The organism is Novosphingobium piscinae, assembly GCF_014230355.1.
In the GTDB taxonomy this organism is placed as follows: Bacteria; Pseudomonadota; Alphaproteobacteria; order Sphingomonadales; family Sphingomonadaceae; genus Novosphingobium; species Novosphingobium piscinae.
On the sequence record NZ_JACLAX010000008.1, the window covers coordinates 56,102 to 112,436 of the forward strand.

General features: G+C 69.0%; 52 protein-coding genes (1 of these 52 only partly in view). 28 read left to right on the forward strand and 24 right to left on the reverse strand.

Going from position 1 to position 56,335, the window contains the following annotated elements:
• Positions 1-1,146, forward strand: the 3' portion of a protein-coding gene (locus H7F53_RS09685) for a tetratricopeptide repeat protein (protein ID WP_185679281.1). The gene continues 384 nt to the left of window position 1, outside the view; 1,146 of the gene's 1,530 nt are visible here — the last part of the coding sequence; its start codon lies off the left edge, out of view; its stop codon occupies positions 1,144-1,146.
• 1 nt (position 1,147) lies between these two features.
• Here H7F53_RS09685 and H7F53_RS09690 read toward each other — a convergent pair whose 3' ends face one another.
• The 5 genes from H7F53_RS09690 to H7F53_RS09710 all read right to left on the reverse strand — a co-directional run bounded on the left by H7F53_RS09690 (position 1,148) and on the right by H7F53_RS09710 (position 5,122).
• Positions 1,148-1,546 carry a PEP-CTERM sorting domain-containing protein gene (locus tag H7F53_RS09690; RefSeq protein ID WP_246438795.1) on the reverse strand — a complete coding sequence of 133 codons (399 nt, stop codon included), beginning with the start codon at positions 1,544-1,546 and terminating at the stop codon, positions 1,148-1,150.
• A gap of 357 nt (positions 1,547-1,903) precedes the next feature.
• On the reverse strand, positions 1,904-2,473 hold the full coding sequence (pth, locus tag H7F53_RS09695) for an aminoacyl-tRNA hydrolase (RefSeq protein WP_185679283.1): 570 nt from the start codon (positions 2,471-2,473) through the stop codon (positions 1,904-1,906).
• Between the two features lie 111 nt (positions 2,474-2,584).
• Entirely contained in the window at positions 2,585-3,190 is a 606-nt protein-coding gene (locus H7F53_RS09700; RefSeq protein WP_185679284.1) for a 50S ribosomal protein L25/general stress protein Ctc, read from the reverse strand.
• A 130-nt stretch (positions 3,191-3,320) separates the two neighbouring features.
• Positions 3,321-4,199: a TraB/GumN family protein gene (locus tag H7F53_RS09705; RefSeq protein WP_185679285.1), complete on the reverse strand. Its 879-nt coding sequence runs from the start codon at positions 4,197-4,199 to the stop codon at positions 3,321-3,323.
• A complete protein-coding gene (locus tag H7F53_RS09710; RefSeq protein ID WP_185679286.1) occupies positions 4,199-5,122 on the reverse strand; it encodes a TraB/GumN family protein in 924 nt (307 codons plus the stop codon). The genes H7F53_RS09705 and H7F53_RS09710 overlap by 1 nt, the downstream gene beginning before the upstream one ends.
• A 127-nt stretch (positions 5,123-5,249) precedes the next feature.
• On the opposite strand from H7F53_RS09710, the gene H7F53_RS09715 reads away from it, so the two are divergent.
• From H7F53_RS09715 to ppdK, 3 genes are all read left to right on the forward strand, one after another.
• Positions 5,250-6,182: a glycine--tRNA ligase subunit alpha gene (locus H7F53_RS09715; RefSeq protein WP_185679287.1), complete on the forward strand. Its 933-nt coding sequence runs from the start codon at positions 5,250-5,252 to the stop codon at positions 6,180-6,182.
• 123 nt (positions 6,183-6,305) lie between these two features.
• Positions 6,306-8,471 carry a glycine--tRNA ligase subunit beta gene (gene glyS / locus H7F53_RS09720; protein ID WP_185679288.1) on the forward strand — a complete coding sequence of 722 codons (2,166 nt, stop codon included), beginning with the start codon at positions 6,306-6,308 and terminating at the stop codon, positions 8,469-8,471.
• 143 nt (positions 8,472-8,614) lie between these two features.
• A complete protein-coding gene (gene ppdK / locus H7F53_RS09725) occupies positions 8,615-11,275 on the forward strand; it encodes a pyruvate, phosphate dikinase (RefSeq protein ID WP_185679289.1) in 2,661 nt (886 codons plus the stop codon).
• Between the two features lie 27 nt (positions 11,276-11,302).
• Here ppdK and H7F53_RS09730 read toward each other — a convergent pair whose 3' ends face one another.
• Entirely contained in the window at positions 11,303-12,070 is a 768-nt protein-coding gene (locus tag H7F53_RS09730) for a methyltransferase (RefSeq protein WP_185679290.1), read from the reverse strand.
• Positions 12,071-12,161: 91 nt separating this feature from the next.
• On the opposite strand from H7F53_RS09730, the gene H7F53_RS09735 reads away from it, so the two are divergent.
• From H7F53_RS09735 to H7F53_RS09750, 4 genes are all read left to right on the forward strand, one after another.
• On the forward strand, positions 12,162-12,950 hold the full coding sequence (locus tag H7F53_RS09735; RefSeq protein ID WP_185679291.1) for a ComF family protein: 789 nt from the start codon (positions 12,162-12,164) through the stop codon (positions 12,948-12,950).
• Positions 12,951-13,333: 383 nt separating this feature from the next.
• Positions 13,334-13,711, forward strand: a complete 378-nt coding sequence (gene hisI, locus H7F53_RS09740) for a phosphoribosyl-AMP cyclohydrolase (RefSeq protein WP_185679292.1) — start codon at positions 13,334-13,336, stop codon at positions 13,709-13,711.
• A 32-nt stretch (positions 13,712-13,743) separates the two neighbouring features.
• Complete coding sequence (locus H7F53_RS09745; RefSeq protein ID WP_185679293.1) at positions 13,744-14,214, forward strand: MerR family transcriptional regulator; 471 nt, start codon at positions 13,744-13,746, stop codon at positions 14,212-14,214.
• 32 nt (positions 14,215-14,246) lie between these two features.
• The gene (locus H7F53_RS09750) at positions 14,247-16,049 is read left to right on the forward strand and encodes an acyl-CoA dehydrogenase C-terminal domain-containing protein (protein ID WP_185679294.1); all 1,803 of its coding nucleotides are present in this window, start codon (positions 14,247-14,249) and stop codon (positions 16,047-16,049) included.
• Positions 16,050-16,086: 37 nt separating this feature from the next.
• Here H7F53_RS09750 and H7F53_RS09755 read toward each other — a convergent pair whose 3' ends face one another.
• The 5 genes from H7F53_RS09755 to tyrS form a co-directional block, all read right to left on the reverse strand.
• Positions 16,087-16,797 (reverse strand): dienelactone hydrolase family protein, encoded by a 711-nt coding sequence (locus H7F53_RS09755; protein WP_185679295.1) that lies wholly within the window; start codon positions 16,795-16,797, stop codon positions 16,087-16,089.
• Positions 16,794-17,711, reverse strand: coding sequence for a cysteine synthase A (gene cysK / locus H7F53_RS09760; protein ID WP_185679296.1), 918 nt, complete (start codon positions 17,709-17,711; stop codon positions 16,794-16,796). Before cysK ends, H7F53_RS09755 begins: the two co-directional genes overlap by 4 nt.
• A 66-nt stretch (positions 17,712-17,777) precedes the next feature.
• Positions 17,778-19,079 (reverse strand): MFS transporter, encoded by a 1,302-nt coding sequence (locus H7F53_RS09765; RefSeq protein WP_185679297.1) that lies wholly within the window; start codon positions 19,077-19,079, stop codon positions 17,778-17,780.
• Between the two features lie 113 nt (positions 19,080-19,192).
• Entirely contained in the window at positions 19,193-19,534 is a 342-nt protein-coding gene (locus H7F53_RS09770; RefSeq protein WP_185679298.1) for a PilZ domain-containing protein, read from the reverse strand.
• A gap of 96 nt (positions 19,535-19,630) precedes the next feature.
• The gene (tyrS, locus tag H7F53_RS09775; protein ID WP_185679299.1) at positions 19,631-20,854 is read right to left on the reverse strand and encodes a tyrosine--tRNA ligase; all 1,224 of its coding nucleotides are present in this window, start codon (positions 20,852-20,854) and stop codon (positions 19,631-19,633) included.
• Between the two features lie 54 nt (positions 20,855-20,908).
• Between tyrS and H7F53_RS09780 the strand changes: the two genes are divergently transcribed.
• The 3 genes from H7F53_RS09780 to H7F53_RS09790 all read left to right on the forward strand — a co-directional run bounded on the left by H7F53_RS09780 (position 20,909) and on the right by H7F53_RS09790 (position 23,589).
• The gene (locus H7F53_RS09780) at positions 20,909-21,442 is read left to right on the forward strand and encodes a DOMON-like domain-containing protein (RefSeq protein ID WP_343062007.1); all 534 of its coding nucleotides are present in this window, start codon (positions 20,909-20,911) and stop codon (positions 21,440-21,442) included.
• Entirely contained in the window at positions 21,439-22,641 is a 1,203-nt protein-coding gene (locus tag H7F53_RS09785; RefSeq protein WP_185679301.1) for an exo-beta-N-acetylmuramidase NamZ family protein, read from the forward strand. Before H7F53_RS09780 ends, H7F53_RS09785 begins: the two co-directional genes overlap by 4 nt.
• Before the next feature lie 78 nt (positions 22,642-22,719).
• Positions 22,720-23,589 (forward strand): class I SAM-dependent methyltransferase, encoded by an 870-nt coding sequence (locus H7F53_RS09790; protein ID WP_185679302.1) that lies wholly within the window; start codon positions 22,720-22,722, stop codon positions 23,587-23,589.
• Here H7F53_RS09790 and H7F53_RS09795 read toward each other — a convergent pair.
• The 6 genes from H7F53_RS09795 to H7F53_RS09820 form a co-directional block, all read right to left on the reverse strand.
• On the reverse strand, positions 23,586-24,767 hold the full coding sequence (locus tag H7F53_RS09795; protein ID WP_185679303.1) for a VWA domain-containing protein: 1,182 nt from the start codon (positions 24,765-24,767) through the stop codon (positions 23,586-23,588). The genes H7F53_RS09790 and H7F53_RS09795 overlap by 4 nt on opposite strands.
• A gap of 49 nt (positions 24,768-24,816) precedes the next feature.
• Positions 24,817-25,245 (reverse strand): GFA family protein, encoded by a 429-nt coding sequence (locus H7F53_RS09800; protein ID WP_185679304.1) that lies wholly within the window; start codon positions 25,243-25,245, stop codon positions 24,817-24,819.
• Positions 25,246-25,249: 4 nt separating this feature from the next.
• Positions 25,250-25,684 carry a GFA family protein gene (locus H7F53_RS09805; protein WP_343062008.1) on the reverse strand — a complete coding sequence of 145 codons (435 nt, stop codon included), beginning with the start codon at positions 25,682-25,684 and terminating at the stop codon, positions 25,250-25,252.
• A complete protein-coding gene (locus H7F53_RS09810; RefSeq protein WP_185679305.1) occupies positions 25,677-26,522 on the reverse strand; it encodes an AAA family ATPase in 846 nt (281 codons plus the stop codon). Before H7F53_RS09810 ends, H7F53_RS09805 begins: the two co-directional genes overlap by 8 nt.
• A 410-nt stretch (positions 26,523-26,932) precedes the next feature.
• Entirely contained in the window at positions 26,933-28,930 is a 1,998-nt protein-coding gene (gene parE, locus H7F53_RS09815) for a DNA topoisomerase IV subunit B (RefSeq protein WP_185679306.1), read from the reverse strand.
• A gap of 76 nt (positions 28,931-29,006) precedes the next feature.
• Entirely contained in the window at positions 29,007-30,155 is a 1,149-nt protein-coding gene (locus H7F53_RS09820) for a penicillin-binding protein activator (protein ID WP_185679307.1), read from the reverse strand.
• A gap of 39 nt (positions 30,156-30,194) precedes the next feature.
• On the opposite strand from H7F53_RS09820, the gene rsmI reads away from it, so the two are divergent.
• The 4 genes from rsmI to H7F53_RS09840 all read left to right on the forward strand — a co-directional run bounded on the left by rsmI (position 30,195) and on the right by H7F53_RS09840 (position 33,069).
• Complete coding sequence (rsmI, locus tag H7F53_RS09825) at positions 30,195-31,025, forward strand: 16S rRNA (cytidine(1402)-2'-O)-methyltransferase (protein ID WP_185679308.1); 831 nt, start codon at positions 30,195-30,197, stop codon at positions 31,023-31,025.
• Entirely contained in the window at positions 31,022-31,372 is a 351-nt protein-coding gene (locus H7F53_RS09830) for a YraN family protein (protein WP_185679309.1), read from the forward strand. Before rsmI ends, H7F53_RS09830 begins: the two co-directional genes overlap by 4 nt.
• A 27-nt stretch (positions 31,373-31,399) precedes the next feature.
• A complete protein-coding gene (gshB, locus tag H7F53_RS09835) occupies positions 31,400-32,395 on the forward strand; it encodes a glutathione synthase (RefSeq protein ID WP_185679310.1) in 996 nt (331 codons plus the stop codon).
• A 74-nt stretch (positions 32,396-32,469) separates the two neighbouring features.
• Positions 32,470-33,069: a DedA family protein gene (locus H7F53_RS09840; protein ID WP_185679311.1), complete on the forward strand. Its 600-nt coding sequence runs from the start codon at positions 32,470-32,472 to the stop codon at positions 33,067-33,069.
• A gap of 33 nt (positions 33,070-33,102) precedes the next feature.
• On the opposite strand, the gene H7F53_RS09845 is transcribed toward H7F53_RS09840, so the two are convergent.
• Genes H7F53_RS09845 through rph form a run of 4 tightly spaced genes read right to left on the reverse strand, consistent with a single transcriptional unit; the run spans position 33,103 to position 36,525 of the window.
• A complete protein-coding gene (locus H7F53_RS09845; RefSeq protein ID WP_185679312.1) occupies positions 33,103-33,999 on the reverse strand; it encodes a tyrosine recombinase XerC in 897 nt (298 codons plus the stop codon).
• Complete coding sequence (gene hemW / locus H7F53_RS09850; protein WP_185679313.1) at positions 33,996-35,147, reverse strand: radical SAM family heme chaperone HemW; 1,152 nt, start codon at positions 35,145-35,147, stop codon at positions 33,996-33,998. Before hemW ends, H7F53_RS09845 begins: the two co-directional genes overlap by 4 nt.
• Positions 35,148-35,156: 9 nt before the next feature.
• A complete protein-coding gene (gene rdgB / locus H7F53_RS09855; protein ID WP_343062009.1) occupies positions 35,157-35,795 on the reverse strand; it encodes an RdgB/HAM1 family non-canonical purine NTP pyrophosphatase in 639 nt (212 codons plus the stop codon).
• A gap of 4 nt (positions 35,796-35,799) precedes the next feature.
• A complete protein-coding gene (gene rph / locus H7F53_RS09860; protein ID WP_185679315.1) occupies positions 35,800-36,525 on the reverse strand; it encodes a ribonuclease PH in 726 nt (241 codons plus the stop codon).
• 104 nt (positions 36,526-36,629) lie between these two features.
• Here rph and hrcA point away from each other — a divergent pair, with 104 nt between their 5' ends.
• On the forward strand, positions 36,630-37,673 hold the full coding sequence (gene hrcA, locus H7F53_RS09865) for a heat-inducible transcriptional repressor HrcA (protein ID WP_185679316.1): 1,044 nt from the start codon (positions 36,630-36,632) through the stop codon (positions 37,671-37,673).
• Positions 37,674-37,690: 17 nt separating this feature from the next.
• Positions 37,691-38,245, forward strand: coding sequence for a nucleotide exchange factor GrpE (locus tag H7F53_RS09870; protein WP_185679317.1), 555 nt, complete (start codon positions 37,691-37,693; stop codon positions 38,243-38,245).
• Between the two features lie 113 nt (positions 38,246-38,358).
• On the opposite strand, the gene H7F53_RS09875 is transcribed toward H7F53_RS09870, so the two are convergent.
• On the reverse strand, positions 38,359-38,871 hold the full coding sequence (locus H7F53_RS09875) for a vgr related protein (protein WP_343062010.1): 513 nt from the start codon (positions 38,869-38,871) through the stop codon (positions 38,359-38,361).
• The gene (locus tag H7F53_RS09880) at positions 38,861-39,364 is read right to left on the reverse strand and encodes a copper chaperone PCu(A)C (protein WP_185679318.1); all 504 of its coding nucleotides are present in this window, start codon (positions 39,362-39,364) and stop codon (positions 38,861-38,863) included. The genes H7F53_RS09875 and H7F53_RS09880 overlap by 11 nt, the downstream gene beginning before the upstream one ends.
• A 173-nt stretch (positions 39,365-39,537) precedes the next feature.
• Here H7F53_RS09880 and dnaK point away from each other — a divergent pair, with 173 nt between their 5' ends.
• Together dnaK and dnaJ are read left to right on the forward strand one after the other, a co-directional pair.
• Complete coding sequence (dnaK, locus tag H7F53_RS09885) at positions 39,538-41,448, forward strand: molecular chaperone DnaK (RefSeq protein WP_185679319.1); 1,911 nt, start codon at positions 39,538-39,540, stop codon at positions 41,446-41,448.
• Between the two features lie 70 nt (positions 41,449-41,518).
• Positions 41,519-42,655: a molecular chaperone DnaJ gene (gene dnaJ / locus H7F53_RS09890; protein ID WP_185679320.1), complete on the forward strand. Its 1,137-nt coding sequence runs from the start codon at positions 41,519-41,521 to the stop codon at positions 42,653-42,655.
• Between the two features lie 68 nt (positions 42,656-42,723).
• On the opposite strand, the gene H7F53_RS09895 is transcribed toward dnaJ, so the two are convergent.
• On the reverse strand, positions 42,724-45,063 hold the full coding sequence (locus H7F53_RS09895; RefSeq protein ID WP_185679321.1) for a patatin-like protein: 2,340 nt from the start codon (positions 45,061-45,063) through the stop codon (positions 42,724-42,726).
• Between the two features lie 71 nt (positions 45,064-45,134).
• On the opposite strand from H7F53_RS09895, the gene radA reads away from it, so the two are divergent.
• The 9 genes from radA to rnr all read left to right on the forward strand — a co-directional run bounded on the left by radA (position 45,135) and on the right by rnr (position 56,321).
• Positions 45,135-46,502: a DNA repair protein RadA gene (gene radA, locus H7F53_RS09900; protein ID WP_185679322.1), complete on the forward strand. Its 1,368-nt coding sequence runs from the start codon at positions 45,135-45,137 to the stop codon at positions 46,500-46,502.
• 9 nt (positions 46,503-46,511) lie between these two features.
• On the forward strand, positions 46,512-47,099 hold the full coding sequence (locus tag H7F53_RS09905; protein ID WP_185679323.1) for a CvpA family protein: 588 nt from the start codon (positions 46,512-46,514) through the stop codon (positions 47,097-47,099).
• A complete protein-coding gene (locus H7F53_RS09910; RefSeq protein ID WP_185679324.1) occupies positions 47,100-47,534 on the forward strand; it encodes an iron-sulfur cluster assembly scaffold protein in 435 nt (144 codons plus the stop codon). It abuts the gene before it with no gap.
• Positions 47,535-47,567: 33 nt separating this feature from the next.
• Positions 47,568-49,208, forward strand: a complete 1,641-nt coding sequence (locus tag H7F53_RS09915) for an MFS transporter (RefSeq protein ID WP_185679325.1) — start codon at positions 47,568-47,570, stop codon at positions 49,206-49,208.
• A complete protein-coding gene (gene alr, locus H7F53_RS09920; RefSeq protein WP_185679326.1) occupies positions 49,198-50,250 on the forward strand; it encodes an alanine racemase in 1,053 nt (350 codons plus the stop codon). Before H7F53_RS09915 ends, alr begins: the two co-directional genes overlap by 11 nt.
• Positions 50,251-50,352: 102 nt before the next feature.
• Positions 50,353-50,928: a polyhydroxyalkanoate synthesis repressor PhaR gene (gene phaR, locus H7F53_RS09925; RefSeq protein ID WP_185679327.1), complete on the forward strand. Its 576-nt coding sequence runs from the start codon at positions 50,353-50,355 to the stop codon at positions 50,926-50,928.
• A 61-nt stretch (positions 50,929-50,989) separates the two neighbouring features.
• A complete protein-coding gene (locus H7F53_RS09930) occupies positions 50,990-52,537 on the forward strand; it encodes an aminoacyl--tRNA ligase-related protein (protein WP_185679328.1) in 1,548 nt (515 codons plus the stop codon).
• Positions 52,538-52,624: 87 nt separating this feature from the next.
• Positions 52,625-53,965 (forward strand): M20/M25/M40 family metallo-hydrolase, encoded by a 1,341-nt coding sequence (locus tag H7F53_RS09935; protein ID WP_185679329.1) that lies wholly within the window; start codon positions 52,625-52,627, stop codon positions 53,963-53,965.
• A 76-nt stretch (positions 53,966-54,041) separates the two neighbouring features.
• Entirely contained in the window at positions 54,042-56,321 is a 2,280-nt protein-coding gene (gene rnr / locus H7F53_RS09940; protein WP_185679330.1) for a ribonuclease R, read from the forward strand.
• Positions 56,322-56,335: the final 14 nt, after the last annotated feature.

The window sequence follows — 56,335 nt, forward strand, 5'->3', positions numbered from 1 at the left end:
GCCGCCGCGCTTGCCCAGGGCGATCAGGCCGCGGCCATCGCAGCCTATGACAGCGGCCTGCGCGCAGGCGCCGACGCGCGCCTGCTGGTCGACTATGCGCGCCTGTTGCTGGCGGCTGAGGACCGGGCTGGCGCTCTCCGCCTGCTTACCCGCCTGAAGCAGATGGCCCCGAAAGACTTCGCTACGCTCTTGCTGGAAGGCGATGTGCTCTCCCTGGCGCAGAATTCCACTGCAGCTGGAGCAGCCTACCGTGCCGCCGCTGCTGCCGCGCCGCAGCGGATCGAGCCCTTGCTCGGGCAGGCCGGACTGGCCGACGCGGCCGGGGACGACGCTGCCGTCGAGCGCTGGGTGAAGGCTGCCGAAGCCCTCGCGCCGGACGATCCCCGGGTGCGCCACTGGCGCGTGCAGGTGGCCCAGCTCAACGGCGACTGGGAGACCGTGCGGCGGATGCTCGCCCCGCGCGAGAGCGAGCTCGATCCGCGCTCGCCCGAGGGGCTGGCCTATGCCGAAGCGCTGCTCAATCTCGGTCAGCCCGAACAGGCGCGCGCGCTGTTTCGCCGCACCTTGGCATTATCGCCCCAGAACCCCTACGCCCGGCTGATGTTGGCCGAAGCCGAACTGGCCACCGGCGATGCCGGGCAGGCGCTCGAAACGGTGCGGCCGCTCGCCGGTTCGGCGATGGCCGGCGACCGCGAGCTCGATCTGGCCGAACGCGCCGCCCGCGCCGCAGGCCTGCCGGAGGCCGGCACCTTTGCCCAGCGCCGCACGGCCACGGCCACCACGGTGGCGCGCCAGCTCGCCGGAGCGGGGCAGGCCGCCTATGCCCGGGGAGACTGGGCCGCCGCCACTGCGGCCTACGCGGCGCTGAGCGCGCGGGGCGAGGATGCCGAGGTCTTGCGTCGGCTCGCCCTGGCGGCGGGCAAGGCGGGACAGACCGACCTTGCGATCCGCAGCGCCGACCGGGCACTGGCGCTGCAACCGAACAACCCCGACACGCTGTTCGCGGCCGGGGTTGTGCGGTGTGACGGTGGCCGGGATCCGATCCGCGGGCTCGCCTTGCTCGAAGCGGCTGCGGCGGCCGACCCCGCCAATGCCCTGTTCCGCGCCGCGCTGGCACGGGTCAAGGCGAGGCAGGCAGGCGGCTAGCTCAGGCGGCCAGGCGCTTCTGGCGGCGGCGGGCCACGCCCAGCGCCATCAGGCTGAGGCCCATAAGGCCCATGACGCCCGGCTCCGGGACGGCCGTCCCGCCGCTCGAGGTGCTCGAACCACCCGACGAGGTCGTGGTGGTGCCGCCCGAGGTCGTGGTGGTACCGCCCGAGGTCGTGGTGGTCCCGCCCGAGGTCGTGGTGGTCCCGCCCGACGAGGTGGTGGTGCCGCCCGACGACGTGGTGGTGCCGCCGGTGCTGGTCGAGCTCGAGCTGCCGCAGGTTTTCGAGCCGCCGCTGTGGCCACAGTTGCAGAAGTGCTTGTGGGTGACGCGGCGGGCTTCGGCCGGCGCCGCGAGGGTAACGGCGAGAGCGCTCAAGGCAATCAGGCTGGTCTTCATCATTGGGCCCCTAGTTTTACGAAGGACATGGTTGACACCCTGCATCGCAAAGCGCGTGCCAAACGCTGATTGCCGCCCCTGACGGTGGTTAACGCGGTGCCGGCAGCCCGGCTTCTGTCAGATATTCCGACAGCACCGCCGCCCTGCGGCGACCATGGAGATCCTGTCCGGGACCAGGCTTTCCCCCGGATCAAGGCGCCGGATCCACCGTGCGGCGCGGGCGGCCTGCCCGGGCCGCGGCCGGGCAGGCGCTCCCAGCGCAGCATCAGCGGGAGCTTCGGGAGGGCTGCGGTGGCCAGCGGGTTGGCCAGACTGATGATCGGCGGGGCGCTGGTCCGCCGCGCAGGCCGGTCGGCGTCAGCCGGCCTGCCGCAGGGCGACATCGCTCATGAAGCGGGCGTCGTCGCCCTCGACCAGCCGGGGCGCCTCGGCGGCCATCGCGCCGAGCATGTCGGCCAGAGGGTCGAACTCGGTCTTGGCAAAGTTGCCGAGGACATAGCCTGTCACCCGGTCCTTGTGGCCCGGGTGGCCGATGCCAAGCCGCACCCGGCGGAAATCAGGGCCAAGATGCTGGTCGATCGAGCGCAGCCCGTTATGTCCGGCGGTGCCGCCGCCGCGCTTTACCTTGACCTTCATCGGCGGGAGGTCGAGCTCGTCGTGGAACACGGTCAGCGCCTCGGGCGTCAGCTTGAAGAAGCGCAGCGCCTCGCCCACCGCGCGGCCGCTCTCGTTCATGAACGTCGCGGGCCTGAGCAGCAGCACCTTGTCGCGGCCGATCCGTCCTTCCTGAACCCAACCCAGGAACTTCTTCTGGACCGGGCCGAAGTCATGAACCTCGGCCAGGGCGTCCATCGCCATGAAGCCGACGTTGTGGCGGTGAAGCGCATATTGCGGCCCGGGATTGCCGAGCCCGACCCAGATCTGCACCTGACGTGGTTCCCTTGCGAAGCGACCGGACCCCATCGCTGGAGCCCGGTCGCTGATGGGGCAGGCGGGCCGCCCCGGTCAATCCGTTCCGCCGGTCAGGCGGACGGCGGCTTACGCACCCTTGGTGGTGTCGCCGTCTTCGCTCTTCAGGCCCGACGGCGCGACGATCGTGGCGACGGTGTCGTCACGGTCGGCATGCGCGGCGGTGACGCCTTCGGGCAGCTTGATGTCGTGGATGTGGATCGAGGCCCCGATTTCGAGACCGGTCACGTCGACCACGACGTCATCGGGGATGGCGTCGGGCGCGCAGACCACGTCAAGGTCGTGCAGCACGATGTTGAGCACACCGCCGCGCTTCAGGCCCGGCGAGGCGGCCTCGTTGGTGAACACCACCGGCACGTTGACGTGGACCTTGTGGTCCGCCGAGACGCGCAGGAAGTCGGCGTGGAGCGGACGGTCGGTGACGGGGTGGAAGGCCACGTCCTTGGGCAGGGTGCGCACGGTGGCGCCGTCCACCTCGATCTCGACGATCGAGTTGAAGAAGTGCCCGGTCATCAGCTGACGGACCAGTTCCTTCTCCTCGACGTGGATGCTGAGGGGGTCTTCCTTGTTACCGTAGACTACGGCGGGGACGCGGCCGGTACGACGCAGGGAACGGGAGGCTCCCTTGCCAACCCGATCGCGCGCCACGGCCGGCAGGTTCAGCGTTTCGCTCATGGTTCTGCCTTTCGAAAAGCGTTCAGTTCAACATGTCCCGCCACGCCTCCAGGGATGACCATGACGGGAAGCGCGCGCCGTTAGCGCCATCGCCAGCCGAACGCAAGGAAAACCGGGCCGCGCGCGTGGGTCAGGCGATCCGCCGGACCTGCCAGCCGCGCGCCGCGAGCAGGGCGGGAAGCCCGTCCGGCCCGGCCAGATGGGCCGCGCCAACCGCCACGAACGGCGCCCGGCCATGGCGCAGCTCCTGCTCCAGCCGCAGCACCCAGGCGCGGTTGCGCGCGGCATAGAGCGCCTCGCGCAGTTCGGGATCGGCCAGCAGGCCCTGACGGGTCAGCCCGGCCAGCGTGGCCATGTCGCCGCGACGCCAGGCCGCGGCGATCCGCGCGTCCTCCCCGGCGGCCGCGCCATCGCGCACCACCGCTGCCAGGAGATCACGCTGCTCGCGCTCGGGGAGGCGGTCGAACAGGGCCAGCTGGCCCGCCGCACCCTCGAACTCGCCGCGCGGCTTGTCGGGCACGGCGGCGATCAGCGCGCGGTCGATACCGTTGCCGCTGTCGGCCTCCGGCTGAAGGGCCCGGGCGAGGACCAGCGCCGCGGCCCAGGTCTCGAGCCGAAGGAACGGGGCCGGATCCAGCCCATGCTCCGCCAGCAGCTTGGCAAGAGCCGGGCGCAGCGCAGGGTCGAGCCGCGCCGCCAGCGGCGGCTGGCCGGGCCGCTCGCCCAGCCGGGCGAAAGCCCCGGCCGTGGCCGCGTCGTCGTCGATCCGCGCCACCTCGAGCAGCAGCAGGTCGGCTTGCGCAAGGGCCGTTGACACGGGCGGGGTGCGCCAGGCGACCGGACGGGGCAGGGCATGGACCGTGCCGAACAGCCAGGCGCGTTCACCGTGCGGGCCGCTGACTTGCCACAGCGCCGGACTGGCCGGCTCGGGCCGGGCACAGGCGCCGAGCGCAAGGACCAGCGCGGCGGTGACGAGGGCAGCGCGGGCGCGGCGCAGAGCGCCAGGCATCACTGCACCCGGGCCACCGCGATCCCGCGCGCCCGCAGCATGTCCTGCACGCTGTCCTTGCCCGCGAGATGCCCGGCCCCCACTGCCATGAACACCACCCCCGGCCGGTTGAGCCGCTTGGCCACCCAGCCGGCCCAGGCGCGGTTGCGGTCGGTAAGCAGGGTTTGCACCATGCGCGGATCATCCTCCTCGGCATTGAGCAGCTCGGCCAGCCGGTCGGCCTGGCCCGCTTGCCAGGCGCGGACCATCTCTTCCAGCTGCCGGTTCAACGTCGGCAGGCTTTCGAGCACCTCGTGGAGATAGCGCGTCTGCACCTCGGCGGGGAGCGAATCGAACATCCGCAGCTGGTCGTCGGCCGTTTCCAGCCCCGTGCGCGGTTTGCCGCGCGCGCGCATCTCGGCGGCGATCCGCTCGTCCACGCCGTTGTCGGCCGAATAGCCCTGCTTGGCGAGCGGCAGGGTGCTCAGCGCCACGGCGGCATACCATGGCTCGAACCGGTCGAAAGCTTCGGGCGGCAGGCCGAAGCCGGCGAGCGCCTGCTCGAGCCGCGCCGCATCCGCCGGCGCAAGCTGGCCACGCAGCGTCTGTCCGGTGGGGAGCATGGCATTGGCGATCACCGCGGCCTGCATCTGCGCCGGATCGGTCTCGGGGATCTCGGTGACCAGTTCATCGGCATTGCCCAGGGCACGGGCGATCGGTCCGCTGAGCCAGGGCAGCCGGGCGGGCAGGGCGTGGATCGTCCCGAACAGCCAGATCGTGGTATCGCCATCAGCCACCTTCCACAGCGCGGGGCGGACCGTCTGGCGGGCCGCCGCCGGTGCCTTGGCGGCGGGCCGCGCCGTCAGGCTGGCGGGGACCAGCGCGGCGAAGGCGATCAGGACGGAGGCGACGAACGCGGCGAGCAGGCGGAGGGGCAAACGCATCGCGCCGACCTAGCGCGCGCCGTCCTGATAATCGATGAACAAATGCGCGCGGCGTGCGCAGAACCGCGGTCCGGCCGGGGTGGAAAGGTTGATCTTGCCGCCCCCATCGGCCAAAGCGGCGCCCATCATGGCCGACACACCTGTCTTCCCGCCCAACCCGCCCGCATCCGGCGCCCCCCTGTCCTTCCAGGACATGATCCTGCGGCTCCACGCGTTCTGGAGCGCACAGGGCTGCGCCATTCTCCAGCCCTATGACATGCGCATGGGCGCGGGCACCTTCCACCCCGCCACCACGCTGCGCGCGCTGGGCCCCGAACCCTGGAAGGCCGCCTATGTCCAGCCCTCGCGGCGGCCCACCGACGGCCGCTATGGCGAGAACCCGAACCGGCTGCAGCACTACTACCAGTACCAGGTGATCCTGAAGCCCAACCCGGACAACCTTCAGGAGCTGTACCTGCAAAGCCTGGCGGCGATCGGGGTCGATCCGCTGGCACACGACATCCGCTTCGTCGAGGACGACTGGGAAAGTCCCACGCTGGGCGCCTGGGGCCTGGGCTGGGAGGTCTGGTGCGACGGCATGGAGGTGACCCAGTTCACCTATTTCCAGCAGGTCGGCGGGTTCGACTGCAAGCCGGTGGCGGGCGAGCTGACCTATGGGCTGGAACGCCTCGCCATGTACATCCAGGGCGTCGACTGGGTCTATGACCTGAAGTTCAACAACGATGGCGTCAGCTATGGCCAGGTGTTCCTGGAGAACGAGCGGCAGATGTCGAAGTACAACTTCGAGGTGGCCGACACCGACCAGCTGTTCAAGGGCTTCCAGCACGCCGAGGCCGAGTGCCGCCGCTGCATCGAGGCGGGCGTCCCGCTGGCGGCCTACGATCAGGCGATCGAGGCCAGCCACCTGTTCAACCTGCTCCAGGCCCGCGGGGTGATCTCGGTGCAGGAGCGCGCCAGCTACATCGGCCGCGTGCGCGATCTCGCCAAGGGCTCGTGCGAGGCGTGGATCAGGACGAACGAGGCCCGCTGGGCCGAGCAGTTCCCGGGGTGGAGCGTATGAGCCGCCACCGCGCAAACCAACATCCGCTCGTGCTGAGCCTGTCGAAGCACGCGCGCAACGGCCGCCGTTCGCGTGGCCTTCGACAAGCTCAGGCTGAGCGGGCTTGTGTGCCGGAGGTTTTGAGTGCCTGACTTCCTTCTCGAACTCCGCTCGGAGGAAATCCCGGCGCGGATGCAGGCCGGGGCCCGTGCCAGCCTGGACAAGCTGTTCCGCGAGCAGATGGCTGCCGCAGGCGTGGCCGTGGGGGCCGTGACCGTCTATTCCACCCCGCGCCGCCTCGCCTTGATCGCGCGCGACCTGCCGCTGGCCACCGAGGCGGTGAGCGAGGAGCTGAAGGGACCCAAGGTCGGCGCCCCGCCACAGGCGCTCGAGGGCTTCCTGCGCAAGACGGGGCTGACCGCCGACCAGCTGGTCGAGCGCAACGGCGTCCTGTTCGCCGTGACCGAGAAGCCCGGCCGCGCCACAAAGGACGTGCTGGCCGAAGCGATTCCGGCGATCTGCCGCGCCTTTCCCTGGCCCAAGTCGATGCGCTGGGGCGCCGCCTCGATCAGCACCGAAAGCCTGCGCTGGGTGCGCCCGCTTTCGGGCATCGTCGCGATCCTGGGAGATGAGCTGGTCGATTGCGCGGTCGGCGCCATCCGTTCGGGCCTCGTCACGCTGGGCCACCGCTTCCACCACCCCGACGCCATCACCATCGGTGGCGCCGACGACTATGTCGCCAAGCTGCGCGCCTGCCACGTGCTGGTCGACCACGCCGAGCGCGAGGCCATGGTGCGCGATCAGGCGCGCGCCGCCGCTGCCGCTGCCGGGCTGACCCTAGTCGAGGACGAGGGGCTGGTGATCGAGAACGCTGGCCTGACCGAATGGCCGGTGCCGCTGCTCGGCCGCTTCGATGAGGATTACCTCGCGGTCCCGCCCGAGACGATCCAGCTGACCGCGCGGACCAACCAGAAGTACTTCATCTGCCGCGATGCGCAGGGCCAGCTGGCCAACGCCTTCATCTGCACCGCCAACATCGCGGCCACCGATGGCGGCGCGGCGATCGTGGCGGGCAACCGCAAGGTGCTGGCCGCGCGCCTGTCCGACGCGCGCTTCTTCTGGGAGCAGGACCGCAAGACGCCGCTTTCGGTCCATGCCGAAAAGCTGGCGCGGATCACCTTCCACGAGAAGCTCGGCACTGTGGCCGACAAGGTCGAGCGGGTGGCCAAGCTGGCCCGCTGGCTGGTGGAATCTGGGGTTGTGGGCGCCTCACCCCTCCCCTTCAGGGGAGGGGCCGGGGGTGGGGGCTCTCCGGATCAGAGCGGCGCTGATGGGGCACACCCCCACCCCAACCCCTCCCCTGAAGGGGAGGGGCTTGATCGCGCACGTCTCGCCGACCTTGCCGAACAGGCCGCGCGCCTGTGCAAGGCCGATCTCGTCACCGAGATGGTCGGCGAGTTCCCCGAGCTGCAGGGCCTGATGGGCGGCTACTACGCCCGCGCCGAAGGTCTGCCTGATGCCGTGGCTGACGCGATCCGCGATCACTACAAGCCGGTCGGGCAGGGCGACGAGGTGCCGACCGCGCCGGTGACCGTGGCTGTGGCGCTGGCGGACAAGCTGGATACGCTGCGCAGCTTTTTCGCCATTGACGAGAAGCCGACCGGATCGAAGGATCCCTTCGCGCTGCGCCGCGCCGCGCTGGGCATGATCCGGATCATCACGGAGAACGGGCTCCGGCTGCCGCTGATCGGCGCAGCTACCTCCGCTCAGGCTGAGCCTGTCGAAGCCCACGCGCCAGCACTGGCCCACGACCTCCTCGCCTTCTTCGCCGATCGCCTCAAGGTCCAGCAGAAGGAAGCCGGGGTCCGCCACGACCTGATCGACGCGGTCTTCGCGCTGGGCGGCGAGGACGATCTGGTCCGCTTGCTCGCGCGGGTCCATGCGCTCCAGGCCTTCGTCGGCACCGAGGACGGCGCCAACCTGCTGGCCGGGTACAAGCGCGCGGCGAACATCCTCAAGAAAGAGGAATGGCAGGCCGCCGCCCTGTCCTACACGCCCGAGCCGGAGGAAAAGGCGTTGATCGACGCGCTCGATTCGGCTGGGCCGCGGGCTGATAAGGCGCTGGCGGCGGAGGACTTCGCCGGGGCCATGGCGGCGCTCGCCACGCTGCGCGGACCGATCGACGCCTTCTTCGACAAGGTGACCGTGAACGATGCCGATCCCGCCAAGCGCTGTGCCAGGTTGGAACTGCTCGATCAATTTCGTGCTGCAGTGCACAAAGTTGCTGACTTCTCCCGGATCGAAGGGTAGGAGAGCCTTGAGCATACGTATGCGCGAACCGGATTCGGCGCGACGGGTGCCGCCATGGGGGGACAGGGGTTTTCGGCTCTGAACCCTGTCAACCGTGTCAACCGCGGCAGCAGACCGGGGTGACGCCTTGTGGAGTACTGAGGGTGGAACAGGTCTATCTTTTCGGCGGTGACGCCCGCCATGACGATGCCCGCGCACGCGACAAGACTGTGGTCGGGGGCAAGGGCGCCAACCTGGCCGAAATGGCCTCGATCGGCCTGCCGGTGCCGCCGGGCTTCACCATCACCACCGAGGAATGCGTCCGCTATCTGGCCGAAGGCGCGAACTTTTCCGACCAGCTGCGCGCCGATGTTGCCGCCGCGCTGGGCCATATCGAACGCGCGGTCGGCAAGCGCTTCGGCGATGCCGCCGATCCGCTGCTGGTCTCGGTCCGCTCGGGCGCCCGCGTCTCGATGCCCGGGATGATGGACACCGTGCTCAACCTCGGGCTCAACGATGCCACGGTGGTCGGGCTGGCCGCCGCCTCGGGCGATGAACGCTTCGCCTGGGATTCCTATCGCCGCTTCATCCAGATGTATTCGGACGTGGTGCTTGGCCTGGATCACCACCTGTTCGAGGACGCGCTGGAGATCGTCAAGGAAGACAACGGCTTCTACGCCGATGTCGAGCTGGAGGCCGATCACTGGCAGGCGCTGGTGGGGGAATACAAGGCGATCGTCGCGCGCGAACTGGGCCGGCCGTTCCCACAGGACGTGACCGAGCAGCTGTGGGGCGCGATCGCCGCCGTGTTCGATTCGTGGGATTCGGACCGCGCCAAGGTCTATCGCCGGCTCAACGACATTCCCGGAGACTGGGGCACGGCGGTCAACGTCCAGGCCATGGTCTTCGGCAACATGGGCGAGACCAGCGCTACCGGCGTCGCCTTCACCCGCGATCCCGCCACCGGTGAGCGGGCCTACTACGGCGAATGGCTGGTGAACGCCCAGGGCGAGGACGTGGTCGCGGGCATCCGCACCCCGCAGTACCTGACCCGCGCCGCGCGCGAGCGGGCCGGGGCCAAGCCGCTGTCGATGGAAGAGGCCATGCCGCAGGCCTATGCCGAGCTGGCCCGCGTGTTCGACCTGCTCGAGACGCATTACCGCGACATGCAGGACATCGAGTTCACCGTGGAGCGCGGCAAGCTGTTCATGCTCCAGACCCGCTCGGGCAAGCGCACCGCTAAGGCCGCGCTCAAGATGGCGGTCGACATGGTGGCCGAGGGCCTGATCGACGAGGCGACCGCGATCCGGCGGGTCGATCCGATGGCGCTGGACCAGCTGCTGCACCCGACGCTCGATCCCACGGCCCCGCGCGACGTGCTGGGCAAGGGCCTGCCAGCCTCGCCGGGCGCGGCCTCGGGGGCGATCGTGCTCGATGCCGATACCGCCGAGCGGCTTGCCGGGCGCGGCGATGCGGTGATCCTGGTGCGGGTCGAGACCAGCCCCGAGGACATCCACGGCATGCACGCGGCGCGCGGCATCCTCACCGCGCGCGGCGGCATGACCAGCCACGCCGCGGTGGTCGCGCGCGGGATGGGGCGGCCCTGCGTGTCGGGCGCCTCGGGCCTGTCGATCGACATGGCGGCGCGCACGCTCAAGATCGGCGGCCGCGCGCTGAAGGAAGGCGACATCATTACCCTTGATGGCGCGACCGGCGATATCATGGCGGGCGAGGTGCCGACGATCGAGCCCGAGCTGGTCGGCGATTTCGCGGTGCTGATGGGCTGGGCCGACCGCCATCGCCGGATGAAGGTGCGCACCAATGCCGAAACCCCGGCCGACTGCCGCATGGCGCGCCAGTTCGGTGCCGAAGGGATCGGCCTGTGCCGGACCGAGCACATGTTCTTTGACGCCAAGCGCATCTCGGCGGTGCGCCAGATGATCCTGGCCGAGGACGAGTCCGGCCGCCGCGCCGCGCTGGCCAAGCTCCTGCCCGAACAGCGGGCCGATTTCCGCGAGATCTTCGAGGTGATGGCCGGCCTGCCGGTGACCATCCGTCTGCTCGATCCGCCGCTGCACGAATTCCTGCCGCACGGCGATGCCGAGTTCGCCGAGTTGTCCGACGCGATCGGGGTGGGGGTGGACACGCTCAAGCGCCGCGCCGAGGAGCTGCACGAGTTCAACCCGATGCTGGGCCACCGCGGCTGCCGGCTCGGGATCACCTTCCCCGAGATCTACGAGATGCAGGCCCGCGCCATCTTCGAGGCGGCCTGCGAGGTCGCCGCGGCCTCCGGCGAGGCCGTGGTGCCCGAGGTGATGATCCCGCTGGTCGCGACCCGGCGTGAGCTGCAGATCCTGCGCGCGCTGGTCGACCGCGTTGCCGCGCAGGTCTTCGCCGAGCAGGGCCGCACGCTGGACTATCTGGTCGGCACGATGATCGAGCTGCCGCGCGCCGCACTGATGGCCGGCGAGATCGCCGCGGAGGCGACCTTCTTCTCGTTCGGGACCAACGATCTCACGCAGACCACGCTGGGGGTCAGCCGCGACGATGCCGCGCGCTTCCTGGGGCCCTATGTCGAACAGGGTATTTACCCGCGCGATCCCTTCGTCAGCCTCGACATCGACGGGGTGGGGCAGCTGGTGTCTCTCGCCGCCGAGCGGGGCCGCCAGACCCGGCCCGAGATCAAGCTGGGCATCTGCGGCGAGCATGGCGGCGATCCCGCTTCGATCGCGTTCTGCGAACAGACCGGGCTCGATTATGTCAGCGCCAGTCCGTATCGCGTGCCGATCGCCCGGCTCGCTGCGGCTCAGGCCGCCTTGGGCTGAGGCTGGGGTCCGGGGTCGCCCGCCGGGTCAGGCGGGCCGCCGCCAGCCCGACAGGGTGAGCAGTTCGAAGCGCTCGGTGACCCGGCCGTCGGCATCGGCCAGTCCGGCGAAGGCAGCCTCGGCGCGGGCCAGGGCAGGGCGGCCGAGCGGGCAGCCACCCTGGGCCAGCACGCCGGTCAGCCCCTGGTCGCGCAGATCGCCGACCAGCCGGCGAAGCGAGCCGAAACGCACCGTCAGGCCGCGCGCATCGGCCACCGGATCGGCCAGCCCGGCCCGCTGGAGCAGCTGCGCCCCGGCGCGCACATCAACCTGAGGGTGCAGCCGCGGGGCCGGGCGCTCACCGTCGGCCGCCAGCATCACTGCGCGCAGCACCGGCAGGCTGCCGCTGCCCAGCAGCGTGGCCAGCAGCAGCCCGCCCGGCGCCAGCGCAGCGCGGGCATGGATCAGCGCGCCGGGCAGATCGTTGACGCAATCGAGCGCGAAACAGGCGGCCACCAGGTCGTAGCCCCCCACCGGCCAGGGCCGGTCGAGCGCGAAGTCGGGGACCGGCCGCGCATCGACCGTGCCCGGCAGGACCGCCGCCACCGCCCCGGTCGGATCCCCCAGTACCAGGCTGCGCGCCGGGACGTGACGCAGGAAGCCGATCCGTTCGGCGGTGTCCTCGGCCAGGTCGGCGAACAGGTAGCGGGCACTGGCGGGATCCTGTTGGCGGCGGACCATCCGGCGCAGCGCGGCAGCCCGGCGGGCGGGATCGAAGATCTGCGGCGGGGCCGAGGGGGGGACGGGGGCAGCCATGGCGCTGCGCTAGCCGCCCCGGCCCCTGCCGGGCAAGCGGGATCCTGGGGCGGCGATTGCGCCGGATGCGGTTTGGTCGCATGTTGCGGGCATGCCGGTGCCAGATTGGGTCGCACCGCTTGTCGATTTCGTCTTTCCCCCGCGCTGCCCGCTGTGCGGCACGGGCGTGGCCAGCCATGGCGCGCTCTGCGCCGGCTGCTGGAGCAGTCTGGTCATGCCCGCCGTGCCGGCCTGCCGGACCTGCGGCCGGCCCTTTGCCCGGCCGGTTGCCGCCGACGCGCTCTGCGCGCCCTGTCTGGCCAGGCCGCCGCGGCATGACGGACTGGTCGCCGCAACGCTCTACACCGACGCCTCGCGCCGGCTGGTGATCGCGTTCAAGCGCGGCGGGCGGATGGCGCTGGCCGGCCTGCTCGGGCGGATGCTGTGGGCCCGGCTCCAGGCTGCGCCGCTGGAACCGGTCGGGCCGGGCTGGCTGATCGTGCCGGTCCCGATCCACCGCTGGCGCCTGTGGACCCGCGGCTTCAACCAGTCCGCTCTGCTGGGCAGGGAGATCGCCCGACACACCGGCGGCCGGCTGCTCGTCGATGCGTTGATCCGCACCCGTTCCACGCCGACGCTGGGTGGTCTGGGCCGCAAGGCCCGCCAGCGGGTGCTCCGCGGGGCCATCACGGTCCGTCCCGGAGCCCGGGCGGCGCTGGCCGGAGCCCGGGTGTTGCTGGTCGACGATGTGGTGACGAGCGGAGCGACCGTGGACGCCTGCGTGCGCGCCCTGCGGCGCGGGGGCGCCGCCAGCGTGACAGTGGCCTGTTTCGCCCGGGTCCTCGACGAGGCGCTCCCGCAGGATGCGGTCGGACAGGGCTCCGGCCTGGTCCCGGGTTGAGACGGCGATGGCAGCTTGGGGGCAGGGCGTACCCAAAAAGAAACGCCCGGGAGGTTAATCCCGGGCGTCCTCGTGACGAAACTCGCGGGCGCCGCTTGCGCGGTACGCTACGGTCGCCCCCACGACCGCGCCGCCCGATCCCTCATGTCTGGCGCGCCCGGCTACATGGCTGGCGCTGCCTGCTTCACCCTGAACCTCGGCGCTCTTGTTTGGCGCCGCAGTGTTGCGGGCAACCCGCTTCCGGGCTGCAAGTCTCTGTCTCTTGAAACCGGGACAAAGGAAAGCAAGCTTCACCACACCCGTGGATTTTCGCCCGGCTCTGTGGTTATCGTGCAACAAACCACGGCCATGCCGCAGCGGCACAGCGAAGGAAGCCAAAACCCGTGTCATCCCGAGAGACCGCCCTGCGCGAGCAGGGCCCTGCCTTCCTGCCGAAATTCGATGCCGCCGGGCTGTTGACCGCCGTGGTGGTCGATTCGCGCAGCGGAGAGGTGCTGATGGTGGCCTACATGGACGAGGCCGCGCTGGCCGCGACTCTGGAAACCGGCTTCGCCCACTTCCACTCGCGCTCGCGCGGGCGGCTGTGGAAGAAGGGCGAAAGCTCCGGGCATGTTCTGTCGGTCGACGAGATCCGGACCGATTGCGATCAGGATGCCCTGGTGCTTCGCGCCACCCCCGCGGGGCCGACGTGCCACACCGGCGCGCGCAGTTGCTTCTACCGTCGGCTGGAGAGCGGGGGCCTCGTGAGGGACGGCACTTGACGTTCACGTAAGCGGCATTTATATGCGGGGGCATGGCGACACGATCCCCTGTGCGCGACGATCCGCGCGATAGCCTGGTCCTCGAGCCCCGCCGCGGCGAAATCGACCGCCCCGACGCGCTCGATCGACAGACCTTCACCATCTCGGACCTCACGGCCGAATTCGGCGTCACCGCCCGTGCGCTGCGGTTCTACGAGGAGGAGGGGCTGCTCTCGCCCGAGCGGCAGGGCATGGCCCGGATCTACAGCAAGCGCGATCGCGCCAGGCTGGCCTGGGTTCTGCGCGCGCGCAACGTGGGCTTCAGCCTGACCGAGATCCGTGACCTGATCGATCTCTATGACCTGGGCGATGGCCGCGTCGAGCAGCGACGGGTCGCCATCATCAAGTGCAACGAGAAGATCGCCCAGTTGCAGCAGCAGCGCGAGGATCTGGATGCGGCGATCGCCGAACTGACCGGGTTCGTCGCCACGATCGAGTCGCTCGAACTGCCGATCAAGCGCTAGGCGTCGTACGCCACCCCGAGGAGAGAGAGCCCATGCCGAGCTACAAGGCCCCCGCGCGGGATGCGCGGTTTGTCATCAATGAAGTGCTGAACATCGCGCAATACGGGGCGCTGCCAGGGTTTGAGGCGGTGACACCTGACCTGGTCGAGACGGTGCTGGACGAGGCAGGGCGGTTCGCCGCCGAGGTCTGGGCACCGCTGAACCTGCCGGGCGACCGCGAGGGCTGCACCCGCCACGCCGATGGCTCGGTCACGGCCCCTGCGGGCTTCAAGGAGGCCTACCGCCAGTTCGTGGAATCCGGGTGGGGCACGCTGGCGCTCCCGGCCGAGTTCGGCGGTCAGGGCCTGCCGCATGTGCTGGGCTTCGCGGTCGACGAGTTCCTCAGCTCTGCCAACCAGTCGCTGGCGATGTATCCCGGACTGACCGGCGGGGCGGTGAGCGCGCTGCTGGCCAAGGGCTCGCCCGAGCAGCAAGCCACCTACTTGCCCAAGCTGATCTCGGGCGAATGGTCAGGCACGATGAACCTGACCGAGCCGCAATGCGGGACCGATCTCGGCCTGATCCGCACCCGCGCGGTGCCCCAGGCCGATGGCAGCTATGCCATCACCGGCACCAAGATCTTCATCTCGGCCGGCGACCACGACCTGTCGGACAACATCATCCACCTGGTCCTGGCCAAGACTCCGGACGCGCCGGACAGCACCAAGGGCATCTCGCTGTTCGTGGTCCCGAAGTTCCTCCTCAACGCCGATGGCACGCCGGGCGCGCGCAATGGCGTCTCGTGCGGCTCGATCGAGCACAAGATGGGGATCCACGGCAACGCCACCTGCGTGATGAACTACGATGCGGCGACCGGCTACATGGTCGGCGAGGAGAACAAGGGCCTGGCCGCCATGTTCATCATGATGAACGCGGCGCGCCTCGGCGTTGGCATCCAGGGCCTGGCCCAAGCCGAGGTCGCCTATCAGAACGCCGTGACCTATGCCGCCGAGCGGCGCCAGGGGCGGGCCCTGACCGGCCCGGCCGAGCCCGGTGAGAAGGCCGACCCGCTGTTCGTCCACCCGGACGTCCGGCGCATGCTGATGGACGCCAAGGCCTTCACCGAGAGCATGCGCGCCTTCGCGCTGTGGTGCGGCCTCCTGGTCGACCTGGCCGAGATCGCGCCGGACGAGACCGAGCGCCAGCAGGCCGACGATCTGCTGGGCCTGCTGATCCCGGTGATCAAGGGCTACGGCACCGACCGCGGTTACGACATCGCCACGGCCATGCAGCAGATCTGGGGCGGGCACGGCTACGTCGCCGAGAACGGCATGGAGCAGTTCGTCCGCGACGCCCGGATCGCGATGATCTACGAAGGCGCCAACGGCGTCCAGGCGATGGACCTGGTCGGCCGCAAGCTCCCGGCGCACATGGGCCGGGCGGTGCAGACCTTCTTCGCCTTGGTCGACCGGGAGTGCGCCGAGGTCAAGGGCGATGCCCGGCTCGCCGACATGGCAGGCAAGGTCGAAAAGACCAATGGCGAGCTCAAGGCGGCGACGATGTGGCTGCTCCAGCACGGCATGGGCAACCCCAACAATGCCGGGGCGGGCGCCCATCACTACATGCACATCATGGGCATCGTGGCGCTGGGCCTGATGTGGGTGCGCATGGCCAAGACCGCCGCTGCGGCGCTGGATGCCGGTACCGGCGACAGCGCCTATTACGAAGCGAAGCTGACGACGGCGCGTTACTTCGCCGAACGCTACACGCCCGATGCCGGTGCCCTGCGCCGCAAGCTGGAGACCGGGGCCGATACGGTCATGGCCCTGCCGCTCGAAGCCTTCGCCACGGCGTGACCAGGACGGCCGGGGCCCACGCCCCGGCCGGTGCGCCCTAGCCGAAGGTCTCTTCGGCAAAGCGCAACAAGGCCGCCCAGCTCTGCCGGTCGGCGCTGGCATCATAGCCCAGTGCGTCCATCCCGCGCTGGTCGCTGCCCGGGTCGGTGAAGCCGTGGCGGACCTTGGCATAAGCGTGGAAGTGCCAGTCGAACCCGGCTGCGTCGAGCTCGTCCCACAGGGCAATCACCTTGTCGCGCGGGGCCAGCGGATCGGCATCGCCGTGCAGCACCAGCACCCTCGGCTTGTGCGCCGCGCCCGGATCGGCCGGACGGGCGGTCTCGAACACCCCGTGGAAGCTGGCCACGAAGGCGAGGTCCGCGCCGAGGCGCGCCAGCTCCAGCGCGGCCTGTCCACCCATGCAGAAGCCGATCGCCGCCGCCGGCAGACCGGCCGCCTCGGGCAGGCCGCGCAGCGCCGCCAGCCCGGCCAGCAATCGTGTCCGATAGTGATCGACATCGGCCCGCAGCGCCCCGGCGAGCGGGAAGGACGCGGCAAAATCGGCAACGGGTTCGCCATAGAAATCGCCGATCATCGCCACATAGCCGGCATCCGCCAGCATCCGGGCGCGGCGCTCGATCGCCGGGGTGACATTGGCAATCGTTGGCCAGACGAGGATCGCGGCCCGGGCAGGGCCGGCCGGCCGCGCCAGCCATCCGGTCAGGGCCGTGCCGCGATCGGCATATTCGATCGGTGCGAGCGCGCTCATTCGGGCAGGAAATCCGGCACCGAGAGATAGCGCTCGCCGGTATCGTAGTTGAAGCCGAGCACGCGCGATCCGGCGGGCAGATCTTTCAGCTTCTGGGCGATCGCGGCAAGGGTCGCACCCGAGCTGATCCCCACCAGCATGCCTTCCACGCGGGCTGCACGGCGGGCCCAGTCCTTGGCATCGGCGGGATCGACCTGAATCACCCCGTCGATCGACTGGGTATGGAGATTGCCCGGGATGAACCCCGCGCCGATGCCCTGGATCGGGTGCGGTGCGGGCTGGCCGCCCGAGATCACCGGCGAGAGGGTGGGCTCAACCGCGAAGGCCTGCAGGCCCGGCCAGTTCTGCTTGAGGGTTTCGGCACAACCGGTGAGGTGGCCGCCCGTGCCGACCCCGGTGATCATCACGTCGATCGGCGTGTCGGCGAAATCGGCGAGAATTTCCTGTGATGTGGTGTGCACGTGCACGGCAATGTTTGCGGGGTTCTCGAACTGCTGCGGCATCCACGATCCGGGGATCTCGGCGAGCAGTTCGCGCGCGCGCTCGATTGCGCCCTTCATGCCCTTCTCACGCGGGGTCAGATCGAACGATGCGCCATAGGCCAGCATCAACCGGCGGCGCTCGAGCGACATCGATTCGGGCATGACCAGGATCAGCCTGTAGCCCTTGACCGCGGCGACCATGGCCAGCCCGATCCCGGTATTGCCCGATGTCGGCTCGACGATCGTGCCGCCCGGGGTCAGGCTGCCGTCGGCCTCGGCCGCTTCGATCATGGCCAGGGCGATGCGGTCCTTGATCGAGCCACCAGGATTGGCGCGCTCGCTTTTGACCCACACCTCATGGTCCGGGAACAGGCGCGACAGGCGGACATGCGGCGTGTTGCCGATCGTGGCGAGGATGGAATCCGCTTTCATGGGACTGGCTCCTGAGGTGACGGGCGTAATCTCTACAAGATTGGTAAGGTTAAACGCCGGGCAAATCTAGTCCTCGGCGAAACGAGTGGCAAAGGTGCGCGAGCGGCGCAGTTCGGGAAAGATCACGGCCCACAGGCCGGTCACGACGATCGCGCCCACTCCGCCGAACACCACCGCGCCGGTCGCGCCGAGCAGGGCTGCCGCCAGACCGGACTGCATCTCGCCCAGTTCGTTCGAGGCGGAGATCGCCAGCCCCGAGATGGACGAGACCCGGCCCCGCATCGCATCGGGCGTGTTGAGCTGGATCAGCGCTGTGCGCACGAACACCGAGACCATGTCGGCTCCGCCCATCACCACGAGCAGCCCGAGCGACAGCAGATAGTTGCGGGAAATGCCAAAGAGCGCGGTGACCGCGCCAAACACGACGACCGCCCACAGCATCTTCACGCCCACGTTGCGTTCGATCGGCCGCAACGACAGCAGGAAGGCCACGATCGCGGCACCCACCGCGGGCGCAGCGCGCATCTGGCCGAGCCCCATCGGCCCGACCGGCTGCCCGTTCCAGGTCAGCACGTCACGCGCGTAGACCGGCAGGAGCGCGGTGGCGCCGGCCAGCAGGACCGCGAAGAGGTCGAGCGTGACGCAGCCCAACAGCAACCGGTGATCGCGGACGAAGGCGAAGCCATCGGCAATCTGGCGCAGCGGATGAACCCCCGCCTCCAGCACCGGCCGCGCCAGGGGCCGGATCCCGAGCAGCGAAACCACCCCGATCGCCAGCAGGGCCACGGCGGTCCAGTAGGGCACAGCGGCCCCGAAGGCGTACAGTAGGCCGCCCAGCGCCGGACCGGTCACCGCACCGATCTGCCAGGCCATCGAGCTCAGGCTGATTCCCTTGGGGACCAGCCGGGCGGGCAGAATGCTGGGGCCGATCGAGGAGACGGCGGGACCGAAGAAGGCGCGGGCCACGCCATGGAGCGAGGCCGTGGCGAACAGCACCGGCAGCGACAGGGCCCCGATCTGGGTGAGCACGGCCAGGGTCAGCGCAGCCGCGAAGTCCACGGCCATGGCCCCGGCACCAACCCAGCGGCGATCGTTGCGATCGGCGACCAGCCCGGCGAACGGAGCCAGCAGCAGCATGGGGATGAACTGGACGAGGCCGATGATGCCGAGCTGGAAGGCCGCCTCGGCGGGGGCCATGCCATACTGGGCACGGGCGACATCGTAGACCTGCCAGGCCAAGACCACGGCCATGCTGGTCGAGGCGATGACCGAGGCAAACCGCGTCAACCAGAACCGCCGGTAATCCGGGATCTGCAGCGGGGAGGAGGGCTCGGGGGTCGGTACGGTTGGGGTCGGGGCAGCGGTCACCCGGTGGGGATGGCAGCGCCGGACGCGCTTGCCAAGCCACCGATTGCTTGCCGGGAGTGAAGGTCAGGTTGGCGCAGGCTCGCGCCGCAGCGGGCCTGCGGGCCGGGGTGTCGTCAGCGACGGCTGCGCAGGCGCGGGTTGGGTTGCAGTTCGTCGATCAGGGCCATGAATTCGGACACCCGGATGATCCGTTCGAACTGGAACCCGGCACGATCGCCCGAAACCCAGATCAGGTGCGCTTCGATGCGGCCGATGTGCGGCAGGCGGACGGTCACCCGCTCCCCCCGGCCCAGTCCGAGGTCTTCCCCCTGGACCATGAAGCCATGCGCCGACACATTGACGATGTGCAGGTGCAGATCGCCACGCTGGCGATGTTCCGCGATCAGGCGGAAGTCGATCGGATGTCGACTCGACCGACGCAAGTCGGTGACGGATAGTTGTGCACCTAAGCCCATGTCCGGCCTGCTTCCACGTTTGACACCGGCAGAATATTGCCGGGCAAAGGCGAAAAAACCGTAAACCGGGCGGCAAAGTTTTGCCGGTCCCGGGCGTTAAGCCGGACGCAGGATTCCGTGCTTCTTCTTGCCGGCGGAAAGACGGACTTCGCTACCGCCGACGATGTGCGCGGTCTCGTCGGTCACAGCTTCGCCATCGACCTTGGCGCCGCCCCCGGCGATCAGCCGCTTGGCCTCGCCCCGGCTCGCGGCGAACCCGATCCCGACCAGGGCATCGACCAGCGAAAGCCCGGCGGCGGGGAGGGCCAGCGCCGGAAGGTCCTGCCCCAGACCGCCACCCGCAAAAGTGGCCGACGCGGTCGCCTCAGCGGCGGCCGCTGCCGCCTCGCCCCGGCAGAGCCGCGTCACCTCGTTGGCCAGGACCACCTTGGCGGCATTGATCTCGCTGCCACCCAGGGCCTCGAGCCGGGCGATCTCGTCCAGCGGAACGTCGGTGAACAGGCGCAGGAACTTGCCCACGTCGCGGTCGTCGGTGTTGCGCCAGTACTGCCAGAAATCGTAGGCCGGCAGGGCATCGTCGTTCAGCCACACGGCGCCGGCGGCGGTCTTGCCCATCTTGCCGCCGTCGGCCGTGGTCAGCAGCGGGGTGGTCAAGCCGTAGACCTCCTGGCCGTCCATCCGCCTGGTCAGTTCGATTCCGTTGACGATGTTGCCCCACTGGTCCGACCCGCCCATCTGCAGCCGCACTCCGGCGCTGCGGGCGAGATGGCGGAAATCGTAGCCCTGCAGGATCATGTAGTTGAATTCGAGGAAGGTCATCGGCTGCTCGCGCTCAAGCCGCAGCCGCACCGAATCGAACGACAGCATCCGGTTGACGGTGAAATGGGTGCCAACCTTCTGCAGCAGCTCGATATAGCCAAGCTGGCCCAGCCAGTCATGATTGTTGACCATGATCGCATCGGTCGGGCCGTCGCCGAAGTGGAGCAGGCGGGCGAAGATCGTCCGGATCGAGGCGATGTTGGCCTCGATCGCCTCGTCGCTCAGCATCTTGCGGCTTTCGTCGCGGCCGGTCGGATCGCCGATCCGGGTCGTCCCGCCGCCCATCAGCACGACTGGCTTGTGACCGGCCTGCTGGAGCCGGCGCAGCAGCATGATCTGGACGAGACTGCCGACGTGGAGCGATGGCGCGGTGGCATCGAAGCCGATATAGCCCGGGACCACCTGCCCGGCGGCCAGCTTGTCGAGACCTTCGGCATCGGTCAGCTGGTGGATGTAGCCACGTTCATCGAGCAGGCGGAGCAGCGAGGAGGTGTAGGTCATGGTCGTTCCCGTTCAGGCCGGCGCGCCTAGCATGGAGTTTGCGCTTTGGGAACGTTGACCCTGCATCCTCATCCCGATCACGCGCCGGCGCGGGTACGCGCGATCGAGGCCGCGGTGATCGGGCTGGACGATCACTGGCTGCAGGTGCGCTGGCGGATCGAGGGCGCCGGCGCCGTGCTGGTACCGGCCTTTGCCGGAAAGGCCCGCGCCGACGGCCTGTGGCAGCAGACCTGCTTCGAGCTGTTCGTCCGCACGCCGGGCGAGGAGGGCTATGTCGAGCTCAACCTCAGCCCGTCCGAACGCTGGGCTGCCTATGACTTCGCCGCCTATCGCGCCGGCATGGCCGACCGGCCGATGCCGCGCGATCCGGTCGGGACGATCCGCGGCGCGCACGAGCTGATGATCTTCGATGCCGCTGTGCCCCTGGCCGGCCTGCCGGCGCTGCCGTGGCAGCTGGGGATCAGCGCGGTGATCGAGGAGGAGGGCGGGGCGCGCTCGTTCTGGGCGCTGCGCCACGGCCCGGGAGCGCCTGATTTCCACGCACCGGCTTGCTTCGCAGCGCGGCTTGAGGCACCCGCGACGGGATGAAGTTTGGTATCGACCGCCTGCTCGCGGACCCCGCCCTGCGCCAGCCCCTGTCCGGCCGACGGATCGCGCTGGTCGCCCATCCCGCTTCGGTGACCGAGCAACTGGTCCACTCGCTCGACGCGCTCGCCGGCTGCCCGGAGCTGACCCTGTCGGCCGCCTTCGGGCCGCAGCACGGGTTGAAGGGCGACAAGCAGGACAACATGGTCGAGACCCCGGACGAGCGCGATCCGGTCTATGGCATCCCGGTGTTCAGCCTGTATGGCGAGGTCCGCCGTCCGACCGCGACGATGATGGCGGCCGCCGACGTATTCCTGTTCGATCTGCAGGACCTCGGCTGCCGGATCTATACCTTCGTGACCACGCTGCTCTACCTGCTCGAGGAGGCCGCGCGCCATGGCAAAAGCGTCTGGGTGCTCGATCGGCCCAATCCCGCCGGCCGCCCGATCGAGGGGCTGACGCTGCGCCCCGGGCAGGAAAGCTTCGTCGGCGCCGGTCCGATGCCGATGCGGCATGGGCTGACCCTGGGCGAGATGGGGCACTGGTTCGTCCGCCATTTCGGGCTCGATATCGACTACCGCGTGATCCGGATGGAGGGCTGGGCGCCCGATCATGGGCCGGGCTGGGGTTGGCCCGATAGCCGGATCTGGGTCAATCCCAGCCCCAACGCGGCGAACCTCAACATGGCGCGGGCCTATGCCGGCACTGTCATGCTGGAGGGCACCACCCTGTCCGAAGGCCGTGGCACGACCCGGCCGCTCGAAGTGCTGTTCGGTGCCCCGGACCTCGATGCTCGCGCCGTCCTGGCCGAGATGGCGCGGCTGGCCCCGGACTGGCTGGATGGCTGCGCGCTGCGCGAATGCTGGTTCGAGCCGACCTTCCACAAGCACGTCGGCCGCCTCTGCAGCGCACTGATGATCCATGCCGAGGGCGGCTTCTACGACCATGCCCGCTTCCGGCCGTGGCGGTTGCAGGCCCTCGCCTTCAAGGCGATCCGCCGGCTGTACCCGGACTATCCGCTGTGGCGCGACTTCCCCTATGAGTACGAGCGCGACCGGCTCGCGATCGACGTGATCAACGGCGGCCCGGCGCTGCGCGAATGGGTCGACGATCCGGCCGCCACTCCGGCCGACCTGGCCGCGCTGACCGCACAGGACGAGGCCGACTGGCGCGAACAGATCCGCGACCTGCGGCTCTACTGATCTTGCAGGGCACCGGGTTTACCCGGTTTTCAGACCTGTTGGGCCACAGCGACGATCCTCGCCAGCCAGAGGTCGCGGATGCCCGCCTGCAATCATTGCCACGACGACGCCAGCAGCCTGCTGTTCACCTACAAAGGGTACCGGCTCGTCAGCTGCAGGACCTGCGGCCTGGCCTATATCGCCAATCCGCCCACTGAGGCAGAGCTGGAAGCGCTCTACTCGGCCAAGGGCGGCGGGACTTACCATGTCCAGCTGCGCGATCCGGCCAGTCCGGAGCAGGCCCGCATGGCCCGACTGGCCGAGCGGCACTTGCGCTTCGTCCAGCGCGTCGCCCGGACCGGCCGGCTGATCGACCTCGGCTGTTCGACCGGGGCCTTCCTGACAGCCGCGCAGCGTAGTGGCTTTGCCTGTAGCGGGATCGAATACTCGCTCGATTCCGCACGCTTTGCCGCTGAAGTGACCGGACTGGTGGTCGAACACGGCACGCTCGCCGAGAGCACGGCTGCACCGGGCAGCATCGACGTGCTGACCGCTTTCGACGTGATCGAGCATGTCCCCGATCCCGCCGCCGACCTTGCGCGGATGTACCAGCTGCTCAAGCCCGGTGGCTGGCTGGTCCTGTCCACCCCCAACATCGACGGGCTGTTCCCACGGATTTCGCAACCCTTCGCGCAGCTGCTCGGCCACTGGCCCCATCCCGAGCCGCCGCACCATCTGTACCAGTTCAGCGTCCGCACCCTGCGGGCGATGCTGGGCCAGGCCGGGTTCGCTTCGGGTCCGGTCCAGCATTGCAACATCGATCTGGCCTATACCTTCGGAGCGCTGCCGACGCTGCTGCGCATGCCGCAGCGGCTGGTCTACGCCGCCGCCTTCGCACCCTTCGCCAAACTGGGCCCGCTGCTGGGGCTGGGCGACTGGTTCTACATCGCCGCCCGCAAACCGGCCTAGCCGCGCTTGCGGGTCAGCTCGCGCATCGCCGCGTCCAGTCCGCTGAGGGTCAGCGGATACATCCGGTCGTTGAACAGGTCGCGGATCATCCGGTTGGACTGGCTGTAGCCCCAGGTCTGCTCGGCTTCGGGATTGATCCAGACCGTGGCGGGATAGGTGTTGACCACCCGCTGCAGCCAGACCCCGCCGGCCTCGGGATTGAAGTGCTCGACCGATCCGCCGGGCTGGGCGATCTCGTAGGGGCTCATGGCCGCATCGCCGACGAAGATCACCTTGTAGTCGTGGCCGAACTTGTGAAGCACGTCCCAGGTCGGGGTACGCTCGTTCATGCGGCGGCGGTTGTCCTTCCACACGCTCTCGTAGAGGCAGTTGTGGAAGTAGAAGAACTCGAGGTTCTTGAACTCGCCGGTCGCGGCGCTGAACAGCTCCTCGACAAGCTTGATATGCGGGTCCATCGAACCGCCGACGTCGAGGAACAGCAGAACTTTGACCGCATTGTGACGCTCGGGCCGCAGGTGGATGTCGAGGAAGCCCTGACGGGCAGTGCCGCTGATCGTCGCGTCCAGATCGAGCTCTTCGGCGGCCCCTTCGCGCGCAAACCGGCGCAGCCGGCGCAGCGCCACCTTGATGTTGCGCGTTCCCAGTTCGCGGGTGTTGTCAAGATTGCGGAACTCGCGCTTGTCCCACACCTTGATCGCCCGCTTGTGGCGACTTTCCCCGCCGATCCGGACGCCTTCCGGGTTGTAGCCGGAATTGCCGAAGGGACTGGTCCCACCGGTTCCGATCCACTTGTTCCCGCCCTGGTGCCGCCCCTCCTGCTCCTCGAGCCGCTGCTTGAGCGTCTCCATGATCTCGTCCCAGGATCCCAGCGCCTTGATCTGCTCCATCTCCTCGGGGGTCAGGAACCTCTCGGCGATCGCCTTGAGCCACTCCTCCGGCACCTCGACCGGCTGCTGGCCATAGTCAGTCAGCACCCCGCGAAACACCTTGGCAAAGACCTGGTCGAACCGGTCAAGGAGACCTTCGTCCTTCACGAAGATGGCGCGGGCGAGGTAGTAGAACTCCTCCGGCGTCTGGCCGATCACCTCGCGATCAAGCGCCTCGAGCAGCACCAGATGCTCCTTGAGCGAGGCCGGGATTCCAGCCGTGCGCAGTTCGTCAAGGAAGGTCAGGAACACGGTTCGCAGGTCCCGGGATGCTGGGCATGACGTGGCGGCGACGGACGGTTCATGGGGCGGGCGGGGGAGGCGGCGCCGGGGGCATCTGCGGCCACTGTTCGAGCTGCGGATCGAGGCAGGCCCAGGCCGGCGCCTCGTCGGTCCAGATGATCATCTCCGGACGCAGGCCATGCGGTTCGTCGATCATGCCCAGCCGCACGGTCTTGAGATGGAGCCTGGCCGAACTCTGTCCGTAGACCTGGGTGCCGCAGCCGGGGCAGAAATGGAAGGTCAGCGTGTTGCCACTGGCCGCGCGCCACTGCGAATGGCCGAGAGCGCCCTCGATCCGGACGGCGTCGGCCGGGAAGATGGCGTTGTTGGTCGGTCCTCCGGCCGCGATCTGCTGGCACTGCCGGCACCAGCATTGCCGCACCGCCACCGGTTCGGCCGTGATCTCGAGCTGCGTGGCGCCGCAGGCGCACCGTCCGGTATAGGCCATTGCTTCACTCCTTCCGCGCGGATCCCGGGCCCCGCCGATAGCGGGGCAGCGCCGGGTCGAAGGGGGCCCAAGCCGGAGCGCTGTCGGTCCAGATGTAGGCATCCGGCGCGCGCAGCCCGGGATTGTCGAGAGTGCCGGCCCGGATCCGGATCGGCTGGGTCCCGGCCGGCTCGGTCGTGCGGCTGTAGATCTGCGAGCCGCACTGCCGACAGAAACCGCGTTCGACGGTGTTGCCGCTGTCGGCGGTCATGCGCAGCGTCCCGATGTCACCCGCGCAGCGGAAGGCTGCCTCGGGGAACAGCACGTTGACCGTGGCCGAGCCGCTGGCGATGTACTGACAGTCGCGGCACCAGCACATGCGGGCACCAAGGGGCTCGGCGGCGAGCGCATAGGTCACCGCGCCGCACAGGCAGCGCCCGGCGTGGCCGCCCTCAGCCACCGCGCCGTGCCATGAAGGCCAGCCGTTCGAACAACATGATGTCCTGCTCGTTTTTCAACAGAGCCCCGTGCAGCGGCGGGATGGCCTTGGTCGGGTCGCGGTTCTGCAGCACGTCAAGCGGCATGTCCTCGGCCAGCAGCAGCTTGAGCCAATCGAGCAGTTCGCTGGTCGAGGGCTTCTTCTTCAAGCCCGGGACCTCGCGCACCTCGTAGAAAATCTCCAGCGCCTTGCTCACCAGCACCTTCTGGATGCCGGGGAAGTGGACGTCGATGATCGCCTGCATCGTGTCGCGGTCGGGAAACTTGATGTAATGGAAGAAGCAGCGGCGCAGGAAGGCGTCGGGCAGCTCCTTTTCGTTGTTCGACGTGATGACGACGATTGGGCGTTCCTCCGCCACGATCCGCTCCTGCGTCTCGTAGACATCGAAGCTCATCCGATCGAGCTCCTGCAGCAGGTCGTTGGGAAACTCGATGTCGGCCTTGTCTATCTCGTCAATCAGCAGGACGGGCAACTGGGGGCTGGTGAAGGCTTCCCACAGCTTGCCCCTGCGAATGTAGTTGCGGATATCGTGGACCCGTTCGTCACCAAGTTGGCCATCGCGCAGGCGCGCCACCGCATCATACTCATAGAGCCCCTGCTGGGCCTTGGTCGTAGACTTGACGTTCCACTCGATCAGCGGGGCGCCCACCGCTTTGGCGATTTCATGGGCCAGAACGGTCTTGCCGGTCCCGGGCTCGCCCTTGACCAGCAGCGGACGACGCAACAGCACCGCCGCATTGACCGCCACCTTCAGATCGTCGGTGACGACATAATGGCTGGTGCCTTCAAAACGCTGCATCGGTCATGCCCCGGTGGTCATTGAAGCCGCAAGGGTAGGTCCGGGCGGAGCCCGGAGCAAGACTCCCACGGCCAGAATCGCTTGGCCGATGGCGAGCCAGGGTCACACCCTGGCATCCGACCGTGGTGAAGGCTGCGCTGGTGGCAGGAAGCCACGGGAAAGGGTGATCGCCTTGTTCAAGGGCGACCACCCCACCGGGAAACAGGTTTCAGCCGTTGGGCCAAGAATTCCGCTCCGACCGGCCGCGAATCAGGCGTCGACCCGGACCGTCCGTTCGCCACCGTCACCACCGGCGTAGACCCCTCGGTATGCCCGTGAATTGGACAAACTCGTCATTGGCGAAAAAAAAGATGTATCGGCCTGGCATCTTGCCAGCGTGCCGCCGGACCGGGGCGTTCCGCGGCCCGGGATCAGGCGTCGATCAACTCGGGATCGATTTCGCCGGCGCGGTTCTGGATGAACATGAAGCGGTGCTCGGGGTTGCGACCCATCAAACGATCCACCAGATCCTTCACAGCTGCGCGTCCTTCGTACTCCGGCGGCAGGGTGATCCTCACCAACGACCGGCTGGACGGGCTCATCGTGGTTTCCCGCAGCTGCTGCGGGTTCATCTCGCCCAGTCCCTTGAAGCGCGAGACCTCGACTTTCTTGCCCTTGAACCGGGTTGCCTCGAGCTCGGCGCGATGCGCGTCGTCGCGGGCATAGGCACTGACCGAGCCGCTGGTGAGCCGGTAGAGCGGCGGCTGGGCCAGATAAAGGTGCCCGCGCCGGACCACCTCGGTCATCTCCTGGAAGAAGAAGGTCATCAGCAGCGTGGCGATGTGCGCACCGTCGACATCGGCATCGGTCATGATGATGATGCGGTCGTAGCGCAGCGCGTCGGGGTTGCAGTCCTTGCGGCTGCCGCAGCCAAGCGCCAGGAGCAGATCGGCGATTTCCTGGTTGGCGCGGATCTTGTCCGCTGTGGCGCTGGCCACGTTGAGGATCTTGCCACGGATCGGCAGGATCGCCTGGGTCTTGCGGTCGCGGGCCTGCTTGGCGCTGCCGCCCGCCGAATCGCCCTCGACGATGAACAGCTCGGTCTCGCCGTCGCCCTCGCCCGAACAGTCGGTCAACTTGCCGGGGAGGCGTAGCTTGCGGGCGTTGGTCGCGGTCTTGCGCTTGACCTCCCGCTCGGCCTTGCGGCGCAGGCGCTCGTCCATGCGTTCCATGACATGCCCGAGCAGGGCCTTGCCACGATCAAGGTTGTCCGAGAGAAAATGGTCGAAATGGTCGCGCACGGCGTTTTCGACCATCCGCGCGGCTTCCGGACTGGTCAGCCGGTCCTTGGTCTGGCTCTGGAACTGGGGATCGCGGATAAACACCGAAAGCATGACCTCGCTGCCGGTGATCACGTCCTCGGGAGCGATGTCCTTGGCCTTCTTCTGGCCAACCAGCTCGCCAAAGGCCCGGACGCCCTTGGTCAAGGCAGCGCGCAGACCCTGTTCGTGAGTGCCGCCATCGGGCGTCGGGATCGTATTGCAGTAGTAGCTGAACGCACCGTCTGACCACAGCGGCCATGCGATCGCCCACTCCACCCGACCCTGCTGCTCACCCCGCTCGTTGGCAGGGAAGTCCTGCGCGCCGCGGAAGAATTCGGTCGTGACGCATTCGCGGGTGCCGAGCTGTTCGGCAAGATGGTCGGCGAGGCCGCCCGGGAACTGGAAGGTCGCCTCGGCCGGCACCTCTTCGCTGGCAAGGCTGGCGGCGCACTTCCAGCGAATCTCGACCCCGGCGAACAGGTATGCCTTCGAGCGGACGAGGCGGAACAGCCGGGCCGGCTTGAACCGCGCGTCCGCCCCGAAGATCTCCAGATCGGGCACGAAAGTGACCGTCGTGCCGCGCCGGTTGGGGGCATTGCCGATCTTCTCGAGCCGGGTGGTTGGCAGGCCGCACGAGAACTCCTGCGCGTAGAGCTCCTTGTTGCGCGCCACCTCTACCCGGGTCAGCGTCGACAGGGCGTTGACCACCGAGATGCCGACGCCGTGCAGGCCGCCCGAGGTGGCGTAGGCCTTGCCCGAGAACTTGCCGCCGGAGTGAAGCGTGGTGAGGATCACCTCGAGCGCCGACTTGCCGGGAAAGCGGGGGTGCTCGTCCACCGGGATGCCACGGCCATTGTCGGCGATGGTCAGGCGGTTGCCCTCCTCGAGCGTCACTTCGATGCGGTTGGCATGGCCGGCCACGGCCTCGTCCATCGCATTGTCGAGCACTTCGGCGGCAAGGTGGTGCAGCGCGCGCTCGTCCGTGCCGCCGATGTACATGCCGGGACGACGCCGCACCGGCTCGAGCCCCTCGAGCACCTCGATCGCCGAGCCGTCATAGCTGTCACCGCCGGCGGCCGGCAGCTTGTCGAAGAGGTCATCAGACATGGCGCGACTATACGGGCCGCGCGATTCCCCGCGCAAGCGCCCTTGACCGGTTATCGTCAGGGTTGGTCGGGCCGGTTCAGTCCTGGAAGCGCGCCGGGGCAGGGCTGACCGCGGTCACGCCGCCGTCACGCACCTCGTTGACCTCGAAGGCGCGCTCGACCACGCCGTTCTCGGAGAAGCGGAACGGCCCGTCGAGCCCCAGGAACCCGCCGCGGTCACCGAGCCGGCCGGTCGGAAAGGTGGTTCCCGGCTTCCATTCGCGCGCCACTCGCAGGGTGAGCAACACGGCATCGTAGCCCAGCGTGGCGAGGCGATAGGGCTTGGCTCCGAAGCGCGAGTGGTAGCTTTCGGCGAACTGACGGAAGCGGGTGTCGGGTACGGCGGCAAACCAGGCACCGGACAGGGCTGTCCCGCCGAGGGCGGCGGCATCGCCACTCCACAGCTCGGTGCCGAGCAGGCGCACCGGCGGCTTGCCAGCCTTGAAGGCCGGTGCGGCCAGCGCGGCAATGCGGCCGCCATCCGCCACCAGCACCGCTTCAAACCCGCCGCGGGCGCGCAACCGTCGGGCCGCGCTGACGACCGAGGTGTTGCCCCGGGCAAAGCTCTCGCTGGCGACCAGCGCACCACCCGTTTCCAGGACCGCAGCATTGAATGCCGCCGTGGCGCGCTGGCCATACTCGCCTTCGGGCACGAGCGCGGCGAAACGCGAAATCCCGCGCGAGCGGGCAAAGCGCACCGTCCGGCCGATCGACTGCTCGGGCAGGCTGCCCATGATGAAAGTGCCGGGAGCCGCCACGCCGATATCGTTGGAGAAGGCGATGATCGGTACCCGCGCCGGGCGCGCAATCGTCGCCACAGCGGTCGCCTCATCACCCATCAGCGGGCCGAGAATCAACTTGTTGCCATCGGCGATCGCGCGGGTCGCGGCCACCGAGGGACCGGCTGCCGTGTCATAGGTGGTGAGGCGCAGGTTGCTTGCCCCGGTGTCGAGCAAGGCCATGGTGGTGGCATTGGCCAGGCTTTGCCCGACGGCGCCGTTGGGCCCGGACAGCGGTACCAACAGGGCGACGCGGTGACGCAGCTGGTCTGCGGGAAGCGTGCTGGCACTCGGCTGCTCGGGCGGGGGCGCGACGGGCGGAGCCTTGGGAACCACCGCGCAGCCTGCTACCAGAACCACAGCCATGCCGGCCATCAGACCGCGCCGATCGAACTTACCGCCAAACATCCTTGCCGCTTCCTCCCAACGTGGTCCATGAGCGCGATCATGGCCACGCCACTTGAACCCGGGCTCTACATCGTCGCAACGCCGATTGGCAATCTGGGCGACATCACGCAACGCGCGATCGACACGTTGCGTTCCGTCGCGGCGGTTGCCTGCGAGGACACGCGGGTCACCGGCAAGCTCCTGCAGCACCTGGGACTGCGCGCGCGGATGATCCGCTACGACGATCACGCCAGCGAGGCGACGCGAGACCATCTTTTACAGATCGCCGCGACCGAGCCCCTCGCGCTGGTCAGCGACGCCGGCACCCCGTTGATCTCGGACCCGGGCTACCGCCTGGTCCGGGCGGCGCGGGAGCGCGGCATAGCGGTGACCAGCCTCCCCGGGCCAAGTGCCGCGGTGGTGGCGCTGACCCTCGCGGGGCTGCCCAGCGACCGCTTCCTGTTCGCCGGGTTCCTGCCGGGAAAGGACAAGGCGCGCGCCGACGTGCTGACCGAACTGGCCGCGGTTAAGGCAACGCTGGTGTTCTACGAGACCGCGCCGCGCCTGCTCGACAGCCTGACCGCGATTGCCACCGTCCTGCCGGATCGCGAGGTGGGCGTGGCGCGCGAACTGACCAAGCGCTTCGAGGAATGTCGCACGGGCAGCCCCGCGGCGCTGAGCGCGCACTATGCCGCCCATCCGCCGAAGGGCGAGATCGTCCTGCTGGTCGCGCCGCCCGGCGCGGCAGCCGCGCCCGCCGAGGCCGATGTCGACGCGCTGTTGAGAGCTGCCCTGGCCGGGGCCAAGCCCTCGCAGGCCGCCGGGCTGGTGGCCAAGGCCACCGGGCTTGACCGCAAGCTGCTCTACGCCCGGGCACTGGCGCTCAAATGAACCGCCGGCGCGCCGAACGGGACGGCCGGCGGGGCGAGGGGCTGGCCGCCTGGTATCTGCGGTTGAAGGGGTGGCGGGTGCTGGCGCGGCGGCTGCGCACCGCTCGCGGCGAGGTGGATCTGGTGGCGCGGCGGGGTGCGACGGTGGTCTTTGTCGAGGTGAAATGGCGCCGGTCCGAGGCCGAGCTCGCGACCGCGCTCGATCATCACCGCCTGCGCCGGGTGATCGCCTGCGCCGAGGCCCTGGCGCCGCGCTTCCTGCGGCCGGGCGACGTGCTGCGGATCGATGCGATCCTGCTTGCACCCGGGCGCTGGCCGCGCCACATCGCCAACGCGGCGCTCGCCTGAGCGCTCCCGGCCGGAACAGGAATGCCCATGACCCTGCGCGTCGCGGTCCAGATGGACCCGCTTGAATCGATCAACATCAACGGGGACTCGAGCTTCCACCTGATGCTCGCGGCCCAGGCCCGGGGCCATGCGCTGTGGCATTACGACGTGGGCTCGCTCGCCTATGACACGCTCGACGGCGCTGGCGGCCGCATCACCGCCTGGGCCGCGCCGGTAACCGTGCAGCGCGTGGCGGGCGATCACTTCCAGCGCGGCGACTACCGCAAGATCGACCTGGGCGCCGAGATCGACGTGGTGCTGATGCGGCAGGACCCGCCGTTTGACCTCGGCTACATCACCGGCACCCATATTCTCGAACGGCTGGCCGGGACCACGCTGGTGGTCAACGATCCCGTGGCGGTGCGCAACGCCCCGGAGAAGGTGATGGTGCTCGATTTCGCGCGGTTCATGCCGCCGACGCTGGTCGCGCGGCGGATCGAGGACGTGCGCGAGTTCCAGGCGCGCAACATCGCCAGGGGGCTGGGCGGCGACCTGGTGATCAAGCCGCTCCACGGCAACGGCGGCAAGGCGGTGTTCCGGATCCCGGCCGACGGCAGCAATCTCGGCGCGCTGATCGAGATGTTCCACAACGCCTGGGTCGAACCCTTCATGGTCCAGCCGTTCCTCCCGGGCGTGGCCCAGGGCGACAAACGGATCGTGCTGGTTGACGGCGTGGTTGCCGGGGCGATCAACCGCAAGCCAGGTGAGGGCGAGTTCCGCTCCAACCTTGCCGTGGGCGGATCGGCGGAACCATGTGACCTGACCGCCCGGGAAGAGGAAATCTGTGCCGCGCTCGGACCGGTGCTGCGGCAGCAGGGGCTGGTCTTTGTCGGGATCGACGTGATCGGCGGCGAATGGCTGACCGAGATCAACGTCACCAGCCCGACCGGCATCGTGGCGATCGACCGGTTCAATGGCAGCGACACGGGCGGCCTGATCTGGGACGCGATCGAGCTCCGCCACGCAGCCATGTTGCGCGGCTAGCGGCGCTCGGCGCAACGGCGCGCGGGCACGAACCGGCCCGCGCGGGGTTGACGCCACGCCATGCCCGAGACGCCATGAACGCCTGGATCATCCATCTTATCGAACAGGGCGGATACGCCGGCATCTTCCTGCTGATGGTGCTGGAAAACGTGTTGCCGCCGATCCCGTCCGAGCTGATCATGGGCCTGGGCGGGATCGCCGTGGCGCGCGGGAGCATGACGTTCTGGCCCTTGCTGCTGGTCGGCACCCTTGGCTCGACGCTGGGCAACTATGTCTGGTTCCTGATCGGCGACCGCTTCGGCTACCTGCGGCTGCGGCCGATCGTCGGCCGGTGGGGCCGCTGGCTGACAATGGACTGGAGCGCCGTCGAACGGGCCACCGCGTTCTTCCAGCGCCATGGCCAGTGGGTGGTCTTCGCGCTGCGCTTCTCGCCCTTGCTGCGCACCATGATCTCGCTGCCGGCCGGTCTCGCGCACATGTCGCACGCCCGCTTCCTGGCGTTCACCTTCGCCGGGGCGGCGGTGTGGAACACCCTGCTGATCCATGGCGGCCGGCTGGTCGCGCGCTACCTGTCGGCATTCGAGGATGCGATCGGCTACGGCATCGTCGGCCTGACCGGGGTGGTCGTGCTGTGGTACCTGTGGCGCGTCGCCACCTGGCGCCCGCGTGACTGAGCCGCGCCCGCCAGGCCCATCGGGCCGCGCCACTCAGGCCTCGCGCGGATGGGCGTGGCGATAGACGTCGAGCAGAGTGGCCGCATCGACCTTCGTATAGATCTGGGTCGAGCCGAGGCTGGCATGGCCGAGCAATTCCTGCAGGCTGCGCAGATCGGCTCCGGCGCCGAGCAGGTGCGTGGCGAAGCTGTGGCGCAGCGCATGCGGCGTCGCGCTTGCGGGCAGGCCCAGCGCCATGCGGGCCCGAGCCACGGCACGTTGCACCAGCCCAGGGGACAACGGCCCGCCGCGCGCGCCGCGGAACAGCGGCCCTTCCGGCGGGAGCGGCCAGGGGCAGCGCGCGACATAGTCTGCAACAGCGGCACGGACCAGCGGCAGCACCGGCACCATGCGCTGTTTGCTGCCCTTGCCGGTCACCACGATCGTCTCGCCCAGCGGCAGGACCGCCGCGGTCAGCGACAGCGCCTCGGCGATGCGCAGCCCGCTGCCGTAGAGCAGCAGCAGGACGGCGCGGTCGCGTGCGCCGATCCACTCTTCCGTGGCATCCTCGTGCACTGTCGCCGCCAGGTGCACCGCCTCATCGGGGGTAACCGGGCGCGGGATGCCCTTCTTGACCCGCGGCGCGCGCAGCCGGGGCGCCAGCGCCTCGGGCACGCCGGCCCGGGTCCTAGCAAAAGCGAGGAAGGCCTTGAGCGCCGAAAGCTCGCGTGCGGCCGAGGCATTGGTCAGGCCCTCGGCGCGGCGCGCGGCAAGGTGCTGGCGCAAGGCTCCGGCGTCAAGCGCCGCCAAGGCCTCCCACCTGTCCACACCGCGCGCGGCGATCAGCCGCGCCGCGGTGGCGACATAGGCGCGCACGGTGTGGGGCGAACGGCGGCGGCCGTGGGCCAGATGATCGTGCCAGGCCTCAAGCAAGGCGGCACGTCCAGTCATGACGCCACCAGTTCGGTGGACACCAGTTCGGCCAGCAGCCCGTCGAGCAGCGGCAGCCCGGCCGCGGTAACGCCGATCCGCCCGGCGCGAGACCAGACCAGGCCCTGATCGGCATAGAAGCCGAGGCGCGCGGCATCGACCAGAGCGTCGCGTGCCAGGCCGAACCGGTCGGACAGGGCGCCAAGGTCGATCCCCTCGACCAGCCGCAGCCCCATCAGCAGCGCCTCGGCCGCCTGCTCGGGGCCGGGCAGGGGGCGCTCCTCGGCCAGGCCATGGCCCTGCGCCGCCACGGCGGCCAGCCAGTTCTCGGGCTTGCGGTGGCGGACCGTGGCGCAGCCCCCGCGGCGACCGTGGGCGCCCGGCCCGATCCCGGCATAGTCCTGATAGCGCCAGTAGGCGAGGTTGTGGCGGCTCTCCTCGCCGGGGCGGGCGTGATTGCTGATCTCGTAGGGAGGCAGGCCGTGGTCTTCGGTCAACGCGCCGGTCAGCGTATAGAGGTCGGCGGCCAGATCATCGTCGAGCGGGACGAAGCGGCCCTCGCGGACCAGCGTGGCGAACCGCGTGCCGGGCTCGATGGTCAGCTGGTAGAGCGACAGGTGGCCGGTGCCGAAGCCCAGCGCGCGGCGCAGCTCGGCCTCCCACTGCTGCGGGGTCTGGTCGGGGCGGGCATAGATCAGATCGAAACTGACCCGTGCGAAATGCCGCTGCGCCACCTCCAGCGCCGCCAGCCCCTCGGCCACGCCGTGCAGCCGGCCGAGGAAGCGCAGTGCGGCGTCGTCGAGCGCCTGGAGCCCCAGCGAAACGCGGTTGATGCCGGCCCCGGCCAGCGCGGCAAACCGATCCGCCTCGACCGATGAGGGGTTGGCTTCCAGCGTGATCTCGATCCCGGGCGCGAAGCCCCAGAGCCGCTCCGCCTCCGCCAGCAGCGCGGCGACCAGCGCCGGCGGCATCAGCGAGGGGGTGCCGCCCCCGAAAAACACGCTGGCGAGCGGCTCACCGCCCGCCACCGCCGCTTCATGCCGAAGTTCGGTAAGCAGGGCGTGCTGCCACTGCGCATGGTCCACCCCGTCGCGGACATGGCTGTTGAAGTCGCAATAGGGGCACTTCTTCAGGCAGAACGGCCAGTGGATGTAGAGCGCGCGGGCCATGCGCCGGGTCTAGGCGGGAAACTGCTCGGCGACCAGCTTGGCGAAGGCATCGGCGCGGTGGCTGATGCGATGCTTCTCCGCCGGGTCGATCTCGGCGAAGGTTTCGCTCCGCCCGAGCGGGACGAACACCGGATCGTAGCCGAAGCCCAGCGCGCCGCGCGGCGGCCAGGTCAGCGTGCCATCGACCCGCCCTTCGTAGACGGCGCTGGCACCGTCGGGCCAGGCGATCGCCAGCACGCAGGCGAACCAGCCCGACCGGTCGACCGCAGGGCCCTGTTCGGCCAGCAACCCTTCGACCTTGCCCATCGCCATGTACCAGTCGCGACCCTGCCAGTCCTTTCCGGGTACGCCTTCGAACCACTGCCGCTCGGCCCAGTCGGCGGTGTAGACCCCGGGCCGGCCGTCGAGCGCAACCACGCAGAGCCCCGAATCGTCCGCCAACGCCGGCAGGCCCGAAGCCTCGGCCGCCGCGCGAGCCTTGATCAGCGCATTCTCGACAAAGCTCGTCCCGGTTTCGGCGGGCTCGGGCAGCCCAAGGTCGCCGGCCGACACGCATTCGACCCCATAAGGCGCCAGCAGCGCGGAGATCTCGCGCAGCTTGCCTGCATTGTGGGTGGCGATGACGAGCTTACCGGCGAGCCTGGGCACGGGATCAGCCCTTGGCCCGCGCCACGGCCTCGGCCTGAGCCGCGAAGATCCGTTCGCAGCCGATCCGGGCAAGACGCAGCAGGCGGAGCAGGCCCTCCTCGTCATAGGTCGCGCCCTCGGCCGTGGCCTGGACCTCGGCGATCCGGCCTCCCTCGATCAGGACAAAGTTGGCGTCGGCATCGGCACTGCTGTCCTCGATGTAGTCGAGATCGAGGACCGGGGTCCCCTGGGTGATCCCGCAAGACACGGCGGCGACCCGTGCGGTCATCGGATCGTCCTTGATCAGGCCTTGCGCCATCAGCTTGTCGATCGCGATGCGCAGCGCCACCCAGGCCCCGGAGATCGCCGCGGTGCGGGTGCCGCCGTCGGCCTGGATCACGTCGCAGTCGAGCACGATCTGGCGTTCGCCCAGCTTCTTGAAATCGCACACCGCGCGCAGCGAGCGCCCGATCAGGCGCTGGATTTCCTGGGTGCGGCCTGACTGCTTGCCCTTGGCCGCCTCGCGGCTACCGCGGGTGTGGGTGGCGCGCGGAAGCATCGAGTATTCGGCGGTCACCCAGCCTTCGCCCTTGCCGCGCAGGAACGGGGGCACCTTCTCCTCGACGCTGGCGGTGCAGATCACCTTGGTGTCACCGAAGGCGACAAGAACCGATCCTTCGGCGTGCTTGGTGTAGTGCGGCTCGAACGAAAGGGTCCGCATTTCGTCGGGCGCACGGCCGGAAGGGCGCATCGGGTCATTCCTCTGTTGCAGGGCAGGATAAAGGTGTCAGACGGGGCGTTTGGCGCTTCGGGCTTGAGGCTGCAAGAGCAGGGCGTAAATAGGTGAACGGAAAAATGCCCACTTTGCCCATCACCGAACTGACCGACCGTGCCCGGGAGATCTTCCGCCTGGCGGTGCAGGGCTATCTTGATTCGGGCCAGCCGGTCGGCTCCAAGACCCTGGCAGGCGCCGGCGGGTTGCGGTTGTCGCCCGCCTCGATCCGCTCGGTCCTGCACGATCTCGAGATGCTCGGCCTGCTCGCCGCACCGCACACCAGCGCCGGGCGGATGCCCACCGAGTTGGGACTGCGCCTGTTCGTCGACGGGATGATGCAGGTGGCTGAGCCAACCGCCGACGAGCGGGCGGCAATCGAGCGGCGGCTGGCCGCGCCCGGGCCGGTCGAGGCTGCCCTGGCGGCCACCTCGGCGCTGCTGTCCGATCTGTCAGCCGCTGCCGGAGTGGTGATGGTGCCCCGACGCGAACCGGTGCTTCAGCACCTGCAGCTGGTGCCGCTGGCCCCGGGCCGCGCGCTGGCGATCCTGGTCGGCGAAGATGGCGGGGTGGAGAACCGCATCCTCGACATCGACCCCGGCGTCACCGCGGCGACGCTGCAGCAGGTGTCCAACTATCTCTCCGCCCACCTCGGCGGGCGCACGCTGGCTCAGGCCGTGGCGGTGATTCGCGCCGAGATTTCAACGGGCCGGACCGCGCTCGATGCGGCGAGTCGCGACCTGGTCGAGCGGGGGCTGGCGGTGTGGAGCGCCGATGCCAGCCAGCGCCCGGTGCTGATTGTCCGCGGCCAGGCCAACCTGCTCGACGAGACCGCACTGGAAGACCTCGAACGGGTCCGATCGCTGCTCGACGATCTGGAGAACAAGCAGTCGGTCGCCGAACTGCTCGAGGCGGCGCGCGAGGCCGAGGCCACGCGGATCTTCATCGGCGCCGAGAACCGTCTGTTCGCGCTGTCGGGCTCGGCGGTGATCGCCTCGCCCTATCGCAATCGCGAAGGCCGGGTGATCGGCGTGGTGGGGGTGATCGGACCTACGCGGTTGAATTATGCGCGCGTCGTCCCCATGGTGGATTTCACCGCCCAGTCGCTGGGCAAGCTGATCGGATAGCTGGAAAACCAACGGATATGAGTGAAGAGACCAAGCCGCAGGACGCCCCGGCGGCCGCAGAGGACATGACCGAGGCTCAGGCCGAACCCGGGGATTCGCTGGATGCCGCGCTGGAGGCGCTGCGCAACGATCTGGAAACGGCACGGCAGGACGTGCTCTACGCCAAGGCCGAGACGCAGAACGTGCGCCGCCGCCTGGAAAAGGACATCGCCGATGCGCGCGCCTATGCCGCCACGGCCTTCGCCCGCGATATCCTGTCGGTGGCCGACAACCTGTCGCGCGCGCTTGAGGCGATCCCGGCCGAGTTGCGCGCCGACGACAAGATGAAGAACCTTGTCGCCGGGCTCGAGGCGACCGGGCGCGAGATCGAGAAGGTGTTCGCCAGCCACGGGATCACCCGCATCGCCGCGCTGGGCCTGCCGCTCGACCCCAACCAGCACCAGGCGATGATCGAGATGCCCTCGGCCGAGGCCGAACCGGGTACCGTGCTGCAGGAACTGCAGGCCGGCTACATGATCAAGGACCGCCTGCTGCGGCCCGCGATGGTGGCGGTCGCGAGGAAGCCGGACTGAGCTGCGCGCCCGGCGGCCTGTCGGCCGGCCGGGAACCCGGCACTTGCGGCACGCGTTGCGGCCGGTTCAGTTTTGAAGAAGAACGGCCGCTGCTACCGGGTGGACTGCAACCGCTATAAGCGCCGCGGGCTCTGCTGAACCGAGCGCAGCAGGCGTTCCAGGATCTCGGGCGGGTGATCGCCCGGGATCCGTTCCCCGATCCGGTTGAACCACGCGTGACGGATGATCTCGGCCTGCTGCTCGATGCCATAGCGCTCGAGCGGCCAATCCGGTCTCAACCGGTAATCGTAGCGGCAGAACGGATGGCGCCGCAGCGGCAGCCACCAGACGCCATGGCGCTGCGTCTGCCAGACATGGACCAGTTCGTGCACGAACAGGCCCTGCGCGGCAGGACCGGCGGTGGCGAAGTCGTCGCTGTAGCAGCGGCCTTCAGGGTGAAAATGGATGTGTCCGCAGGGCGCCATCACCGTCTGGCGAGGCTGGAACACGAACCACTTGCGGCGCCGGATGGTGATCTCGTCCAGTGCCAGCGCCGGGCCGAACACCTCGCGCGCGATCGTGCGTTCACCCGGCGTCAGCGGCCGGATGCCGCCGGGGGCCAGCTGGTAGGGCGGGCTACTGTCCACCCGCCGCTGCGCCGCCAGGGGCCTCGAGCGGGATCGTCGCCGAGAGCTTGTCGCCATCGGCAAAAACCAGCGTCAGTTCGACCGTACCGCCAGCCTTCCAGTCCGCTGGCAGGCCATCGACCATCACGTGCTTGCCGCCCGGCGCCAGCACCAGCGTTCCGCCGGCCGGGACAACCGGGTCGGCGAGTTCACCCATCTCCGAATGGCCGGCGATCTCGCGGGTTTCGTGCAGCATGGCCATGCCGGCGCCGGCCACGTCGACCGCGGCAAGGGTGGCCGGGGCCGCGGCGCCGTTGGTCAGGGTGAAGTAGACCGCCCCGGGATTGCCCTTGACCGCAGGCAGGACCAGTCGCCCCCCGCTGAGCGCGAGGCCGGGCTTGGCTTCAGGCGCCGAGCTGGCCGCATCGGTCGACGTCGCCGCCGGCTGGTCGGTTCCGCAGGCGGCCAGCAGGGCGGCCAGGGCAAGCGGCGCAAAACGGGCAAAAACAGGCATCCGGCTATCCTCTGGGCAGGGCAAGGGTCTGGGGCGGCCTAGTTGGCCACGGCTCTTGTGCCAAGCGAAAGCACACCTATATCGCCCCCGTCAACGAGCCGCCGAGGCGGTCTTGCCCGTCCCGGGGAGGCCTACCGCGCGGTGTCACCTATCGACGTGAGGAATGGGGTATAATGGGTAAAGTCATCGGCATCGACCTCGGCACCACCAACAGCTGCGTGGCCGTCATGGACGGCGGCAAGCCGAAGGTCATCGAGAATTCGGAAGGCGCGCGCACGACGCCGTCGATCGTCGCCTTCACCAAGGACGGCGAGCGACTGATCGGCCAGCCGGCCAAGCGTCAGGCTGTGACCAATGGCGACAACACGATCTTCGCGGTGAAGCGCCTGATCGGCCGCCGCTTCGACGACCCGGTGACCCAGAAGGACACCGAGCTGGTGCCCTATACCATCGTCAAGGGCAAGAATGGCGACGCCTGGGTCCAGGCGGGCGGGCAGGACTACAGCCCCTCGCAGATCTCGGCCTTCACCCTGCAGAAGATGAAGGAAACCGCCGAGAGCTATCTGGGCGAAACCGTGACCCAGGCGGTAATCACCGTCCCGGCCTACTTCAACGACGCCCAGCGTCAGGCGACCAAGGATGCCGGCCAGATCGCCGGGCTAGAGGTGCTGCGCATCATCAACGAGCCGACCGCGGCGGCTCTGGCCTACGGCCTTGAAAAGAACGACGGCAAGACCATCGCGGTCTACGACCTTGGCGGCGGCACCTTTGACGTTTCGATCCTGGAGATCGGCGACGGGGTGTTCGAGGTGAAGTCAACCAACGGCGACACCTTCCTCGGTGGTGAGGACTTCGACACCCAGCTGGTCGAGTACCTGGCCGAGCAGTTCAAGAAGAAGGAGGGCCTCGACCTCCGCACCGACAAGCTCGCCCTGCAGCGGCTCAAGGAAGCCGCCGAAAAGGCCAAGATCGAGCTGTCGAGCGCGCAGACCACCGAGATCAACCTGCCGTTCATCACCGCGCGGATGGAAGGCGGCGCCACCACGCCGCTCCACCTCGTCGAGACGATCACCCGTTCGGACCTCGAGCGCATGGTCGCCGACCTGATCAAGCGCACGATGGAACCCTGCCGCAAGGCGCTGGCCGATGCCGGGCTCAAGGCCTCGGACATCGACGACGTCGTGCTCGTGGGTGGCATGACCCGCATGCCCAAGGTGCGCGAGGCGGTGAAGGAGTTCTTCGGCAAGGAACCGCACACCGGCGTGAACCCGGACGAGGTCGTCGCCATGGGCGCGGCGATCCAGGCCGGCGTGCTGCAGGGCGACGTCAAGGACGTGCTGCTGCTCGACGTGACCCCGCTGTCGCTGGGGATCGAGACGCTGGGCGGGATCATGACCAAGATGATCGACCGCAACACCACGATCCCGACCAAGAAGAGCCAGATCTACTCGACCGCCGAGGACAACCAGCAGGCGGTCACGATCCGGGTGTTCCAGGGCGAGCGCGAGATGGCGCAGGACAACAAGCTGCTCGGCCAGTTCGACCTGCTCGGCATTCCGCCGGCGCGGCGCGGCGTGCCGCAGATCGAGGTGACCTTCGACATCGACGCCAACGGCATCGTCAACGTCAGCGCCAAGGACAAGGGCACCGGCAAGGAGCAGCAGATCCGCATCCAGGCTTCGGGCGGTCTGTCCGACGCCGATATCGATCAGATGGTCAAGGATGCCGAGCGCTTCGCCGAGGAGGACAAGAAGCGGCGCGAGGCGGCCGAGGCGCGCAACAACGCCGACAGCCTGGTCCACGCCACCGAGCGCCAGCTCGAGGAGAACGGCGACAAGATCGACGCCGGGCTCAAGTCCGAGGTCGAGGCGGCGATCGCCGCGGCCAAGACCGCGATCGAGAGCAACGATCCGGCCGAGATGACCGCCAAGACCCAGGCCCTCACCGAGGTCGCCATGAAGATGGGCCAGGCCATCTACGAGAAGGAGCAGGCCGCCGGCGCTGCCCCGGGGGCCGCGGCCCCGCAGGGCGATGACGACGTGGTCGACGCCGAGTTCTCGGAAGTCGACGACAACAAGGCCTGATGCGCTGGACGATCCACGCCCGTCATCGCCGCCCCGGCGGCGGTGACGGGTCGGTTCGGGGGGACTGACCGTGTCAGCCGAAATCGATTACTATGCCCTGCTCGAGGTCGAGCGGACTGCCGACGACGCAACGCTGAAAAGCGCCTACCGCAAGCTGGCGATGAAGTTCCACCCGGACCGCAATCCGGGCTGCACCGAGAGCGAGGCGCGCTTCAAGCAGATCAACGAGGCCTATGACTGCCTCAAGGACCCGCAGAAGCGGGCCGCCTATGATCGCTATGGCCACGCCGCCTTCCAACAGGGTGGACCTGGCGGCGGCGGGTTCGGCGGGGGTGAAGGCTTCTCCGACATCGGCGACATCTTCGAGACCATCTTCGGCAACGCCTTCGGCGGTGGCGGCGGCGGGCGCCAGCAGGCGCGGCGCGGCGCCGATCTGCGCTACGACATGGAGATCACGCTCGACGAGGCGTTCCACGGCAAGACCGTGGCGATCGATATCGAGGTCTCCTCGCCGTGCGACCCCTGCGGCGGCTCCGGGGCCAGTCCGGGAACAGGGACGCGCCGCTGCAACCTGTGCGGCGGCCATGGCAAGGTGCGCGCGCAGCAGGGCTTCTTCATGGTCGAGCGCACCTGCCCGACCTGCCATGGCCGCGGCGAGGTGATCGAAAGCCCATGCCGCTCGTGCGGGGGCGAGGGCCGGGTCGACAAGCCGCAGAAGGTTGAAGTGCAGGTTCCGCCCGGGGTCGACACCGGCACCCGGATCCGCCTGTCCGGCAAGGGCGAGGCCGGGCCGTTCGGTTCGCCGCCGGGTGATCTCTACATCTTCATCCACACCAAGCGCCATGCGGTGTTCGAGCGTGACGGCACCACGCTGCTGACGCGGGTTCCGATCAGCTTCACCACGGCCGCGCTGGGCGGGGATATCGAGATCCCCGGGCTGGACGGCTCGCGCCTCGCGATCACCATCCCGGCCGGGATCCAGTCGGGCAAGCAGCTGCGTCAACGCGGCGCAGGCATGCCGGTGCTGCAGGGGCGCGGCCGGGGCGATCTGATCATCGAGATCATGGTCGAAACCCCGACCCGGCTGACCGCGCGGCAGAAGGAACTGCTGCGCGAGCTGCAAGCCACCGAGACCGGTGAGGAATGCCCCCAATCGCGTGGATTCTTCGACCGGATCAAGAACGCCTGGAGTGACCTGACCGAGTAGGCCGGCCACGGCCGGCCGCGATCGGCGCTGGCCTAGGAAGGGTCAGGGGCAGGATAAGGGGCAGGGGCTCAGGCCGTCGGCGCAAGTCCGCCCGGTTCGCCCAGGCGCGCCAGCACCTCCTGGCGGATGGTCGGGATCAGCCCGGGATCGGTGCAGAGCCGCTCTTCCTCCTCGGCCAGGATTGCCAGGAAAGCCTCGCGCTTGAATCGCCGGATCTCGGACGGGGCCATCGCGCGTGCCGCAGGCAGGGCCGAGGCGACCAGATCGACCATCCGCTCGGCCCCGTGCAGGCGGCCCCACAGATAGTCGTTCTCGCGGTAGGCGCGGCTGAAGAAAGCGCCGAAGTTGTAGAACTCCACCCCGCGCAGTGTGGTTTGCGCGCCGCCAGGGCGGATCGACGAGCAATCCTCGGGCGAGATCCGGTCGACCTTGACAGGATCGAACTCGGTCAACCCCTCACCGCGCATCAGCGGCAGGGTCACCGCATCGTAGTAGGGAAAACCGAGATAGGTCAGCAGCACCTTGCGCCGCAGCGGCTTGGGCATCGCGGCCATCGCTTCGGCCAGGACCGCATCGGCCACATGATCGGCGGCGATCAGCTGGCGCCGTGCAGCCATCAACGCCAGCACTGCACCGGGATCCTCGTCGACGTGCGCGGCGAGCGCGGCAAAATCCTCGCCCAGCACACTCAAGGGTTCGCGCTCGAAGTACAGCGCCATCGCCCGAAAGATTGCATCGCGCGCGGCGTGGCGGGCATCGTCCGGGATGTCGGGATCGTCATCCCAGTCCTCGCTCAGCCGCCGCACCAGCAGGCGCAGCCGGCGGATCCGGAACGACAGGTCATGTTCGCGCAGGAAGGCGATCGCCGCAGGGGTGACCAGCCCCTTCGCGGAGGACAGCCGGCCGAGCCCCTGCTGCCGCAGATGGCCCATCACCCGGGCCAGCACCGCGTCGTGGCCAAGCTGCGGCGCCGCCTGGACAACCGCGGCGACCAGGGCCTCGACAATGCCGGCGAACTTGAGCTCGACATAGCCGTGCCAGGCGAAGCCAGCCTGGCGCCGGGCCGCCTCGTGCGCCCGGTCACGCCAGGCGGCAAGCCGGCGCACGGTCGGCCGGTCGAGGAACAGCGTGTGGCCGAACTGGCGCTCGACCGCCTCTTCCACCTCGGGTCGCAGCGCTTCGACGATCGTTCGTAGCCTCGCCATTTCGCGCGACTGCAGGGCCAGAACCTCGAGATTGTCGCGGATAGGCTGCTCGCGCGGGATCGACGAGAGCGAACCGAAGATCACCGAAAACCAGCTGGGCGGGCGAGGATCGTCACGGCGCAGCCCACCGACGCGATCGGGATGGGGATCGATATAGACGAAGCGACGGTCCACCTCGCGCTGGGCCGGGCGATCGCGCAACACCCCCATGGCTTCGGCAAAGGGTGCGTTGACCAGCACCGAACCGTCGATCAGGGCCAGACTGTCGCTGTCGATCGCACCGCCACGGCCAGGCAGCAACCCGCGCAGGAAACGCTCGCGCCCGGTCCAGTCGTGCCCGCGTTCGGCGGCGAGCCGGTCGAGTTCGGCCACCTGCAACGCCGGGAAGGCGCCGGGAAAACTGGCCGTGGCGCGGGCCGCGAAGATCAGCTCGAGCGGGTCGGCGAGGGCCTGCCCGGCCGTCGCCGGGGTGGCGGCGCGAAAGCCGATCGAGACGCGGTGCTCGGGCTCTTCCACCTGCGGCGGCGAGTGCAGGGTGATGGTCTCGGCATGCCCCTTGAAGTCGGTCGCGGTGACGAACAGGTCGATCGGGTGGCCGGCGGGCAGCAACGGCGCCGGACCGGTGGTCCGCGCCATGGCCTCCAGCGCATCAGCGATCAGCCGGGAAAAGCCGATCCCGCCGAACGGGGCATCGAACCAGCGCGAGCGGATCAGCCGCGAGAGCTTGGCCCGCACCTCGGAGCGCGTTTCCGGCGCCACGCTCTCGGCCACGACGTTGCCCGGACGCTTGAGCGCGAACCAGATCAGGGGCGCGGCCCAGAACTTGGCGAAGCGCCACCCCGGCTTGGCCGAGGGATCAAGCAGCACGTCGACGTCGGCCTTCTCGAGCCACAGGTCGGTCAGCGGCTCAAGCGACTGGCCGGAATGGATGGCCTGGGCCAGGAACACCCCGTTGATCCCCCCGGCGCTGGCCCCGGCGACGATGTCGGCAAGGACCCGCAGACGCAGGCCGTGGCGGGCTTCAAGATGGCCCAGCAGCGTGCGGTAGACTCCGAGACTGCCGCCAGAGGCTGGCTCGCCGGCATGGTACGAGCGGCTGGCACAGGCGAGCTTCCACAGCTCCTTGGTGACCCCGTGCATATAGACCGCCAAACTGACGCCGCCGTAGCAGACAAGGGCGATCCGCAGTTCTTTCTGCCGCATGACGCAGGCATGCACCGGATCGCGCGGGAACGCAATTGCGTTCCCATTACGTTCTGTCTAGACCGCCGCACATGGCCAAACCGAAACGCCGCTATGTCTGTTCCGCCTGCGGCAGCGTCACCTCGCGCTGGCAGGGGCAATGCGCCGATTGCGGCGAATGGAATACGCTGACCGAAGACGCCCCTCAGACGGTGTTCTCAACCCGGCACGACCTGTCCTCGGGCGGGCGGCCGATCGCCTTCGAACCGCTCGACGCACCCGGCAGCCTGCCGCAGCGGCGCACCACCGGCCTGGCCGAGTTCGACCGGGCGCTGGGGGGCGGGCTGGTGCCCGGCTCGGCCATCCTGATGGGCGGCGATCCGGGGATCGGCAAGTCCACCCTGCTGCTCCAGGCCGCGGCGCGGATCGCTCAGGCCGGCGGGCAGGTGGTCTATATCAGCGGCGAGGAGGCGGCCGGGCAGGTGCGCCTGCGGGCGGAACGGCTCGGGCTGGCCGGCGCCCCGATCAGCCTTGCCTCGGCCACCTCGGTGCGCGACATCCTAACCACGCTGGGCTCGATGGACGCACCGGCGCTGCTGGTGATCGATTCGATCCAGACCATGCATTCCGACCAGATCGAGGGGGCGCCCGGCACGGTCAGCCAGGTGCGCGGCTGTGCCTTCGAACTGATCCGCTATGCCAAGGAAAACGGCACCGCGCTGGTGCTGGTCGGCCACGTCACCAAGGATGGCTCGATCGCCGGGCCGCGCGTGCTCGAGCACATGGTCGACGTGGTCATGGCCTTCGAGGGTGAGCGCAGCCACCAGTACCGGATCCTGCGCAGCCTCAAGAACCGGTTCGGCCCGGTTGACGAGATCGGCGTCTTCGCGATGGCCGGACAGGGGCTGCAGGAGGTGGCGAACCCGTCCCTCCTGTTCCTGTCAGGCCGCGAAGAACCGGTGCCCGGTTCGGCCGTGTTCCCGGCGATGGAGGGCACCCGCCCGGTGCTGGTCGAGATCCAGGCGCTGATCGTGCGACTGCAGAGCGGTGCCACCCCGCGCCGGGCCGTGGTCGGCTGGGACAGCGGCCGGCTGGCGATGCTGCTGGCCGTGCTGGAAGCCCGCTGCGGGCTGAACTTCTCTTCAGCCGAAGTCTATCTCAACGTGGCCGGGGGCTATCGCCTGGCCGATCCGGCGGCCGATCTGGCGGTGGCCGCCGCGCTGGTCTCGGGATTGGCCGATCGTCCGCTGCCCAAGGCTTCGACCTGGTACGGCGAGGTGTCCCTGGCAGGCGAGGTGCGTCCGGTCGCGCATGGCGGGATCCGGCTGCGCGAGGCCGCCAAGCTGGGCTTCGCCAGCGCCTATGCCCCGGCCGACAGCAGCGGCGAGGTCGCCGGCATCCGCCGCCACGACATCGCCATGCTGCCGCGGCTCGTTGACCGGATCATGGGCGACACCTAGGTTCGCAACATGACGGGATTCGACATCTGCGTGCTGGTACTGGTCGGGCTGGGCGCGGTCATGGGGTTTCTGCGCGGCTTCGTACAAGAGGTCCTTGCCCTTGCCGCCTGGGGGGTATCGCTAGTGGCGATCCACTATGCCCATACCCCCGCCAGCCTGATGCTCGAGGGCTATGTGGGCAACCGCATGGGCGCCAATGCCATCCTCGCCTTCGCGCTACTGCTGCTGATCCCCTATGTTGTGGTCAAACTGATCGCGGGTCGGCTCGGCCAGGCCAGTCGTAGCTCGTTCCTTGGCCCGGTCGATCGCGTGATCGGCTTCGGCTTCGGCGCGGTGAAGGGCATGCTGATCGCGGTGATCGGGTTCTCGATCCTGGTACTGGGCTATGACACGGTGTGGGGCGTGGACGGCCGGCCCGACTGGATCACCCAGTCACGCACCTATCCGTTCATCAACGCCAGCAGCGACGCGTTGGTGACGATGATCGGCGAACGCCGGCGCGAGGCAGCCGAAGCGGCCTCGGCCGAAGCCGGGCGCGACGAGGAGGCTCCTGCAGAGCGCCGCTCGCGGCGGCGGCGGCCGGCCCGGGCCGACTGAATGAGCGCCGTCACCCGGCTTTACACCCCGGACATCCTGGCCCTGGCCGTTCGTCTGGCGGAACAGCCACTCGATCCGGGCCATCCGCATCATGGCCGCGCGCGCTCGGCCAGCTGCGGGAGCACGCTGGAGCTGTCGCTCGCGCTGGATGACCAGCAGCGCATCGCCGCCCTCGGTGCGCGGGCCCAGGCCTGCGCCATCGGCCAGGCCAGCGCGGCGCTGTTCCTCGACGGGGCGACCGGACAGTCGAGCGCGCAGCTCGACAGGTCGCGCGCTGCGCTGCGCGCCTGGTTGACGGACGAGGGGCCCCGGCCCGACTGGCCGGGGATCGACCTGCTCGAACCGGCCCGGGCCTTTCCGGCCCGCCACGGCGCGATCCTGCTGCCGTGGGACGCCGCGCTCGACGCCCTTTCACCCGGCGGGAACCGTCGCTAGAACGCCGGGCTCGACTGGGAGGACACCGTCACGATGAATGCAGCAGCGCAGCAGGCCGGTAGCGGCGCCCCGCTCGAACCGAGCGCGTCGGACATGCGCCTGGTGATTGCCGCCTCGTCGGCCGGCACCGTGTTCGAATGGTACGATTTCTTCATTTACGGGACGCTCAGCACGATCCTGTCGAAGACCTTCTTCCCGACCGGCAATGCCACCCTCGAACTGCTCCTGTTCTGGCTGGTCTTCGCGGTCGGCTTCGGCTTCCGTCCGCTTGGCGCGATCCTGTTCGGGTTCCTCGGCGACCGGCTGGGGCGCAAGTACACGTTCCTCGTCACGGTGACGCTGATGGGCGTGGCGACCGCCGGGGTCGGGCTGATCCCGTCGGCCGCGACGATCGGCTGGTGGGCGCCGGGCTGCGTGATCGCGCTGCGCATCCTGCAGGGTCTGGCGCTGGGCGGGGAATACGGCGGCGCGGCCATCTATGTGGCCGAACACGCCCCGTTCAATCGCCGCGGGTTCTACACCAGCTTCATCCAGGCCAGCGTGGTCGGCGGCTTCGTGCTCAGCCTGCTGGTGGTGCTGGCCTGCAAGTTCGCGCTGCCGGCCGAAGTCTGGGCCGCGTGGGGCTGGCGGGTGCCTTTCCTGCTCAGCCTCGCCTTGCTGGCGGTCTCGCTGTGGATGCGGCTCAAGCTGTCGGAAAGCCCGGTGTTCCAGGCGATGAAGGAAGCCGGCGAGATCTCGGGCAACCCATTCGTCGAGAGTTTCACCTATCCCGGCAATCCCAAGCGAATCTTCGTTGCCCTGTTCGGCGTTGCCGCTGGGCTGACGGTGATCTGGTACACCTCGATGTTCTCGGGGCTCGCCTTCATCAAGGGGACCATGCACGTCGAGGACACGACCGCCGAAATCCTGGTCGGCCTGGCTGCGGCGCTGGGCATGGGGTTCTACCTGCTGTTCGGCCACCTGTCCGACCGCGTCGGCCGCAAGCTGCCGATCGTGGTCGGCTATGCCTTGACCCTCGCGTTGCTGATTCCAGCCTTCTGGTTCCTCGGCAGCACCACGGCGCGGCCCGGCGCCAATGTGCAGTGGACCATCTCCGGACCGGACTGCAGCTACAGCGCCTTCGCCACCAAGCAGACCAGCGACTGCGCCAAGCTGATGGCCGACTTCACGGGCGCCGGGCTCGGCTACAGGCTGACTTCCGCACCCACGGTCGGCCTCGCGATGGACGGTCGTGCCCTGCCTGTGGGCGCGCTCGACTGGAGCGATGCCAAGGTTCGCAAGCTCCAGATCGAAGCGCTGGCCGGGCTCAAGGTGTTCAACGCCGCCAAGATCCAGCCGGATCTTGGCCAGTCGCTGCGGATCATCGCCGCCCTGCTGCTGGTCATGGCGCTCTCGGGGGCGACCTATGGGCCGGTTGCCGCGCTGCTGGCGGAGATGTTCCCGCCGCGGGTGCGCTACAGCTCGATGTCGATCCCCTATCACATCGGCACCGGCTATTTCGGCGGCTTCCTGCCGTTCATTTCCACCTACATCGTCGCCAAGACCGGCAATCCCTACAATGGCCTGTGGTACACGTGGGGCGTGGTGCTGATGGCCCTGGTGGTGGCCTGGTGGGGCCTCAAGGGTGGCCGACCGACCGAGTTCAAGCCTGATGCCGCCGCTGATGCCGGCTGAGCCTAGCTGCCCTCCACCTCCGCTGCGTCTAACGCTCGACCCCGCAGCCCTTGCCCACAATTGGCGCGCGCTGGACCGGCTGTCCGGGACAGCCGCGGCCGGGGCCGCCGTCAAGGCCGACGGTTATGGCATCGGCGCGCGCCGGGCGGTCCCGGTGCTGGCCGCTGCCGGCTGCCGTGATTTCTTTGTCGCGCACTGGGCCGAGGCGGCGGCGCTGGTTGATCTGGTCGATCCTGCCTGCCTCGCGGTTCTGCACGGACCATTGACGGCGGCCGAGGCCGCCTGGGCGCAGGCCAACGGCGTACGGCCAGTGTTGAATTCCCTGGAACAGATCGAACGCTGGCAGGCTGTCGGGGGCGGCGTCTGCCATCTGATGGTCGACACCGGGATCAACCGGCTCGGCCTGCCGCTGGCCGCGCTGGGCGATTCCCGCCTGGCTGCGCTTCGGGTCGACATTCTGCTCTCCCATCTGGCCTCAGCGGATGAGGAATCCCCCCTCAATGGACGCCAGCTCGAAGCTTGGCAGGCGGCGCGCCAGCGGGTGCCGCATCGCCGAGCCAGCTTGGCCAACAGCGCCGGGATCACGCTGGGCGCGGCCTATCATGGCCAGCTCACCCGCCCGGGACTTGCCCTGTACGGCGGGGTGCCCTGCGCAGCCCTCGCTGGCCAGATCAGGCCGGTCGTCCGCCCGGAGGCCGCGATCCTGCAGGTGCGAACCATCGCGGCGGGAGATACGGTCGGCTACAATGCCACCTTCACCGCGCCCGGACCAATGCGGGTCGGGGTGGTCGGACTGGGCTATGCCGACGGTTACCTGCGCGCGTGGTCGGGCTGCGGGTCGGCCCATTTTGACGGGGTGCGACTGCCGGTGCTGGGCCGCGTCTCGATGGACATGACCGTGATCGACCTGACCGCCACGCCGCGTGCCGGTGAGGGTGACTGGGTGACGATAGACTATGACCTTCCCGCTGCAGCGCAGCTCACCGGTCTGTCGCAGTACGAACTGCTGACTTCGCTTGGCCAGCGGCTGGCGCGGAACTAGGCGCAGCGGCCTTTTGCTGCGCAACATGGCCCGTGTTGCGTTGCAAAGAAGTCTGGTGCTAGGCGTTTGAATGGACCGAATCAGGCCCCGGGGACCCGCACAATGAGCAACAAGCCGACCGACCAGGACGACGTTGTCATCATCAAGAAGTACGCCAACCGCCGGCTCTACAACACGCGGTCGTCCAGCTACATCACGCTCGACCACCTCGCCAAGATGACCCGCGAAGGGGTCGACTTCAAGGTGGTGGATGCCAAGACCGGTGGCGACATCACCCATTCGATTCTCACCCAGATCATCATGGAGGAGGAGGCCAACGGCGGCGAGCAGATCCTTCCGGTCAATTTCCTGCGTCAGCTGATCGCGATGTATGGCAATTCGATGCAGTCGCTGTTGCCGCACTACCTGGAAGCCTCGATGGAGCATTTCCGCGAGAACCAGCTCAAGCTGCGCAAGGCCTTCGAGGAGAGTCTGGGCAACAACCCGCTCGCCGCGATTGCCCAGCGCAACATGGAAATGTTCAAGGCAGCCGCGGCTGCCTTCATGCCCGGGATCGACGGGAGTGCTCCGCAGCAGGCGGCCAGCCAGGCCGAAGAGGACAAGCCGGCTGACGACCTTGCCGCGCTGAAGGCGCAGATGGCCGAGATGCAGAGAATGCTCGACCGCCTGGCCAAGTAGGCGCAAGCGCTGCGAAAAAACGGGTTCCCAGTTCCGCGGCCGATGCTCTAACAGCGCGGCCATGACTCAGCCCAGCATCAAGCACGCCCTGTCCGTCACCCGCGAGAGCGATTTCGCTGCCTGGTACCAGGAGGTTATCGCCGAGGCCGAGATGGCCGAGGAATCGGGCGTTCGTGGCTGCATGGTGATCAAGCCGTGGGGCTATGGCATCTGGGAGCGCATCCAGCAGATCATGGACGGCCGCATCAAGGAGGCCGGAGTCCAGAACTGCTACTTCCCGCTGTTCATCCCGCTGTCCTACTTCGCCAAGGAGGCCGAGCACGTCGAAGGCTTTGCCAAGGAGATGGCGGTAGTCACCCACCATCGCCTGGTGAGCGACGGGAAGGGCGGGCTGGTCCCCGATCCCGAGGCCCGGCTCGAGGAGCCGCTCGTGGTGCGGCCGACCTCGGAGACAGTGATCGGCGCGGCGATGGCGCGGTGGATCCAGTCGTGGCGCGACCTGCCGCTGCTGACCAACCAGTGGGCCAACGTGGTCCGCTGGGAGATGCGCACCCGCATGTTCTTGCGCACCAGCGAATTCCTCTGGCAGGAGGGCCACACCGCCCACGCCGACCGGTCAGACGCCATGGCCGAGACGCTGCGCGCGCTGGAGATGTACCGCAGCTTCTCCGAGGATGTCCTGGCCATGCCGGTGATCGCCGGCGAGAAGCCGGAGAACGAGCGGTTCCCCGGCGCTGTTGCGACCTATTCGATCGAGGCGATGATGCAGGACGGCAAGGCCCTCCAGGCCGGCACCTCGCACTACCTCGGCACCGCCTTCGCCGAGGCCGCCGGGATCCGCTATCAGGACCGCGAAGGCCAGCAGACGCTGTGCCATACCACCAGCTGGGGCGTGTCCACCCGGATGATCGGCGGGGTGATCATGACCCACGGCGACGATGACGGGCTGCGAGTGCCTCCCGCGATCGCGCCGCACCAGATCGTGATCCTGCCGATGTTGCGCGAGGACGACGGCGACGCGGCCCTGCTGGCCTATTGCGAAACGCTGCGCGCCGAGCTGGCGCAGCAGAGCGCGCTGGGCGAGCGGGTTCGCGTGCTGCTCGACAAGCGCCCTGGCAAGGCCACCCAGAAGCGCTGGGGCTGGGTCAAGAAGGGCGTGCCGCTGATCCTCGAGATCGGGGGCCGCGATGCTGCGGGCGAGCAGGTTTCGGCGCTGCGCCGCGACCGGCTGTGGCGAGCCGACGGCAAGGTCAACTTCGTTGGCCAGTCGCGCGGCGATTTCGTGGCGGGCGCCGCCGATGCGCTTGAGGACGTGCAGCGCAGCCTGCATGCCGAGGCGACCGCCCGGCGCGATGCCCAGATCGAGCGTGGCGTGAGCACTCTGGACGGGCTGGCCGACTATTTCGCCGAGGGCAACCGCTACCCCGGTTGGGTCGAGCTTGGCTGGTCGCGGCCCACCGGCGCGGCGCTGGAAGCGGTCGTGGCCAAGCTCAAGGCGCTCAAGCTGACCATCCGGAACACGCCGATGGACGCGCCGGCGCCCGGCGGCACCTGCCCGTTCACCGGCGAACCGGCAGTCGAGACGATCTACGTCGCGCGGTCGTACTGAGGCAGCCGGCGCGCGCCCGGATACCTTCTCGGGCAGGCGCGCAAGCCAGCGCTTGAAATCGCGCCGCGCCGGGCCGACAACGCAGGAATGATCCTGCGCACACTTGCTCCCCTGTCGCTGCTCCTGTCCACCGCCGCCCTGGCCCAGGCTCAGCCGGGAACCGCGCCCGAAGCCGTGTCCCAGGCCCGCCTGCGGGCTGACGTCGATCGGCTGGTCGGCTTCGGCACGCGGCATACCCTGTCGAGTCAGACCGATCCCAAGCGCGGTATCGGCGCTGCCCGCACCTGGGCCGAGGCCGAGCTGCGCAAGACCAGCAAGGCCTGCGGCAACTGCCTTGAGATCACGCTGCCCGAGAAGATGGTGTCGGGCAACCGCATCCCGACCCCGGTGCGACTGGTCAATGTCGTGGCGATCCAGCGCGGCACCGAGCGGCCGAACGAGGTCGTGATCGTCCAGGCACACATCGATTCGCGCCGCACCAATGAAATGGACTTCACCGGCGATGCCCCCGGCGCCAACGACGACGGCTCGGGCACCGCGCTGGTGCTCGAGGCGGCGCGGATCCTGTCGCGGCAGCGCTTTCCCACCACGATCGTCTATGCCGTGCTGAGCGGGGAGGAGCAGGGACTCTACGGCGGGCGCCTGCTGGCGGAGTATGCCAAGGCCCAGGGCTGGACCGTGAAGGCTGTCCTCAACAACGACATCGTCGGCAATTCGCGCGGGTCCGACGGTTATGTCGACGATCGCCACGTGCGGGTGTTTTCCGAAGGGCCGCGCGCCGATCTCGACGAGAAGACCCGCAAGGCGCAGCGCGCCTATGGCGGCGAGAACGACAGTCCGAGCCGAAACCTGTCGCGCTACATCGCCACGCTCGCCGGGCAGCGCAGCGATGGCTTCGCGGTGCGCCAGGTGTGGCGAGCAGACCGGGCCGGCCGGGGAGGCGACCATCTGCCGTTCGAGGAGTTCGGCTATCCGGCGATCCGCTTCAGCGTGGCGGTGGAGGACTTTCATCGCCAGCACCAGGACGTCCGGGTGGACAACGGGACACCGTACGGCGACCTGCCCGAAGCCATGGACTTTCCTTATCTCGCCCGCGTGACAGAGCTTAACATCGCCGCCCTTGCAGCCCTGGCGCGCGCGCCGATGCCGCCGGTCGCCAAGGCCGACTTTGCGGTGAAGACCTACACCGACCTGAACTGGACCCCGGTGGCCGGAGCGGCGCGCTATGCGATCTGGCGCCGCCGCACCGATGCCGCGACCTGGCAGGGCGATCCCGTGCTGGTCGACGCCCCCGCCACGACCACCCGGTTCGAGGGCTTGCGCGGCGACGACTGGGTGTTCGGGGTCAGCGCGCGCGCCGCCGATGGCAGTGAAAGCCCGATTGCCTCGGCCCTGCCGGGCGGCCAGTTCACCCCGCTCGCCCCCTGAGCACGGGCATTCCCGGCATCCGCCGGGCACAGGGCGGATTGTCTTCGCGCCACTTTGCCCCCAAGGACGGCGGAACATGGCCAAACCTCCTCTCCGCAAACCCCGGCTGCCGCAAGGTCTGCCGAGCCGGCAGCAGATCCTTGACTTCATCGCGCAGTCCGATGAACCCGCCGGCAAGCGCGAGATCGCCCGGGCCTTCGGGCTCAAGGGCAACGAGAAGATCCAACTCAAGGCGCTGCTGCGCGACATGGCCGACGAGGGCCTGATCGACGGCAACCGCACCGCCTTCCACCGCATGGGCGGGGTGCCGCGGGTTACCGTGCTGCGCGTGGTGGAGATAGACGAGGGCGAGGCTATCGCCATCCCCGCCACCTGGCAGCCCGACGATGCCACCCCGCCACCCCGACTGCGGCTGATCGAAGGCAAGGGACGCGGGGCTGCGCGCGCACCGGCGCTTCGGCCCGGTGACCGGGTGCTGGCGCGGACTGAGGAGGCCGGCAGCGGCTGGATCGCCCATCCGATGAAGAAGCTCGCCACCGAGGACGAGCAGGTGCTCGGCGTGGTCGAGATCGACGGCGCCGGCAAGGGCTGGCTCGCCCCCGTCGACAAGCGGGTGCGCAACGCCGTGCCGATCTCCGATCTCGGCGGCGCGGAGGCGGGCAACCTGGTGCTGGCCGAGCCGGCCGGGCGCAGCCCGCGCGCAGGGGTGAAGGTGACCGCCGTGCTGGGCGATCCGCTGGCCCCCCGGGCCTTCAGCCTGATCGCGATCCACAAGCACGGCATTCCGCACGTCTTCACGCGCGAGGTGCTTGATGAGGGCGAACGGGCCGCGCGGCTCCCGCTCAGCGAGGCCCGCCGCGAGGATCTGCGCCACCTGCCGATCGTGGCGATTGACCCCTCTGACGCGCGCGATCACGACGACGCGATCTGGGCCGAACCCGATGGGGAGGGCGGCTTCCGCGCGGTGGTGGCGATCGCCGACGTCAGCTTCTACGTACGGCCGGGCTCGGCGCTCGACCGCGAGGCACGCAAGCGCGGCAACTCGGTCTACTTCCCCGATCGGGTGGTGCCGATGCTGCCCGAGGTGCTCTCGGCCGACGTCTGCTCGCTGCGCAGCGGCGAGGACCGCGCCGCTATGGCCTGCCACCTCGCGATCGACAGCCATGGCCGGATCCGGGACTTCCGTTTCAGCCGCGCGCTGGTGCGGATCGCCGAGGTGATCGCCTACGAGGAGGCACAGGCCCGGATCGACGAGGATCGCGCCGAACCGCACCTGCAGCACCTGTGGGAGGCCTGGCGCCTGCTGAGCAAGGCCCGCGACGCGCGCGACCCGCTCGAGCTGGACCTGCCCGAACAGCGCGTGAAGCTGGACGAGCAGGGCCGGATCACCGAGATCGCGGTGCGCGAACGGCTGGATGCACACCGGGTGGTCGAAGACTTCATGATCGCTGCGAACGTGGCGGCGGCCAAGGCGCTGGAAAGCCGCACCGCCCCGGTGGTCTACCGCATCCACGAGCCGCCGAGCCGCGAGAAGCTGGTCGCGCTCAAGGACTATCTCGCCACCTTCGGACGCAAGCTGGCGCTTGGGCAGGTCATCACCCCGGGCCTGTTCAACCGCATGCTCAAGGACATTGCCGATGACGCCGAGAAGGCGCTGGTCATGGAAGCCGTGCTGCGCAGCCAGACCCAGGCCTATTACGGCCCGCGCAATGCCGGGCACTTCGGCCTGTCACTCGGCTCATACGCCCATTTCACCTCGCCGATCCGGCGCTATTCCGACCTGCTGATCCACCGCGCACTCGTGGATGGCTTCGCGCTCGAACAGCCGGCGCCCGAGGCCCCGCTGCCGGCGCATTCCGGGCTGTCCGAACGCGATCGCAGCGATCTCACCCGGATCAGCGAGGCGATCAGCGCCGCCGAACGCCGGGCGATGATGGCCGAACGCGAGACGATTGACCGCTACGTCGCCGCCTGGCTCTCGGCCCGGGTGGGCCAGGTGTTCCGGACCCGGATTACCGGCGTGCGCAGCTTCGGGTTCTTCGCCACGATCGTGGGGCTTGGCGGTGACGGACTGGTGCCGGTCTCCACTCTGGGTGACGAGCATTTCGGCTATGACGAGAAGGCTCAGGTGCTGGAGGGCAGCCAGAGCGGGGTGCGCTATGCGGTCGGGCAACTGCTCGAGCTGAGGTTGGCCGAAGCCAACCCGCTGACCGGAGCGCTGAAGTTCGAGCTGGTCGACGGCGGCGGCCGGATCGAACCACGCGGGCGGCCAATGGCCAGCAAGACCCGCGGCGGACACCTCGTCGGGCGGCGCGGCCGGCCGGCGAACATCCGCCATCAGGGCAAGCGGCGCTAGCGGCGCTAGCCCTT

Bases quoted from the DNA above. Each gene is read 5' to 3' on its own strand.
- H7F53_RS09690 (WP_246438795.1), bottom strand. From the start codon at position 1,546: ATGAAGACCAGCCTGATTGCCTTGAGCGCTCTCGCCGTTACCCTCGCG.
- H7F53_RS09700 (WP_185679284.1), bottom strand. From the start codon at position 3,190: ATGAGCGAAACGCTGAACCTGCCGGCCGTGGCGCGCGATCGGGTTGGC.
- H7F53_RS09705 (WP_185679285.1), bottom strand. From the start codon at position 4,199: ATGCCTGGCGCTCTGCGCCGCGCCCGCGCTGCCCTCGTCACCGCCGCG.
- H7F53_RS09710 (WP_185679286.1), bottom strand. From the start codon at position 5,122: ATGCGTTTGCCCCTCCGCCTGCTCGCCGCGTTCGTCGCCTCCGTCCTG.
- H7F53_RS09715 (WP_185679287.1), top strand. From the start codon at position 5,250: ATGGCCGACACACCTGTCTTCCCGCCCAACCCGCCCGCATCCGGCGCC.
- H7F53_RS09730 (WP_185679290.1), bottom strand. From the start codon at position 12,070: ATGGCTGCCCCCGTCCCCCCCTCGGCCCCGCCGCAGATCTTCGATCCC.
- H7F53_RS09735 (WP_185679291.1), top strand. From the start codon at position 12,162: ATGCCGGTGCCAGATTGGGTCGCACCGCTTGTCGATTTCGTCTTTCCC.
- H7F53_RS09745 (WP_185679293.1), top strand. From the start codon at position 13,744: ATGGCGACACGATCCCCTGTGCGCGACGATCCGCGCGATAGCCTGGTC.
- H7F53_RS09750 (WP_185679294.1), top strand. From the start codon at position 14,247: ATGCCGAGCTACAAGGCCCCCGCGCGGGATGCGCGGTTTGTCATCAAT.
- H7F53_RS09755 (WP_185679295.1), bottom strand. From the start codon at position 16,797: ATGAGCGCGCTCGCACCGATCGAATATGCCGATCGCGGCACGGCCCTG.
- cysK (WP_185679296.1), bottom strand. From the start codon at position 17,711: ATGAAAGCGGATTCCATCCTCGCCACGATCGGCAACACGCCGCATGTC.
- H7F53_RS09770 (WP_185679298.1), bottom strand. From the start codon at position 19,534: ATGGGCTTAGGTGCACAACTATCCGTCACCGACTTGCGTCGGTCGAGT.
- tyrS (WP_185679299.1), bottom strand. From the start codon at position 20,854: ATGACCTACACCTCCTCGCTGCTCCGCCTGCTCGATGAACGTGGCTAC.
- H7F53_RS09785 (WP_185679301.1), top strand. From the start codon at position 21,439: ATGAAGTTTGGTATCGACCGCCTGCTCGCGGACCCCGCCCTGCGCCAG.
- H7F53_RS09790 (WP_185679302.1), top strand. From the start codon at position 22,720: ATGCCCGCCTGCAATCATTGCCACGACGACGCCAGCAGCCTGCTGTTC.
- H7F53_RS09800 (WP_185679304.1), bottom strand. From the start codon at position 25,245: ATGGCCTATACCGGACGGTGCGCCTGCGGCGCCACGCAGCTCGAGATC.
- H7F53_RS09810 (WP_185679305.1), bottom strand. From the start codon at position 26,522: ATGCAGCGTTTTGAAGGCACCAGCCATTATGTCGTCACCGACGATCTG.
- parE (WP_185679306.1), bottom strand. From the start codon at position 28,930: ATGTCTGATGACCTCTTCGACAAGCTGCCGGCCGCCGGCGGTGACAGC.
- H7F53_RS09820 (WP_185679307.1), bottom strand. From the start codon at position 30,155: ATGTTTGGCGGTAAGTTCGATCGGCGCGGTCTGATGGCCGGCATGGCT.
- rsmI (WP_185679308.1), top strand. From the start codon at position 30,195: ATGGCCACGCCACTTGAACCCGGGCTCTACATCGTCGCAACGCCGATT.
- H7F53_RS09830 (WP_185679309.1), top strand. From the start codon at position 31,022: ATGAACCGCCGGCGCGCCGAACGGGACGGCCGGCGGGGCGAGGGGCTG.
- gshB (WP_185679310.1), top strand. From the start codon at position 31,400: ATGACCCTGCGCGTCGCGGTCCAGATGGACCCGCTTGAATCGATCAAC.
- H7F53_RS09840 (WP_185679311.1), top strand. From the start codon at position 32,470: ATGAACGCCTGGATCATCCATCTTATCGAACAGGGCGGATACGCCGGC.
- H7F53_RS09845 (WP_185679312.1), bottom strand. From the start codon at position 33,999: ATGACTGGACGTGCCGCCTTGCTTGAGGCCTGGCACGATCATCTGGCC.
- hemW (WP_185679313.1), bottom strand. From the start codon at position 35,147: ATGGCCCGCGCGCTCTACATCCACTGGCCGTTCTGCCTGAAGAAGTGC.
- rph (WP_185679315.1), bottom strand. From the start codon at position 36,525: ATGCGCCCTTCCGGCCGTGCGCCCGACGAAATGCGGACCCTTTCGTTC.
- hrcA (WP_185679316.1), top strand. From the start codon at position 36,630: ATGCCCACTTTGCCCATCACCGAACTGACCGACCGTGCCCGGGAGATC.
- H7F53_RS09870 (WP_185679317.1), top strand. From the start codon at position 37,691: ATGAGTGAAGAGACCAAGCCGCAGGACGCCCCGGCGGCCGCAGAGGAC.
- H7F53_RS09880 (WP_185679318.1), bottom strand. From the start codon at position 39,364: ATGCCTGTTTTTGCCCGTTTTGCGCCGCTTGCCCTGGCCGCCCTGCTG.
- dnaK (WP_185679319.1), top strand. From the start codon at position 39,538: ATGGGTAAAGTCATCGGCATCGACCTCGGCACCACCAACAGCTGCGTG.
- H7F53_RS09895 (WP_185679321.1), bottom strand. From the start codon at position 45,063: ATGCGGCAGAAAGAACTGCGGATCGCCCTTGTCTGCTACGGCGGCGTC.
- radA (WP_185679322.1), top strand. From the start codon at position 45,135: ATGGCCAAACCGAAACGCCGCTATGTCTGTTCCGCCTGCGGCAGCGTC.
- H7F53_RS09905 (WP_185679323.1), top strand. From the start codon at position 46,512: ATGACGGGATTCGACATCTGCGTGCTGGTACTGGTCGGGCTGGGCGCG.
- H7F53_RS09910 (WP_185679324.1), top strand. From the start codon at position 47,100: ATGAGCGCCGTCACCCGGCTTTACACCCCGGACATCCTGGCCCTGGCC.
- H7F53_RS09915 (WP_185679325.1), top strand. From the start codon at position 47,568: ATGAATGCAGCAGCGCAGCAGGCCGGTAGCGGCGCCCCGCTCGAACCG.
- alr (WP_185679326.1), top strand. From the start codon at position 49,198: ATGCCGGCTGAGCCTAGCTGCCCTCCACCTCCGCTGCGTCTAACGCTC.
- phaR (WP_185679327.1), top strand. From the start codon at position 50,353: ATGAGCAACAAGCCGACCGACCAGGACGACGTTGTCATCATCAAGAAG.
- H7F53_RS09930 (WP_185679328.1), top strand. From the start codon at position 50,990: ATGACTCAGCCCAGCATCAAGCACGCCCTGTCCGTCACCCGCGAGAGC.
- H7F53_RS09935 (WP_185679329.1), top strand. From the start codon at position 52,625: ATGATCCTGCGCACACTTGCTCCCCTGTCGCTGCTCCTGTCCACCGCC.
- rnr (WP_185679330.1), top strand. From the start codon at position 54,042: ATGGCCAAACCTCCTCTCCGCAAACCCCGGCTGCCGCAAGGTCTGCCG.